General features: G+C 34.1%; 29 protein-coding genes, 1 tRNA gene and 1 pseudogene. 18 read left to right on the top strand and 13 right to left on the bottom strand.

Going from position 1 to position 44,507, the window contains the following annotated elements; all coding sequences use genetic code 11:
• Positions 1-172 precede the first annotated feature (172 nt).
• From F0000_RS19665 to groES, 3 genes are read left to right on the top strand one after another with little or no spacing between them, the layout of a single operon-like run.
• Positions 173-1,207, top strand: a complete 1,035-nt coding sequence (locus F0000_RS19665) for a beta-1,6-N-acetylglucosaminyltransferase (protein WP_149626434.1) — start codon at positions 173-175, stop codon at positions 1,205-1,207.
• Positions 1,208-1,215: 8 nt separating this feature from the next.
• On the top strand, positions 1,216-1,410 hold the full coding sequence (locus F0000_RS19670) for a general stress protein CsbD (RefSeq protein ID WP_149626435.1): 195 nt from the start codon (positions 1,216-1,218) through the stop codon (positions 1,408-1,410).
• A gap of 22 nt (positions 1,411-1,432) precedes the next feature.
• Positions 1,433-1,735 (top strand): co-chaperone GroES, encoded by a 303-nt coding sequence (gene groES / locus F0000_RS19675; protein WP_149626462.1) that lies wholly within the window; start codon positions 1,433-1,435, stop codon positions 1,733-1,735.
• A 119-nt stretch (positions 1,736-1,854) separates the two neighbouring features.
• Here the strand turns inward: groES and F0000_RS19680 are convergent, their stop codons facing one another.
• The 8 genes from F0000_RS19680 to F0000_RS19715 all read right to left on the bottom strand — a co-directional run bounded on the left by F0000_RS19680 (position 1,855) and on the right by F0000_RS19715 (position 18,850).
• A complete protein-coding gene (locus tag F0000_RS19680) occupies positions 1,855-3,648 on the bottom strand; it encodes an alanine racemase (RefSeq protein WP_149626436.1) in 1,794 nt (597 codons plus the stop codon).
• Positions 3,630-4,721 (bottom strand): DUF1611 domain-containing protein, encoded by a 1,092-nt coding sequence (locus F0000_RS19685; protein ID WP_149626437.1) that lies wholly within the window; start codon positions 4,719-4,721, stop codon positions 3,630-3,632. The genes F0000_RS19680 and F0000_RS19685 overlap by 19 nt, the downstream gene beginning before the upstream one ends.
• 42 nt (positions 4,722-4,763) lie before the next feature.
• Positions 4,764-4,946, bottom strand: coding sequence for a hypothetical protein (locus tag F0000_RS19690; RefSeq protein ID WP_149626438.1), 183 nt, complete (start codon positions 4,944-4,946; stop codon positions 4,764-4,766).
• 1,241 nt (positions 4,947-6,187) lie between these two features.
• On the bottom strand, positions 6,188-11,851 hold the full coding sequence (locus F0000_RS19695; protein WP_149626439.1) for a hypothetical protein: 5,664 nt from the start codon (positions 11,849-11,851) through the stop codon (positions 6,188-6,190).
• A gap of 191 nt (positions 11,852-12,042) precedes the next feature.
• Positions 12,043-14,808, bottom strand: a complete 2,766-nt coding sequence (locus tag F0000_RS19700; protein WP_149626440.1) for a response regulator — start codon at positions 14,806-14,808, stop codon at positions 12,043-12,045.
• Between the two features lie 64 nt (positions 14,809-14,872).
• A complete protein-coding gene (locus F0000_RS19705; protein ID WP_149626441.1) occupies positions 14,873-17,338 on the bottom strand; it encodes a S8 family peptidase in 2,466 nt (821 codons plus the stop codon).
• 3 nt (positions 17,339-17,341) lie between these two features.
• Positions 17,342-18,346, bottom strand: coding sequence for an AAA family ATPase (locus F0000_RS19710; protein ID WP_149626442.1), 1,005 nt, complete (start codon positions 18,344-18,346; stop codon positions 17,342-17,344).
• A gap of 431 nt (positions 18,347-18,777) precedes the next feature.
• A tRNA-Met gene (locus tag F0000_RS19715) sits at positions 18,778-18,850 on the bottom strand.
• Positions 18,851-19,239: 389 nt separating this feature from the next.
• Here F0000_RS19715 and leuC point away from each other — a divergent pair.
• The 4 genes from leuC (at position 19,240) to leuB (ending at position 24,166) form a co-directional block, all read left to right on the top strand.
• The gene (gene leuC / locus F0000_RS19720) at positions 19,240-20,637 is read left to right on the top strand and encodes a 3-isopropylmalate dehydratase large subunit (protein ID WP_149626443.1); all 1,398 of its coding nucleotides are present in this window, start codon (positions 19,240-19,242) and stop codon (positions 20,635-20,637) included.
• Positions 20,638-20,681: 44 nt separating this feature from the next.
• The gene (leuD, locus tag F0000_RS19725) at positions 20,682-21,278 is read left to right on the top strand and encodes a 3-isopropylmalate dehydratase small subunit (RefSeq protein WP_149626444.1); all 597 of its coding nucleotides are present in this window, start codon (positions 20,682-20,684) and stop codon (positions 21,276-21,278) included.
• A 113-nt stretch (positions 21,279-21,391) separates the two neighbouring features.
• The gene (locus F0000_RS19730; protein WP_149626445.1) at positions 21,392-22,915 is read left to right on the top strand and encodes an alpha-isopropylmalate synthase regulatory domain-containing protein; all 1,524 of its coding nucleotides are present in this window, start codon (positions 21,392-21,394) and stop codon (positions 22,913-22,915) included.
• A gap of 192 nt (positions 22,916-23,107) precedes the next feature.
• Complete coding sequence (gene leuB, locus F0000_RS19735; protein WP_149626446.1) at positions 23,108-24,166, top strand: 3-isopropylmalate dehydrogenase; 1,059 nt, start codon at positions 23,108-23,110, stop codon at positions 24,164-24,166.
• A gap of 719 nt (positions 24,167-24,885) precedes the next feature.
• Here the strand turns inward: leuB and F0000_RS19740 are convergent.
• The 3 genes from F0000_RS19740 to F0000_RS19750 form a co-directional block, all read right to left on the bottom strand.
• The gene (locus F0000_RS19740; protein WP_149626447.1) at positions 24,886-25,362 is read right to left on the bottom strand and encodes a DinB family protein; all 477 of its coding nucleotides are present in this window, start codon (positions 25,360-25,362) and stop codon (positions 24,886-24,888) included.
• A gap of 540 nt (positions 25,363-25,902) precedes the next feature.
• Positions 25,903-26,613, bottom strand: a complete 711-nt coding sequence (locus F0000_RS19745) for a thioredoxin family protein (protein WP_149626448.1) — start codon at positions 26,611-26,613, stop codon at positions 25,903-25,905.
• Positions 26,614-27,127: 514 nt separating this feature from the next.
• Positions 27,128-27,511, bottom strand: a complete 384-nt coding sequence (locus tag F0000_RS19750) for a DoxX family protein (RefSeq protein ID WP_255452813.1) — start codon at positions 27,509-27,511, stop codon at positions 27,128-27,130.
• Positions 27,512-28,057: 546 nt separating this feature from the next.
• Between F0000_RS19750 and cobW the strand changes: the two genes are divergently transcribed.
• The 4 genes from cobW to cobJ all read left to right on the top strand — a co-directional run bounded on the left by cobW (position 28,058) and on the right by cobJ (position 31,875).
• On the top strand, positions 28,058-29,137 hold the full coding sequence (cobW, locus tag F0000_RS19755) for a cobalamin biosynthesis protein CobW (protein WP_149626450.1): 1,080 nt from the start codon (positions 28,058-28,060) through the stop codon (positions 29,135-29,137).
• A 97-nt stretch (positions 29,138-29,234) separates the two neighbouring features.
• On the top strand, positions 29,235-29,822 hold the full coding sequence (locus F0000_RS19760) for a cob(I)yrinic acid a,c-diamide adenosyltransferase (protein WP_149626451.1): 588 nt from the start codon (positions 29,235-29,237) through the stop codon (positions 29,820-29,822).
• A 2-nt stretch (positions 29,823-29,824) separates the two neighbouring features.
• Positions 29,825-30,523 (top strand): precorrin-2 C(20)-methyltransferase, encoded by a 699-nt coding sequence (cobI, locus tag F0000_RS19765; RefSeq protein ID WP_255452814.1) that lies wholly within the window; start codon positions 29,825-29,827, stop codon positions 30,521-30,523.
• Positions 30,520-31,875 (top strand): precorrin-3B C(17)-methyltransferase, encoded by a 1,356-nt coding sequence (gene cobJ, locus F0000_RS19770; protein ID WP_149626453.1) that lies wholly within the window; start codon positions 30,520-30,522, stop codon positions 31,873-31,875. The genes cobI and cobJ overlap by 4 nt, the downstream gene beginning before the upstream one ends.
• A gap of 243 nt (positions 31,876-32,118) precedes the next feature.
• Here the strand turns inward: cobJ and F0000_RS19775 are convergent, their stop codons facing one another.
• Both F0000_RS19775 and F0000_RS19780 read right to left on the bottom strand, forming a co-directional pair.
• A complete protein-coding gene (locus F0000_RS19775; RefSeq protein WP_149626454.1) occupies positions 32,119-35,004 on the bottom strand; it encodes a TIM-barrel domain-containing protein in 2,886 nt (961 codons plus the stop codon).
• Between the two features lie 18 nt (positions 35,005-35,022).
• Complete coding sequence (locus tag F0000_RS19780; RefSeq protein WP_149626455.1) at positions 35,023-36,663, bottom strand: hypothetical protein; 1,641 nt, start codon at positions 36,661-36,663, stop codon at positions 35,023-35,025.
• Between the two features lie 492 nt (positions 36,664-37,155).
• Between F0000_RS19780 and cbiE the strand changes: the two genes are divergently transcribed.
• The 7 genes and pseudogenes from cbiE to F0000_RS28355 form a co-directional block, all read left to right on the top strand.
• Positions 37,156-38,349: a precorrin-6y C5,15-methyltransferase (decarboxylating) subunit CbiE gene (gene cbiE / locus F0000_RS19785; RefSeq protein ID WP_149626456.1), complete on the top strand. Its 1,194-nt coding sequence runs from the start codon at positions 37,156-37,158 to the stop codon at positions 38,347-38,349.
• A 284-nt stretch (positions 38,350-38,633) separates the two neighbouring features.
• Positions 38,634-40,490, top strand: coding sequence for a precorrin-4 C(11)-methyltransferase (gene cobM, locus F0000_RS19790; RefSeq protein ID WP_149626457.1), 1,857 nt, complete (start codon positions 38,634-38,636; stop codon positions 40,488-40,490).
• On the top strand, positions 40,487-41,224 hold the full coding sequence (locus F0000_RS19795; RefSeq protein WP_149626458.1) for a precorrin-6A/cobalt-precorrin-6A reductase: 738 nt from the start codon (positions 40,487-40,489) through the stop codon (positions 41,222-41,224). The genes cobM and F0000_RS19795 overlap by 4 nt, the downstream gene beginning before the upstream one ends.
• Positions 41,221-42,006 carry a hypothetical protein gene (locus F0000_RS19800; protein WP_149626459.1) on the top strand — a complete coding sequence of 262 codons (786 nt, stop codon included), beginning with the start codon at positions 41,221-41,223 and terminating at the stop codon, positions 42,004-42,006. The genes F0000_RS19795 and F0000_RS19800 overlap by 4 nt, the downstream gene beginning before the upstream one ends.
• A gap of 386 nt (positions 42,007-42,392) precedes the next feature.
• Positions 42,393-43,490, top strand: coding sequence for a cobalt-precorrin-5B (C(1))-methyltransferase (locus F0000_RS19805; RefSeq protein ID WP_149626460.1), 1,098 nt, complete (start codon positions 42,393-42,395; stop codon positions 43,488-43,490).
• Positions 43,487-44,197: a hypothetical protein gene (locus F0000_RS19810; protein ID WP_149626461.1), complete on the top strand. Its 711-nt coding sequence runs from the start codon at positions 43,487-43,489 to the stop codon at positions 44,195-44,197. The genes F0000_RS19805 and F0000_RS19810 overlap by 4 nt, the downstream gene beginning before the upstream one ends.
• 180 nt (positions 44,198-44,377) lie before the next feature.
• A pseudogene (locus F0000_RS28355) lies at positions 44,378-44,507 on the top strand (IS1595 family transposase); the annotation flags it as partial.

Here is a 44,507-nt window from a genome sequence, read left to right on the forward strand (position 1 = left end):
CTCGTGCTTACTAAAAAAAGCAGCAACACTTTAAAAAACGGCCTTGCAAAGAGCTAAAGTTAATACCCAGTAAATTACGAATTTTACGTTAGCCTACGTACTGAAGTTTCTGGGGTCTATGAGGGATTGATTGTAACGACAAAAGTTAAGAACTAAATAACACATATATTAAATGACACAAGAATTAGGTATAACAAAAAAGCAAAGCTTTCATTTTAACATTCCAAAAAAGAAGCCGAAAATTGCCTACTTCATATTAGTTCACCATTTCCCTAGACAGTTCAAACGATTGTTCAAAGCCATTTACCATCCAGAAAACCATTACTTAATCCATATCGACCAAAAAACAGATATCAATATAAAAAAGGATATTAAAGCTTTTATAGAAGATTACTCCAACGCTTATGTCTTAAAAAATGAAAATATAGTATGTGGTGGATACAGCATGGTACAGTCTCAAATTAATGGAATGAAGTACCTTTTAAACCGTTGTCTGAAATGGGATTTTTTTATTAATCTAAGCGATCAGGATTTCCCTTTGAAATCTCAAGATTTTATCCTTGATTTTTTGAACAGGAATAAAGGGAAAAACTTCATAAAAATAGTCAATCAAATTATGGAACGACCTAGTACGCCGAACCGCGTTGAAAACTATTTTCAGGAGATAGATATTGGCTTTTCGGGGATACCCTATAAAAGATCTTTCATGAAAAATGTGACCTCGTATGTCGGCGGACAATGGATGATCTTGACCAGAGCATGCTGCGAATTTATCTGTGAGAGTCCCGAAGTGAAAAAGTTTGAAGATTTCTATCATAAGATCCTAATTGCTGATGAATCATTTTTTCAAACTGCACTAATGAATACTTCATTCAAAGAAACAATCATAAACGATGATAAAAGAGTTGTTATATGGATAGCTGATGGTGATATAAAATTGAAACCAAAAACTTTGACAGGATCGGATATTGACTTTTTAATGCAAGGAGATAACTTATTTGCCCGAAAATTTGATGAAAGAGTTGATGAATCTATATTGGATACTTTGGAGAAAGTTTTGACAACAAATCAAATAATAAATAATTCTAATAGTATTGATTTTAACCTTGTTCAAACGCTTAATATTGATACAAAAAAAAGTGCCCTATTAGATCCAGAAACAATCATAAGTCCATCAACGAAACAAATGCTTAATGGGAACAAATAAATATTAAAATGACTAAAACGAATATTACAAGAAGTTGGCGAGAACAAAAGGTAATGCTCAAACGGAGATTTCCTTTTCTATCCGACAAGGATTTTGACTTTAAAGATGAGCAAAAAGAAATGATGCTTGATAATCTTGAAGTTAAACTTAAGAAAACCAGAGCAGAGTTAGAATTGCTTTTTGCTGAGCTCCAAACCTATTGAACCGTAATTAAGAAAAAAAATGATGCATAAATTCAAAATACAACCGCTAGCCGATGGGGTATTGGTAAAAGCCGATATAGCAGAAAAAAAATCAAAGGGGGGCATTATCATCCCTGATACTGCTAAGGAAAAACCTCAAAAGGGAATCGTATTAGCCGTAGGAAAAGGTAAAAAAGATGAACCCATGACTGTAAAAGTTGGTGATGCCGTATTATATGGAAAGTATTCTGGAACGGAAATTACTATTGAGGGTATTGATGCGCTTATTATGAAAGAGTCGGACATCTTTGGCATTATTCAACCAACTACTTTAGAACTTATATAAGAATATTGAAACAGATATATGAGAAAAGAATATATATTTTAGCTAAAGTGCTACGTGAGTATACATCTGGAAAGATTGTTGAATCGCGTAATAAGAACATTTTTATAAATACAATATGCCTAAAGATAAAAGAACACTTTATCTGGATAATTAAGAGCGGCTGATTGTACATACGATTCTTTTAAAATACCATAGTTAGCGTATTTCTTATACTTTTCTACCGCCCAACCAATATTGCCATAGTCAAAATGCCAATATTCTTTATGATCACATACAAAATCTTCATCCTCGAAAAGTTTCATCAGAAGCTTACGATTTTTCTTTGCTTCTTCACTAATGTCTGGATGTTTGGGATAACATTTTTCATTTAAATCAATATGTAGTCCATCGTTGGTTCCAAAATCCAGTACGCATTTCTTTCGCAAATCATAAATCAGGGCATCAACCGCACCTCCTGTTGAATGGGTAGATTTCTTTTGAGGAGCAATAAATCTAGATACTATCTTGCTAATTTCTTCTACTGTTTTTTTAGGGTATTTCTTTTTCAAAAAATCTGCTTTTTGATCCCATAGTTTTTGTTGATGCTCAAATGATCTCCAGGCTGATCTAATAATTAGCTTTTTGCCCTGATTATCCAGAAGTTTACTAATCCGACCTATTTTTTCATATACCTCTTTTCTAACTAAATAGCGATAGTTTTTTTGAATGGACTTTTCAAATATTAAATTAAAATCTGAATCCTGAAGACTTATCAATGGAGTGTGATCCTCCTTGACAGGTATAATGGCTGTTTTCTTTTTGTGCAACCTGTCTTTTTCTTCTACTATTGCGCAATACTCTTTCGCGCCTATAGGGGTAATGATATTTTTAAAAATATAGGATGAATTCATGGCAGTAACTAATGCTCCATACTTTAATGTAAATGATACATCGCTTCCAACTTTTAAGTCCTCTTTTTTGGCATTGATTATAATGTGATCGCCACCTGCTCCCAGGATTTCGATATCTAATTTAGGAGTTAATCCAGTGACCATTACATCTTGAACACCCATTGCCAAGATAGCTCGTCTTATTATGCCTTGGTCTTTAAATTTTGGCTTGTTGCCAAAAGCGTCCAGACCGATCTCACCATCTGGTACTGATGATTTGTTTTTCAATTCTATAACTTCAGCCACCAACATAAAGGCGTCCTGATAAAGTTTTGGAATCGGTTTTCCTGTTAAAGGTTCATAACCTAAAAATATAGATTCTCCTAATCTCAAATTATTTATCCTACCAACATCTTTTGTAGTGCTGAACCAATTATAATTAGCTGAGTTTCCTCCTGAGATCATAGATAGCTTTATATGGAACTTTTTTTCAATATTAATAGCAATAGAAGACAGTAATTCCATCTTTTCTGCTGTAGGCTTAACTCCCGAAAAACAAGCAAGGTTTGTACCTATCCCAGTGAGTTTAATCCCTTGAAGACTTAATACTTTTTCAATGGTATTTTCGAGTTGGGATGGCATTATTCCTTCGCGCAAATCTCCTAATTCTACCATGATTATGATCTTATGTATCTTACCATGTATGATAGCAAATTCTGAAAGTTTTTTTATAACAGACAACTCCGAATTTAAACTCATATCAATATCTAATACTACTGATTCTGCCTGACTTATCATGGGTGTCCTAATCAATAAAAAAGAAGCTTTCACTCCAGCGTCACGCATTTTTTTGATATTTGCGATTCTTGAGTCAGCAAGAATTTTAACCCCACTCTTTACCAAAATATTGGCAATATGTGGATGCGCACAAACACCTTTAGTAACAGCAATTATATCTATACCTTTTGACCTAAAAAGGGTACTCAAAGTCTTAGCGTTATGAGCGATCTTGCTAAGGTGGATGTCTATTCTTGGGGTTGACATAATAGAGGATTGACACGAATTAAATCAGGAAATATTTCATGAAGTTTTTCTATCAGCTTGCTGCAGTCATTTTTTAAGACATCAGTGACAGGTAATTGATACTTATCTTCATAAGCCTTTGTTGTACTTTCAATTTCTTGGTCATTCATTTCTTCATGATTGATAGTGATTGCAATTACTTTGGATCCTGAGAAAACTTCTAACATTTTTATTTCGCTTTCAAGTGTTGGCATTGGGATTTTAGGAAAATCACATCTGGTAAGCCTTTTTGGTGGATGTTGGAGGATAATAGCCTTAGGCATAGCACCTCTAATGATTGCACTTGAGGAGGTAAATGCAGGATGACTAAGCGCTCCCTGCCCCTCTACTACAATAATATCGGGTTGTTCTTTGAGTGCTTCCAGAATAGCATTTTCAACTTCTCCAGTTGCAAAGCCAGAACTTAGCATATCTATCGCAATACCGTATTTTGAACCTTGAAGTATTCCTGTCTGACCTGTAGTTATGAAGATGGCGTTTAAACCTTCTTTTTTTAGAGCTTCTACTAACTTAAGTGCTGTAGTTCGCTTACCAACTGCACAATCTGTACCAGATACTGTTATTATAGGGGTTTGAACGTCTCTTATCTGTCCTGTAAAGTTGTGGAGATTTTCTTTTGAAGGTGGTTTTCTTACATCAAAAATGGATACGTTGTATTTTTTTGCGAGATTCATACAAACTTCGTCATCCGAAAGAAACTCTGGAAGTCCGTTTACAATATGCATTCCAGTCTTAATGGCAGTGTGAATAATTTTTTTCTCATCATCACTAAGTAATGGCTCAAGGGGAGCAATTCCGTAGATAAAGTATTCTGGAGCACTATCTAATATTTGAATAGCGTGGTTGAAATTCTGGAATATTGGTATCCCATTTTTAGTTCCATCGAGATACTCACCTGCATCAAGACCTGATTTGCTGCTATCTATAATACCAACGATTTCATACTTCCCAGAATGTCTGACAAGACCATTTGCAACTTTACCATCCAATTTGCCAAATTCGTTTTCGCAATAAACTATTGCCGATGTTTTCATATTTAAGTGATGTAAGATTAGTAAATTAACGTCAGAAAGATTTTAACTTCCTACTAGTGCTCTTCCATGCAAACCCAATTCCCATCTATCAGGATCATTTTGAAATCCGCAGTAATATATTCCATCAATATATCGCTTTACTATCAGCGAAATACTAGGGTTTATTTTAGTGAATACTGTATCACCTACTTCATATTTTAGAATTACATTTTTATTCAGTTTCATAATTAATATTTGAAGAGGCTATTTTTTTATTTCTTTTGACCCCCAGAGAATTAGTTTATGAATAAATAACCTCTGAGGATACAAAGAATCAGCAATAATAAAGACAATAGTAAAATCCTATAACGAATGGCTTTAAACGATATATTATTTACTCTTGCTTTTTTTTACATTTTAAAACTGTTTTAATAAATTAATTTATAGTGATATATATAACATTTCGTTCTATTTATTTATTCATTGAAAAAATACCTAAAGGATAGTTCATAGTTATTCTTTTGAAGTTTTTGTTCTTTGTGAAATGAATTTTATTCAAATTAAAAAAGGCAGAGTTTTAATTTCTGCCTCTTTTTTTACCTGAAAATGTTTTGTAGTATATATCAAATACTACTCATCCATTATCATTTTGGTAATTCTAGGTCGTTCAGGTCTGAAACAATTACGTTTAAGTATAAAACTTAATTATGATTTCTACTACAAAGGTCTTTATAATTAACTAATGTAAGGTTATACAATAGAAATTGAATGTTACATAAATCATAGGTTTTGGATTTTTAAATGCTTTTGGAGCTCAGTTCAGAAGAGTCCAAAATGTAGAATTCTTCCTTTTTAGATTAATTAAAATATATGCATAAACGCAAGAATTAGTCTTGATCCAAAAAAACCTAAGGCTATCAACTAAAATGATTCGCAATTCGATGATTATCTTAGCTCACTCGGGTACTTCACCCGAAGGACATAATTTTAAAAAATGGAAGTATTGATTAATTTCAAAGTCCAAATTACATATATCTAATTAATTATCAAGTACTTATGATAATATCGCTAACTCTAAAAAGTGAACCTATTTGTAGAGAAAAATCCCTCTCATCGGATTTTTTTAATGAAAACTGTACGTAAATGCTGTACGTAAATCTAAAAAAGCAACGTTTTTCAAGAAGAAAAATGCCCTAAAACAAAAATAACCACTTCATTTTGAAGTGGTTATCGTAGTAGCGGGAACAGGACTCGAACCTGTGACCTTCGGGTTATGAGGGCGAATATCATTAATTTAAAACACTGATTATCAATTGATTAATTTTTAAAAAAGTGTAAAAACGTGAAAAAACGGTAAAAAACCCACCACCAGAACCCCCCACCTGAAAAGTTAAAAAAACAGGTATTCATGTACCAAATCAATATATTCACTTTATTTGGGTTTATGTTTGATCTAGAAAAGGTTCTTTTTAAGCCTAAGTCACTTACTAAACAATGGCCACTTTTAATTCTTTAATAAATCTTTCTATCTCGGAATTATGCTGTACTAAAGGCAATGTCCAATAGGCTATTTCTCTTGGATCATAATTTTCAATTTCTAAAATTTTATTTATCGTATAAGCCATGGTATCATAATCAGATGCATTAGGAATATTTCGAGGCTTTTGTAAGTCCCAAGCAGCAAGAGCAAAAATTATTGGAATGTTTAAAGTACTATAGGAGTTATATCGACCCACCTGCATCTCCCCTGGTCTACGAAGATGAGCATCGTTATGTTTAGTTCCGGATGTACTATAAGCTTGAGGCATTAAATAATCACAAATTCTAGCTAAAAGAGCTCCCCTCCCAGTAAGTTTTACATCTGACGTAAACCCAAGTTTAGTATCACCTAATTGATTTTTAAAATTATCTCTTAAATAATTTGAACACCATTGATGTTGACTTCCAATTTTTCTCCAATTCTTCTCTGCATCAAGAAGGACAGACTTTATTCTAAATTCTTGAACAATTGGTAAAATTTGATCTACAGCATCCCTTATAAACCCTCTAAAAGGACGTGGAAAAAACATTAAGTGAATATTCAAATATAACCCCTCATTCTGGAAGCTATCGAGGGTTGTTCTTAATCCATCAATAATTTGATTTTGACTTTTATTATCCAAAAACTCAAATGAATTAGGAGAGTTAATTGAGTTCAAGTGAAAAACAACATCAGTTATTCCAGTATTCTTTATCCTTTGAATCCCTTCTTTTCTGAGATCATCTTTGTAAGGCATACGTGCTCGAGTCCAGCTCCATATATTTGTAAAAAGAGCATTTTCCGAAATTTCAACTTCCTGATTATCATTATTCCCGCTAGAAATTAACTTTTGAATTTTAAAAGACTCTTGAACTCCATCAGAATCTGTCCTTTCAGCCTCAACAGACTGACCTTTACTTACAGCTTCCGAAGCAATCTCAGAAAGTGATGGCCTGCTTTGCTCTCTTTCAAATTTAGCCTCATTGCGAATACTTTCGCCACCATCGATTTGTTGTTGTAAATGTTGTCTTGTTAATTTTTTGGCATCTTCATCAGATATAACACCTTCGTTCTTAGCCTTGTTTATATCACCTTGTATTCCTTTAGCATTTTTAGTATTATGCTGTTGTTTTGCTAAACTAGATGCCATTTCCGCATATTTCTGTGCAGCTTCAGTATTTGCCTTAAAGGTTTCAATCGCATTACTTTGATTATCAGCTAAGCCAGTAATATCTTTAAACACATCTGATTTGCCGAGTAATTGATTTATACCAGATAATCCTGCAGCAGGTGCTGGAGCATCAGGAGCGTTCTGAATATTTACTAAAGGTTGAGCAAAATCTTTATATTGAGGTTTATACTCATTTATTGTTGGGGTAGGTGTTACGATAGGAGAAATAGATGTAGTCTCTTCAGTTCTAAATTTATCCCAATCTTGAGAAGAGTTTTCCTTAACCATTTCACAGGAATCACAAGAACCTTGAACCGCTTCCATAAAGACACCTCGTGTTGGCACGCTTATTCTATAAGGAGGGATAGGTGTTAGGGGTTTATAATAATCTAATAAAGAAATTTCTTGGGTTACATTATCACCAATAGTTTCAAGAATTACATTCTGTCCAACTTTATACCCATCAGCTACTGGAAATACCAAGGAGTTACCTGTAATATTTATTAGTTCATTTTTTACAACAGAGGCTATACTTCTCATTTTGCCTTTATGACCTGAGGAAGTGTAAGTTTGAATCGAAAATCCATCTAACAACATATAACGCCTATCTGGATCTAAATTTTTCCACAACACTTTATTATAATGCTCTAAATTGCTATTAAGATGTTCAATAAGTTCATTTACTAGGTATTCGTCTTCTTTTCGCGGATTTAATTTATCCCTTCTTGTTAGAGGAATATAAAGATTAGTGCCGTCTAAAAGATCATCATTTACATAACCATTAAAAATTCTTCCTGTGAAATGGGCAGTTGAATAGTGCAAACTCACTCTTCCTAAATTTAATTTGATATGATTTTTTAAATCGTATATATCCTCATTATTAGAAATAATGCTTAAATACTTTTCATCTCCTCCCAAATCCTTTCTAGTTTGTCCAATAGGCCCTGTTGATCGAAAGTTTACATTTATTTTTTTATGCCCTCCAGTATATTTTGTTTCTGTAGAAAAGTCTAAAGGTAATCCCGCTCCCTCCGGCTTAAATTTATAATCAGTAACAATTTTTGATTCTCCATTAATTGTAACTGTCTTTTTAATTTCTGAAGTGGTTACCGAACCGTAATGAATTGAAATGGAATCGACTATTTTAGAAAAAACAATAGGCAAAATATCTTTATAGAAAATTTCATCCCATTCTGCAATTAATCGCCCTTTAAAATAATAGTCTAACATATCATAAACGGCATCCTCACCAGTATAATCCAAAATCTTGGCATAGGATTCCCATAACAATTTATCTATGTGTCCTCCATCAAAGAATTCTTCTCTTTGTATTGAAAAATTCACTCCATTATTTTCAACATTATATGGTCTATGAAAATTGACAACTCTTATACATTGTGCAGCTGGCACTGATTGAAAATTATCATCCATTGTCATGAAATGATCGAACATTTTAGCTTTTTCTAATGTTCGAGTTTCAACTTCTTTGAATTTTGGCCCCCAATCCCAAGGCCAAGGACTGGCGAAAGCTTTTGCCGTTGCTAAAGCATCAAACTCACTATGTTTCGTTATTTTTGTAATAATTGGTAAGGACTTTATTCTGTCGTATTTTGTTTTAGGTCTTGGCATATTTACATTCATGGAAAATCTTCCCTGAATACTTTCAACATCTCCATCTGCATAAGTTTCTCCTTCTTTAGGAAAATCTACACGATCATAGTTTGTTTGAATTCTTTTATTAGCATCAAAAGCTTTCAATAGTGGATGATTTCTCTTTCCAAAGAAATATGAAAACTTACCTAAATATGTATTAGAAGGTATTGGTAATAAATTCGTTGCCAGTATATCTTTCCACTTATTAATATTTTCTGTTGTAAAATGAGTTAACAAAAGAGGAATGAAAACACATTCTTCTACATGAGAAACTTCTTGATAAATGGCATAGTGCCTAAGAACTTCAAAATACATCATTGTTAAAGAATGACAATGGTTATGATTCGCTATAGTTTCTGCTGTAACGCCATAATTTTGGTCTTGAGTAACTGTGGTGACAACAGAGGCATTTAGCGCTCTATAACTTTCTGCATTTTGCATTAAAGATTGTCTTAATTTTTCTCCAAAGAACTGAGAGATATTTCTAGAGCTATTTTGAGATGCTGAAGAATTAGAATTCGAAAATCCACCAGCTACTCCCAATGAAGCACCAATGCCTCCATAAGAACCTGCAGCACCTATACCTGCTGACATCCCAGAGGTATGTGCTTTACTTTGTCCACTTAAAGATTCATTAATCCCGCCACTAAGTTGGTCTGTTATGAATCTATCGCTAATTAACCCTGCAGTAAGACTTTCTCCTTGTGATAGAGATTGTGATTCTGCACCTTGTAATGCATGCGAGGATTCAAAAACTACAATTTGCTTTTTCTGACCCGGTGCTAATGGAAGTGAATACACCAAATCCCCTAATGAATATCCATCTGCTTTAAATACAGATTTAAAATGCAATATATGGCCAGTAGCTACAGTCACAGCTTGATAAAAGGATAAATCAGAGTCTTGATTTGGATAATTAGAAGCTTTTGTTACTAATGGAGAATCTTGCCAACTTACAGGATTGTTCAAACCTATTTCTTCTCTTTTATAAGTTTCTTCTTCATTTCCGGGAGTTAAATTGTAACATATGGTTCCATCTTCTACTTCAATCTTTTTAAGAGTGTAATTTGACACTTCAGGATCTGTAATCCTTACTATTGCGTTATAGCTATACTCACGAAGTGTTCTGTTTGGTGTAGATAAATTAAGGCAAGTGCCTCCAATATCTTGTGAATATTCATCAGACTCAATTAAATCTGCTTGATCAGGAAGTCGCTTTGCTTTTTTGGTTTCATTGCATCCACAATCGTCTTCTTTTTCCTTATCTAGATCAATTACACTTTCCTCATCTAAAAGTAAAAAAATAAAATCATCAGAAATTGTTTCGTTATTATTATCCGGATATATCTTTATTTCTGCCGGCCTATTAGGCATTAATGATACAAAAATTTGAGCTTCTGTATAATTACCATAAGGATAAGGCATAAAGAAATTCCCCGATTTATCTGTAGTTGTTCCTGCTACAATTTGTGCTTCACTATCTATTTCTTTTTTTGCCTTAATGGTTATTGTAAGGTCTTTCAATTTATGCTTATTATTATTCTGTAAAACTTTACCTCTAATTTTTTTTATACCTTTTTTAGAATTAATATTTGATCCTAAGTTGATATTACCTGGAGAATATTCTTCTATTTTTATAGAAAGCTTTTGTAATTTTTCATCATTTGGATTAAATCTTTCGTTCCACAAAATAGTACCGTCAAACCCCTTTAGTTTTACAGTAATAAAATTAGATAAGCTATTGGTAATAATCGGAGTACTGTTATCGAATGAAAAATCAATTTTATTATTGGAAATAGCATCATTATAGGAATTCCAATTGTACTTTAATATCAATGGAGTATTACTTATTCTAGGAGCTTCCAGAACTAAACTGTAAAAATCTAATTCTTCATTGGCTACTTCCTTATCTGTTAGAAATTCTAGGTTTCCTTTTACTGAAACTGTTTCTATTTTAGCAAGCGTGAGAGGGAAATCCAATAAGAAATTCTGATATTTATTTATATTCTCATATAGAAAAGCGATAACTGGGTTATTTGAATCTTCATTCACATTGATCTTTAATATATTTTTTAAATAATCATTAAGTTGAACGAGATAAATATCAGGATTTACATGGTCCTGTTTTAGATCTACAACAATTTGTAACAAATCCAAAATTTGAGCTTCGGAAATTGAAGAAAGACGACTAAAATCATCAGTACGAATAGTTTTTGATTTAGTATATATGTCTAATTTGAAAAACTCAAAAACCTGTTTGTTTAAAATAAAAACATTCGGATTTCTTTCTTTTGCTAAATTTTGTAATGCTTCGATGTTGTATATCCTCCCTAATTGCGAGTTTTCATCATAAGGTCTATAAGAATTTTCGTAATCAGAAAGTTCTTGGTTAAAATTTCTCTCATCAAAATCTGAAGAAATTGAAGCTTTTTGATAAAAAATCCCCTCAAACATCTCAGATTTGATTAATTGTCCAAAACTATCCTTAATGTTTACCTTAAATTGAACTGAAAAATCATTGATATCAATCTGAGGGTTCAATAAATCGATAAAATGATATCTAAAAAACCCATAAATATCTTCAAGTTTATTTCCAACGATCTCTGATAAAGGCAAATCAACAAAATATTCTTTATCAGTTATTTGATGTGATGCCTTAAATTTTTTAATACCATTTGTAAACCTTCGAAGAGTTCCATGATCGTTAACAAATGAAAATCGAGGAAATTCTACTTCAATAATTAAGTTTTGAATCTCTGAAGAATTTTCTAAGTTTTCAGTATTAAAGGTATATTGTAAAGAAGCCATACAGTATGAATTTAATAATTTATGTAAAAAAAACGGGGTGAGATATCTTCAAAATAAATCTTATAATGACAATCCAACTATCAGAAACACGACAGAATCTATCAGAACTACGACAAGTCAATGATAACTGTGCTTAACAAAGAAATCAGTAGGTGAATTATACAGAAAACAGTAAGAATCTAAGACAGATATTAGTTTTTATATTGATAATCGGTAGGACTACATCCATACTTTTCTTTAAATCTCTCGGAAAAATAGGACGGACTATTAAAACCTACATCATATGCCACTTCCTGAATTCTGATATTCGAATCCTTTTTAAGAAGTTCTGCGCCTAATTCAAGTCTATGAAATTCAATAAACTCCACGGGAGTTAAACCAGTAATTGCTTTTAATTTACGTTCTATGGTTCTTAAACTTGGATTAAGATACTTACTAAGTTCTTTTACATTAAATGAAGGGTCAGTAAGTTTTTCATTAAATACCGTTTCAATTTTATTCAAAAATTCCTGGTCTATCGGAGAAATATTTATGGGGTTTATTTTGAAAATTGACTTTCCGCTATACTTTCTCTGCAACTTTTTCCTGGATTCCAGTATATTTTTGACTTTAGCTACTAAAATCTTTTTACTAAAAGGTTTATACATATAATCATCTGCTCCGGTCTCAATACCAGTAAGTTCATTTTCTTCACCGACCTTGGCGGTTAAAAGTATTATGGGAATATGACTAGTAGATTCATTGTTTTTTAATTCCTTAGTCAGAGTGATACCATCCTTTATAGGCATCATAATATCCGAAATTATAATATCAGGAATATACTCTAAAGCTAACTCCACACCGTTCTGTCCATTATTTGCTATTACTACATTAAAACTGTTTTCAAAAGCTTCTTTAAGAATTTTAGTAAGATCGATGTTATCTTCTACAATTAATAAAACTGGTGCATCTTCAGAACTTGTTTTATTCGATTCAATAGGTAATGATGGATCCAAATGAATTTGTAAATTTTTATTTTCATTTAATTCAGCATTCAGTATTTCTTCCTTCAGATAAACATCATTAGATATTGGAATTTTTATACTAAAACAAGCCCATTTATTAAGTTCACTATCAGCTTCAATTAAGCCTTTATGTAATCCTACTAACTCTTTAACCAAAGTTAAACCTATACCAGATCCTTCCATATTCTCATCCACTTGATAAAATCTATCAAATATTCTGTTCAATTGTTCCTTAGAAAGTCCGTTTCCGGTATTTTTTATTTCAAGATTTAACCAATTAGTGTAGCTATTTACTTTCAGAATAACCGAACCTCCATTCAGAGTGTACTTAAAAGCATTTGATAGAAGGTTAACTATAATTTTTTCTATTACATCAGGGTCAAAGCAGGCTTCAACATCTTCTCCTTCAGGAATTTTTATATCGTAAGAAATGTTCTTTTTGTTACTCAAATGAATGAAAGAATTTGCTATAACATCTAGGAGATTATAAATATTACCATTCCTAACCTTAAGACTAAGGCTTCCTCCTTCTATCCTTGACAAATCCAGTAATTGATCTACTAAACTCAATAAACGCTTATTATTTCTGTTGATCATTTCGAAATCAGAACGATCTTTTTCAGAAAGATTATTGTCTTCCAACTTTTCCTGGATAGGTACTGAAATCAAAGTCAATGGCGTTCTAAACTCATGAGATATACTTGAAAAGAATTTACTTTTAAATTCATTAATCTGTCTTAGTTTGTCGCTTTCTAAGGCTTTTTTGAAGTTTCTAAGATCCAAATATGATATTACACTCATAAAAAGGGTAGTTTCTATTACTACGAGAGGTACAAGGATGAAAAAATTGTCTAAAACAATACATAGTATATAGCCAATAAGTAACATGATACTCCCTATAAAAATAATGGCAGTATATGTAAGTTTTCTCTTTACAAACATATACACTACAAACCCCAAACTTATCAATGATAGAATATACACAGAGGTCTTCATTATATCTTCGTGATAAGGATAAAATGGATTAGTAATAATTATTATATTATAGATGACTATGAAGGTTATAAAAAGATAAATCGCAAAATTGTAAACCGGATTAAGCCTGGGATAATACTGTTTGATATCAATAAACTGTTTAGCAAAAAACATATAACTCAAATTTGCCAGCATTTGGCAATTTTGGTTCAAATAGAAGTACAAATTTGGGTGTATTTCTGAATAAAAATTATAGAAAAACGGAGTCCTATAACCGTAATTAAATATTAGAAAAAAGAGGTACAAAGCGTAAGACAAAAAATATACTTTTCGCATAATCAAATAGTGCAAAAACATAAAAACAAAAGATATCATTATCATCCCAATCAATAGAAAAAACTGAAAATCAAATGTTATATTATCAATCAATATCTTTCGAAGCTCTGAATTTTCATATAAAGGTTTTTCATTATAGGTTATTACATTACCTTGTTCATTTATGGATTGTAGTCCATAAACAGTCATTGGTTTATTATGGGTATAAAAGGGCTTTGAAAAATTAATATCTTTTGCCTCTAATAGTATTTTTGAAGATTCTTGTAGCGAAACTATTTTTTGTGTCGGATAGGAAAGTCCTGTTATTAAATTTTTATACTCTCCATTTTTCCCAGGGACATATAGTGTGATTTTATCAGTTACAGCAAAGTTAAACTCAATATACTTTGGTGGTACATCAGTATTTAAGGTGAAAGAAAAGATATTCCAATACGAAGTGCCTATTTCAACATTTTTTATCTCCCTATTTGAAAATTCTTTTTTATCAACTTTTAAAATATCATCTATAGTGAGCTCTTCTTTCGAAATATGGTAACGATTTTTGAAATTTTCAGGAACATTGACAGAGTCTAATACTATGTTCTGACTATTGCAAATTAAGGCAGAAAATAAAAGGAAATAAGTAGTTAGTACATTGAACACTTCAAAACATTTTTTAGAGTAAATGATATAAAACTGAGTTCTACCTATAGATTAAAATAAATTGCTAGACCTCAATTGGCAACTCAATTTCATTTTCGATTCTTATTGATTCATAAACATCAATGTTTTCATTCAAAACTTCTATAGATACAACTATAGCAAAAGGAACAGGCTCAAAATTTTTATCCCAACTCTTATGTCCTCTAACTGAAAAGCTTAACTCTTCAGGAAGATCATAGGATTTTAGAATAGCCCAGTCTTTTTGAACCGTGCTATTATTTCTACTAAACCCTTCTACAGTACCCCAATCTTTATTTTCTCTAATTTTCCATGGAATAATATTTCTTTCTATACTTTCAGGAGTTTGTATTTCTTGATCTTCTATTTCTTTTACAACTCTTTTTATAAAGTTCTCTTGAGATTCCCCTAAATAAGAGCTAGTCCAATCTAGCCAAGTGGCTAGATAAGACTTTGTTTTTTGCCTAGTTCTTCTAACTTTTGCGGTATATGATAATGTTACCTCAATCAATACATCATATTCATCAGCTTGACTTCTTAAACTTTCAGGTATCCTTAAAGAATAAATTTTGCCTTCTTCGGCAGCTATTGAATCTGTATTGTAAAAAGTAATTCTTTGTTCGCTGTTATTGGTAACCCTTTCAATTGAAGGCAGCCCATAGCCGAAGTGTTTTATACTTCTATTTGTAGGGTTTAAAAAGAAATCATTAGGCAATCGTGATCCTTGCACTACAAGTGATTTAATAAGGTTAATATCTTCATCAGGGTATATTTTCCTTAATTGAGCAACAATATGACTTACTTTAGAAGTAGCAAAAGAAGTTCCTACAGTGTCTTTGCCAAAGGCATTGCCACCATGCAATGTGGATCGTATTAATTCTGTAGAAGTAACCCCATTCTCATTGATAGCGTTAATTCCGTTTTTCGAACGGATAAGTCCTCCACCAAATTCCACTACATCTGGTTTGATATGCTCCCAAATACCAGAACCAATTCTTGAGAAGCCAGAAATATCATATTCACTTCCTAATGAATACCAATTTTCATCTTCAAATGAGGTATGATTAATAGAGCCAACGACTAACCCAAAACTACTTTGTGCTGGATTAGCTAACCCACAGAAGGGTTTATCTAAATAATCTGGATAAGAAACTCCATTATTTATGTAATTTCTGATATCAGGTTTTCCAATATTACCTGCGGATATTATAAATAAAATACGATTGTCATGGATTAGAGAGTCAATTGTTGCAGCCCATAATGACATATGCTTTTTACGAAAAGGAACTTTAGAATTTATAGAAAGATTAAAGATTGAGCAATCTTTGTTTTCTTCCACAATTTTAATCATTAATTCTGCAGGAAACTTGTTTACAAGGGTATTATTTTGGTTTAAAATACGAAGGTTTCTTACGAAACAAGGAAGTTGATAATCCGCATCTATTTCTGATATACCATATGGATATAAAATTGCGCCTGCGACTTTTGTTCCATGTCCACCTCCTAAAACTTTGTCCACAGTTGAAGGATCACCTTCTACATATGATTTAGAATTATCGTTTATTATTGCAGGAGCTAAATATTTGTGTCCCTCCATAATACCACTATCAATGACTCCTATTTCTGGCGAACCTACTTCAGGTGGCAAGATATTGAAATCTATATCCTCTCCTTCCTTAACATTACCATCAACCCCTCCAACTTCTTCTACTTCAGAAATATCAAAAACAAAAGGATAATTTTGAACTAAATCTTTAAGTCCTTTACCATTAATTTCTACTTCACAACCAAAACTGTCAGAAAGATGAATAATACTACTTTTTAATTCACCATAATGATTTATAAAATTTTCAAAGCTTTCTTCACGATCAATTAGCAGTTCATCCCGTTCAATTAATCGATTTCTATACCTTTCAAGACGAGCTACCCCTCCTCGCTTTTCAGGGTCAGGTTCTTTTCCGATAGGTTTGTCAAATGCAATACTTACTTCTAAAAGAAATATATCGTTGTCATCAATATTAGACCATTTGGATAGAAGTTCTTCCGATAATATATGTTCAGCTTTCCAATTAGAATCATCCCCTTCAATAATTTCCCAAAACTCAGCAATTTTGCCGGTACCATGTTTGGATTCAATGAAACCATTAATCTTTTCTTCTAAAGATTGTAATTTATCAAGAGATGCCCCAATAATAAAACCATTTTCTTCCTCAGAAATAATTTCAATACCAAATTGTTTTAGATCAAAGTCGCTTGTTAATATATCGGGATTTATCTGTAAAAAAATAGGAACTACCTCAGAATCTATTGGAGCTAAACCTTGCTCTTTTCTTTCTGAAAGCATTGTATTCCAGTCTTTTTTAATATTGCCAGTCTTGTTGAAAAGAAAGTTACTATGCCCTTGTCTATTGTCTTTATTTTTGGCAGTTCTTTCACTAGTTTCTCCACCTCCATACAATCGAGGTTTTCCTATAACTTTTTGAACAAATTTTAAATGTGGAAATTTTTCCATGTATTATTTATTAAAAGCTAAGTTTTCCTCTAGAGCTTTTAATAAATCGTCTGGTGATATTTCATTATTAGAATTAATAATGGAATTTTTAGCAGCATCAATGGCAATTTTAACTATCACAGCATAAGATAGACCATACATTCTTTCGGCGTAATCACTTAAATTGATGGATTTACTAAGCTTTAAAGCAGAAAAAGTAGTAGTTAGTAAATTCACTATTTCTTTCTTATTAGGTTTTGGTAACTCAATAAAATCATCAAACCTTCTAAATAAAGCGTTATCTAAACTATCTTCTAAGTTAGTTGTAGCAATCAATATACCTTCTCCATCATACTCTTCGAGTAATCCTAATAGAATGTTCACAATACGGTGAATTTCACCTACATCACTAGATTTTACATCTCTTTGCTTACCTATGATGTCAAATTCATCTAAAAGTAATACACAAGGATAATCTTTAATGCTTTCAAAAAGCTTTTGAAGGTTAGCAGCAGATTCCCCTAAATACGAAGATATAATTGAATCGAAACGTACTTTGTAAAAAGGTAAACCTAAATCCCAAGCAATTTTTTCTGCAGTCATACTTTTTCCACATCCAGACGTTCCATAAAGTAAAATCTTCTTTCTAGGTTTTAATCCGTGATGAGCTAATCTTTCTCTTGCAAGATATTCTTTTTCAATTCTTAAGATTTTGTTTTCGACATCTGGAGAAAGTATCATTTGATGTCTCAAATGGTCATGCTCAATATGGGTAGCTAGAGGTAACTTATATCTTCTATCGGCAGGAATTTTAAAATCAGCTTGCTTGGCAATTTTAAAAGTCCCATTTGTTCCTGATTTTTCCGATTTAGCTATATTGCCTTCTAAAATAGCGCTAAGTTTATTTGCCAATTTAGAATGTCCTTTTTCCTCTTCAGCTCTAATAATACTGTACGCTATCTTGATCAGAGGAGTATTTTTGTTTCCCTCAATGGATTTAAATAATCGAGTAAGTAGCGCTTGATTCATTTGGATAAAAGTCTAATACAAAACTACGAAATTTAATACAACTATTTTTAAACTGACTTCCCAAGATTCGATAAATTACAGGTTCCATAAGTAATGTTAACAACGATAATGCGAACATTTTGCATTCTTTACTTTTATTTTATCAATATCCCAGGAAAGAAAAATTAAGCATCTTTTTGATAAAAAATTAAAAATGCCCCCCACCAATACCCTCCACCTATATTAAATATGTCAACCAAATTCTTTCTTTAAATAGAGACCAAATCTCTTATTATCAATTATTTACATTAAAAATAAGAACAAAAAAAAGAATTTGTGACCTTCGGGTAGGAAAGGCGAAAGTCACACTCATTTTAAAGCTGAATTAGGTAGTTTTAGCCTAAAAAAACAAAAGCTAAAATATTGAAAAACAATATTTTAGCTTTTAAAAGTAGCGGGAACAGGACTCGAACCTGTGACCTTCGGGTTATGAGCCCGACGAGCTGCCTACTGCTCTATCCCGCGATATAAAGATTTATTTCTCACTTGTTCTGCAACTTTAGGTAATAAGCCTAACGAGTCACGTATCTTTCCTTGCGGACGGCAAATATACGACCTTTTTTGACTTTGCAAAGCATAATTCATAAAATTTAATAATCTTTTTACAAGTTTTTTTCTTAACCACTGATTATAAAATATATACTGATTATATAATAACATAATTTCTTAAAACACACTTATTTTTTATCAAATCACTTAAAATTTGCGCTATTATTGAAATATACTCAAAACTCATCCCTTCTTCATATTTTTATTAGCACTTATCTACAGTAACTCGTAAATTTGTTTCCTTTTTAACATTTTAATAACATGATACCAAATGTATCATCAACTTAGAAGTAAAGATCATAAAAATGAGTAAGACATTATTTGACAAAGTGTGGGATTCGCACGTAGTACGTAAGATAGAAAATGGCCCGGATGTGTTTTTTATTGATCGACATTTCATCCACGAAGTTACCAGCCCGGTAGCTTTTTTAGGAATAAAAAGCAGAAACAATACCGTGTTATATCCAGAGCGAACCTTTGCAACAGCAGATCATAATACACCTACCATAAATCAACATTTACCCGTAGATGATCCATTATCAGCCAATCAGCTAAAAGCATTAGAAGAAAATGCCGCAGAATGGGGTATTTCTCATTGGGGATTAGGCCATCAAAAAAATGGTATTGTTCATGTCGTTGGACCAGAAAATGGCATTACACTTCCTGGAGCGACCATTGTATGTGGTGATTCCCATACGTCTACTCACGGAGCCTTTGGAGCCATTGCATTTGGGATAGGAACCTCAGAAGTAGAAATGGTATTATCTACCCAATGTATTATGCAGCCCAAACCAAAAAAAATGCGCATTAATGTAAATGGTGAGCTTGGTTTTGGAGTAACCCCCAAAGATGTAGCATTGTATATTATATCAAAACTAACAACTTCTGGAGCGACAGGATATTTTGTAGAATATGCAGGAGACGTGTTTAGAGATATGACAATGGAGGGGCGTATGACCGTTTGTAACCTGAGTATCGAAATGGGAGCTCGTGGAGGAATGATTGCTCCCGATCAGAAAACATTCGACTATATACAAGGGAGATCATTAACCCCAAAAGGTGATGCCTGGGATAAAGCCATGAAGTATTGGGAAACCTTAAGTACCGATGCAGACGCTGTTTTTGACAAAGAACTTACCTTTGATGCAGCAGCAATAGAGCCCATGATTACCTACGGTACCAATCCTGGAATGGGTATAGGAATCACCAATAATATACCAGAAGCCGCAAGTATAGAAGGAGGAGTTGCCACCTATAAAAAGTCACTAGGATATATGGAATTTAATGAAGGAGAAGCGATGATCGGCAAAAAAGTAGATTATGTATTTTTAGGGAGTTGTACAAACGGAAGAATTGAAGATTTCAGAGCCTTTGCCTCTATAGTAAAAGGAAAAAAGAAAGCAGACAACATTACCGCGTGGCTGGTTCCCGGATCACATGAAGTAGAAGGAATGATCAGAAAAGAAGGGATATTAGATATTATTACAGAAGCCGGATTTACACTTAGAGAACCCGGATGCTCTGCCTGTCTGGCAATGAATGCTGATAAGATACCCCCAGGAAAACTGGCAGTAAGTACCTCAAATAGAAATTTTGAAGGACGACAAGGACCCGGATCCAGAACACTACTTGCCAGCCCACTGGTTGCAGCAGCAACGGCAGTGACAGGAGTAGTAACAGATCCAAGAACACTCTTAGTGTAACTATCGCTGGTATTTACCAACAGTAATTATTAAAAAAAGAAAAAATGGCATACGATAAATTCAATATACTAACCTCTACCGCAGTACCATTATCTATAGAAAATGTAGACACAGATCAGATTATTCCTGCACGTTTTCTCAAAGCAACAGAGCGCAAAGGATTTGGAGATAACCTTTTTAGAGACTGGAGATACAATTCTGATGATACTCCAAAACAAGATTTTGTATTAAACAACCCTATCTACAGTGGTAAAATCCTTGTCGGAGGTAAAAACTTTGGATCAGGATCCTCCCGTGAACACGCCGCCTGGGCAGTGTATGACTATGGTTTCAGATGTGTAGTATCTAGTTTCTTTGCAGATATTTTTAGAGGTAATTGCCTAAATATTGGCGTTTTGCCAGTGCAGGTAAGTCCAGAATTTCTAGAAAAGATATTCCACGAAATAGAAAAAGAGCCTGCAACAGAAATCGAAGTAAATCTGCAAAATCAAACCATTACATTAAAATCTACTGGAGACACAGAATCCTTTGATATCAATAGTTATAAGAAAGAGAATATGCTCAATGGCTATGATGATATCGATTATCTAACAAAAATGAAATCCGAAATTGAGGAATTTGCAGCAGAACGACCGTTCTAAATAATTTGGGCGTTCGAGCGGGCTATCCGCTATATCTTTTTTGTCATCCCATAACTAATCCAAAAGATGACAAAAAAGGATGCCGCTGCTATCCCTAACGCAAAACATATACTATGAACAAACGATCATTAGAAATCATGGATACGACTCTGAGAGATGGTGAACAGACCTCTGGGATATCCTTTTCTGCATCAGAAAAACTAACGATCGCACGCCTTCTTATCGAAGAACTTGGAGTAGATCGTATCGAGGTAGCATCTGCCAGAGTATCAGAAGGCGAATTCGAAGCTGTTAAAAACATTATTGATTGGGCAAATAAAAATGGATATCTCGATCGTATAGAAATCCTCACCTTTGTAGATGGAGGAAGGTCGTTGCAATGGATGCAGGAAGCAGGTGCAAAAGTACAAAATCTCTTGACAAAAGGATCTTTGAACCACCTTACCTATCAATTAAGAAAAACTCCGGAGCAACATTTTGCAGACATCGCAGAGAATTTTGATCAGGCAAAAAAAGAAGGCATCACTACCAATATATATCTCGAAGACTGGAGTAACGGAATGCGTAACTCATCAGAATATGTGTACCAGTTTCTTGATTTTCTCACAACGCAAAAGGTACAAAGAATATTACTCCCAGATACCTTGGGAGTACTCATACCTTCCGAAACATATACATACCTATCTGCATTAAGAAATAAATATCCCGACGTACATTTTGATTTTCATGCTCATAACGATTATGATCTGGGAGTTGCCAATGTATTAGAAGGCATAAAAGCAGGAGTAAACGGACTGCACTTAACGATGAACGGGATGGGAGAGCGAGCAGGGAATGCTCCACTGGCGAGTGTAGTTGCCGTTATTAATGACTATGTTCCAGAAGTCCATATTAATGTAAAAGAACCAGCACTCTACAAAGTGAGTAAACTGGTAGAAACCTTCTCCGGATTCAAAATCCCTGCCAACAAACCAGTGGTAGGCGATAATGTATTTACACAGACGGCAGGCATTCACGCAGATGGAGATAATAAACACAATCTTTATTTTAATGACCTGATGCCAGAACGTTTTGGCAGAAAACGTAAATATGCATTAGGAAAAACTTCAGGAAAAGCAAATATTGAGAAAAATCTTCAGGAACTGGGATTAAAATTAAGCCCAGAAGATATTAAGAAAGTTACACAGGAAATAATCAAATTAGGTGACAAAAAAGAAGTCGTTACCCAAGATGATTTACCATATATTATTTCTGATGTTTTAGATAGTAAACTATATAAGGATAAGATAAAAATAAAGTCATATTCACTAAATCACGCAAAAGGGCTAAAACCTTCTGCCACCGTTGCTATAAAAATAGATGATGAGGTTATTGAGCAACATTCGCAAGGAGATGGGCAGTATGATGCATTTATAAAAGCCCTTGTAAAAGTATACGATCAGAAAAACAAGGTACTTCCTAAGCTCATTGATTATGCCGTTAGGATCCCTCCGGGAAGCACCTCTGATGCCTTGTGTGAAACAGTAATCACCTGGAAAACAGAAACAAAAGAATTTGTAACCAGAGGATTAGATTCTGATCAAACCGTTTCTGCAATCAAAGCAACAGAAAAAATGCTCAATATCATTGAACTGTAATCAATTTATGAGTTTTGGTAATCTTTTAAAAAATAAAATAAAACAATCAAATCATTTGTCTGAGTATGCCAAAGGTAGTTCCCTATAAATTCTTACAAACGTTGACAGTAAACTATCTCGTAGCATTTAAATCTCGATTATCGAGTAAAGACAAAACAATAAAATAAATATAATTTTAGAACATATAGTATAATGGAATTAAACATAGCGCTGTTACCAGGAGACGGGATCGGACCCGAAGTTATTGATCAGGCAGTAAAAGTTTGTGATGCCATCGCACAAAAATATAATCACCAGATAAAATGGACCTCTGCATTAACAGGTGCTGCGGCTATCGATGCAGTAGGAGAGCCCTACCCTGATGAGACTCATGAGATTTGTGTACAGGCAGATGCCGTATTATTTGGAGCCATAGGTCATCCAAGATTTGACAATGATCCTTCCGCAAAGGTACGTCCGGAGCAAGGACTTTTAAAAATGCGACAGAAATTAGGATTATTTGCCAATGTACGTCCCACCTTTACTTTTCCGTCATTAATAGACAAATCTCCTTTAAAACAAGAGCGAATAGAAGGAACAGATTTAGTATTCTTGCGAGAATTGACCAGCGGTATCTATTTTGGAAAAAGAGGTAGAGAAGATAATGGTAATACAGCATATGACACCTGTACATATACCAGAGCAGAAGTTACACGTTTGGCAAAAAAAGGATTTGAGATGGCCATGTCACGCAGCAAAAAATTATGTTGTGTAGATAAGGCAAATGTATTAGAATCTTCCCGTTTATGGAGAGAAACTGTACAAGCTATGGAAAAAGACTATCCAGAAGTTGAAGTAAGCTATGAATTTGTCGATGCTGTGGCAATGCGATTGGTACAGTGGCCTAATTCTTATGATGTACTCATTACAGAAAATCTTTTTGGGGATATCCTTACAGATGAGGCTTCAGTAATCTCCGGATCTATGGGATTAATGCCCTCTGCTTCTCTCGGAGAAAAAACATCTTTGTTTGAGCCCATACATGGATCATATCCGCAAGCAGCAGGAAAAGATATAGCCAATCCATTAGCAACAGTTCTTTCTGCGGCGATGATGTTTGAAACTGCTTTCAACCTTCCTGAAGAAGCAAAGGCCATTAGAGCAGTGGTGGATAGATCTTTACAAGAAGGCATAGTGACCGAAGATCTTGCAGGAGAGGAAAAAGCTTATAAAACAAGTGAAATAGGAGATTGGTTAGTAGCAAATATGTAACCAAATGCTTCAAATTATTCATAAACATAAAAAGGGCTCATCGATACTGATGAACCCTTTTCTTTTAAATATGACGATACTTGTTAAGCCTGCTCCGGGGTAAAACTGTCTATATAAAATTATATGTAATAGACAGTGATATGTTTATGAATAAATATCTAACCTGAGCGTTAAAAAATCTATTGATTTCTTATTGTTTTTTTAATTTGACGTTTGTCATTGTTCTTCCTTACAAAGATGGCATAACTTTTTTTAAGAAATTATGAGATTTAGATAAGTAGTAGAGAACTGTAGACGAATGACTCTCTTCCTTAAGGTAAGTTGAATTGTACCAACTCATATTTTAAATCAGAAATAGATAAGCCTTCCTAATAAAGCTATCTTTTTTCTTCAGTATTATTTAAAAAAAAGAATCTGTAGCTATTACAGAACCCTATTTTGGCATGATTCCTTAAAGTTTGCTTCTCTTCACTTATATTTTCAAAATAAAAGAAGCTGCATAGCGATGTCATATACCATTCATCCTCTTTTTTTCTAAAATTACCAGAGCAAAACCCTTCCATAGTTTGCAACAAGGTTTTTTTGGCAAGATTGCAGGTACATCAGTGCAGGAAGGTGTCATTATGTCCTGGTGACAATTACAGGGATGCAGCAAGCCTTTGTTGTTATTATAAACCTCTGATTTATATTCCCAGTAATGTTGGTCAAGGTGTATGCGTTCATACCTTATCTTTTACAATCAGTTTTCTGATTAAAGAAATTTGCCCAAGATGATAGTAACTATGCTCGAGTATACCTTCAATATTACGCAGGTATGTGCCATATTTTGTATCTACAAATACATCATCTAATTTTTGATCCTCCATGTTTTCTACAATAGAAGCAAATTCCTCCGCATTTGATAAAAATTTCTCAACCAAATTCCTCCAATCCGTTTCTGATCGGATTGGGGATAAGTCAAAACTGTACTTGTCACGAATTTCTAGTGATCCACCTTTGCAAACTTCTATAAGACCAGCTATATAATAGTCAACATGATAGGTAAGTAATGCAATCGTATTCAGGTCTTTAATTTTATAAGCAGCTTGTTGCCAGGTCAGGTTTTCTATTTGCTCTTTATAATTTGTATTAGCGATCCAATGACCATTTAGCAATACTTCCCGTAATTTATTAGCGATATATTTACTTCTTGTCATGTTGATAATTTTTATTTGGTTTTATATATAGAACTCATGTTGAGTAGTGGTTTTCAACCGGAAAATTTGGCTTTTGTACTATAATGAAGTAGTTTTTTTTCAGCACAGCCATACGGTTAAAAAATCAACAAAATTAGCGTGCAAAACGTGAATTTTGTAGGGCAAAGCATTAGTCAAGATGAGTTCATAATATGTATGCTGATTGATAACTATTTTTTAATAGGTTAGTAACCTATCCACTAATCCCGAGCACTTTGGTTTTAATGAAATTCTGATAGGCATTTTGGGTTTAAAAACCTATTCTCGATATAATTTTCCTTCGTAAACTACCTCAAGGCAAGCCCACAAGGCATTTATTGAAAAAAACAAGTTGATTTCGAGGCAAGCCTCGAAGCATTTAAATCTCGATTATCGAGTAAAGACAAAACATTAATATTGACTGTTTTTAATCTTCTACATTAACAATCTCAGCTAGTAAGCTGAATTAGAATAATCCTAAGACCATCATTGGTCATCCAATAACACTCTATTAACCAAATATCAGCTATGAGGCGACAATAGCTCATTCACTTCTTCTTTTAGCTTAGAATAGTTTTTGATAAAAACCTCTTCTTCTGTAAAAAAAGTTTCCTCTCCATTTTGATTAGTAAACTTTGCGTAAGGCACATAACCACCAGTATAATAATTGATTATTTTCTTGTTTTTATTCACCAAATACCTTGTTGGAAAACCTAAAATATGACTAAATCCCGAAATATTCAATTCATATCCATTCTTTGCTTCTTTGGTAGAAGGTATCAAAACTATATTTTTATCGTATCGACTCACTATTTTTTTTAGTTTATTGCTTTCATCCCAAAACAAGAGTACGATATCAATTTTATCAGAATATTCTTTACTAATCTTATTCAGAGCAGGGATCTCACTGATACATGGCTTACACCAACTAGCTGTTGCTAATAATAATATTGGTTTCTCTCTGTTTTTTAGGGAATATTCGTTACTATCAATATCATAGAATGTATAATCATTTACATATGCTCCTTTTATCAGGTTTCTGATAGAGTCATACTGTTTTTCTTCATTTTCAATATCGCCCTTTGCATTGAGCGTATTAGCATCTTTTCTATGGATACTTATTCTTTCTGTTACACGAGAGAAATATTTTTTCTTATTATCAATCTCTTTCGTGCTTTTTTGACTACAAGATAGAACAGAAATAAGTAAGATTAAACAGCAGAAAGCCCTCATTGTATTGATTTTTTACAGTTATAATAAAAAGTTATATTATAAGTGAATGTCAAAACAATGCGAAATGTTACTAGCTAACTGGCTTTTTTTATTTCTTTAAATTTTTAATCTTACGCAACGTAAAATTCCCCGTTTTAACAAAGTAGTTATAAAAATATATTCAAAAATGATTTTACACCGCGTAACATAGCATACCTTCAAGTCATTATATAGAAGCATCATTTAATTTCATTTTCAGACACCAAACTATCCATAAAACACGTTTTTATAAAATGAAAACACGAACTAATTGATACGATTTGTGATTAAAAAATTCGTATAAATTCATTGAATTATTTTTTCTTTATGCAAGGCAAAAAAATCAAGCATAGCTATAGCTACGGTTTATTTTTTAAACGAAGTAGTAAGGAAAAAGAAACGATGAATATGCGAAATTTTTAGTTATAAATCGTATGACCTAACTATTAATAAGGTAGTATTACAAGATATATCTCTACAACTATTTGAATAACTTTTATTCCTGATTCTTTCCTCTTATATCTATCGCCAACCCTATCAAAGTTGTAAACAGGGTAATATGGATCATAATATTCATCCAGTTGCCAGAGGGAATATGAACAAGTAAAAGCGCCAGTAGCATAATAAAAGCAAGAAATCCATATGCATAAAAAGTTTTCTTGTCAATTAACACTAATATCCCTGCGATCAATTCCAGAGCAGCCAGTACCACTCCCAGTAAATAAACTACAGAATCTCCCAAAAACGCAAGACCGCTACCATTTAAAAAATCTGCCATATTTTGAAGACCCACTCCTCCTAAAAACCCTTCTATAAATTTTTCTATTCCGCCCCAAACAAATAGGAGTCCAAATCCTATTCTAATAATTAAATTCCCCATATTCATTTTCTTATTTTTATAATTATTTGCCCCCTCAATGTACCCTAAAATAAAAATGATTCAACTGTTTATATTTCCCAAAAACGTATACATTTTTCATTTTTGACAAAATCTTTGTAAATGATTTGTTATATGTCTGAGTCTAGCGTAACCCTAGGCACATCAATTTCAAATTTTGATAAACTATCTCGGGGCAGGTCCACGAGACATTTATTAGAAAAAATAGTTCGATTTCGAGGCAAGCCTCGGAGCATTCAAATCTCGATTATCGAGTAAGAATTTCACATCAAGAACAGGCGTTTCGGGTTTAAAAACCTATTCTCTGTGCACTTTCCCTTCGTCAAAGGACCCAAATTGATAGTTTTAATATTCTATATTAGTAATCGAGTTTAGATAATACCTCACATCCTGTACACTTCTGATTATCAGATTAAAAAAAGACACAAACGCGTATCCCGCCACAAGTATCATAAACAAATCAGAATTTCCTTTTTCCTTTAAATTAGAATAAATAGTTTTGTTTAGGAATCATTTTAATAAAAATTTATGGCTTTACATACACAAAAAATACCCGTAACTATCATTACAGGCTTTCTGGGATCAGGAAAAACGACGTTGATACATAAAATTGCTAAAAATGCAAATGGTAGACGACTCGCAATTATAGTGAACGAATTTGGAGAATTAGGAATGGACGGCGAGATTCTAAAAGGGAATGATTGTGGTTGTGAAGAAGAAAATATCCTAGAATTAAGTAATGGATGTCTATGCTGTACCGTTCAGGAAGAGTTTCTACCTACAATGCTTCAATTAATGGAGCGCAAACAGGATATTGACCATATTATCATAGAGACATCAGGCTTAGCACTACCAAAACCCTTATTAAAAGCGTTTAACTGGCCTGATCTAAAACCTCAAATTACGGTAGATGCTGTCATTACAGTCGTAGACTGTGTAGGACAAGCGACCGGAGAAATTTGTGACCGCGATAAGATACAATCACAACGATTAGATGATGAAAATTTAGACCATGAATCTTCAATTGAAGAATTATTTGAAGATCAGTTATCCTGTGCAGATTTAATTGTAATGACCAAGTCTGATCTAATCAACGAAGAACAGTATACGCAGGTACAAAATATCATTCAGAATCGTGTAGGGAGTACTATAAAACTAATCTCCGCTGTAAAAGGAAATATACCTGTAGAAGTACTCCTGGGTATTGATGCCAAAGCCGAAGATCACGTAGACAGTAAGCACTCGCATCACGAAGAACACCATCATGGCGATCACCATCATAGTCATGATCATAGTCACGATGAAACTATCAATTCTATTGTAATAGAAATAACTACTCCACATACCCCCGAATTATTAATCAATACACTAAAATCGCTGGTAAAAGAACATCATATCTATAGAATCAAAGGAATTATTCACGTCCCCGGAAAACCCATGCGCATGATTGTCCAGGGAGTAGCTGATAGATTTGAAAATTATTTTGACAGGAAATGGTCAGATGGAGAACCAAAAGCGACACGTTTAGTGATCATAGGAGAGCAAATTATAGAAGATACATTGAAGAAAGCTATAGAAGAAAAGCTACTAGCAACTGCAGAGGCTTAGTGCAATGAAATGGATCAGAAAATCTGTTGATTCAATTTACAATATAAATAATAGTGAATTGCAGCTGATGATTGAATTAAAGCAATAAAAAATACGGATGAAGATATATACAAGAAAAGGAGATACCGGTATGACGGGTGTTTTTGGAGGCAAAAGAGAATTTAAAGATTCTGCCCGGATTGAATGTAATGGAGCATTGGATGAAGCCAATTCTACTATAGGGTTACTAAGATCAAAACTAAACAATGATCATGAATGGCAATCAAATCTCCATAAAATCCAAAAAGATTTAATGGATATGATGTCTCATCTGGCAAGACCTTCTGATTCTAAAAAAGAAAACCCCAATCCAAAACCTATAGATGGAGCTGATTTTTGCGAACAATGGATGGATGAAATGGAAGCTCAGATAAGTTCGCCATCAGATTATTTTTTACTCCCTGGAGGTAATGAAATCTCTGCCTTGTGCCACGTATGCCGCACACAGATCAGAAGAGGAGAACGTAGATTGGTAACCTTAATGCATGAAGACCCGGCATCTGTAGAAAAATATGTAGTTGCTTATATCAACAGGTTATCAGATTTATTCTTTACGATGGCGAGAGCAGAAATGGACAAAGCAGGAGTGGCAGAAGAAAAATGGCAACTTTTCTTATATAAGCGAAAAAAGAAAAAAACAGAATAATTTTGCAAACTATCTATGGTATCGCTCTGGGACCAGGAGATCCTGAGTTACTTACCTTAAAAGCATTACGGTTATTAAAAGAAGCTGACCTTATTTTTTATCCCGGATCTATTACTGACGGTGTGAAAAAAAGCTATGTATACCCGCTATTAGAATATCACGGTTTAGAAAACAAAGAGCTAAAAGGCTTTTTTCTAAAAATGTCAAGTGATAGAAAACAAGCTTCAGAAATCTATAAATCTACTGCCATAGAAATTAGAGAAGCATATCTTTTGGGTAAAAAAATAGCCGTTGTTTGTGAAGGTGATATTAGTTTATATGCCTCTTTTTCTTATTTATTAAATAAGCTTCAAAACTTACAACTACCTGTATCTCTAATTCCCGGCATCAATTCTTTTTCCCTGGGAGCGGCACTGCATAAGGAACCGTTAGGCTTATTGAATGATAAAATCGCTATCATTCCAAGGGCAAAGAATATTGAAGAAATTACCCGGTATCTTTTAGATTTTGATACTGTTGTCCTCATGAAAATACGAGCTGGATGGCGTGAATTTCAATCAGAATTAGCAGGAAAAGATTGGGAATATTACTATTGCGAACGCTTAGGAACCAACCAGGAATATATAACAACAGACTTAGCAGCTGTAACAAAAAGAGAGATTCCTTATTTCTCCTTATTAATAATCAAAAAATCAAAATGATCAAAGTTGTTGGGCTGGGCCCTGGACATTCAGACTATATCACGCCTATGGCTACACAAGCAATTTCTGAAGCGACTGTGGTCATTGGATATCACTATTATTTTCAATTCATACAGCACCTGATTCGCGCAGATGCTGTATGTATCGGAAAAGAGTTAAGCGAAGAAGAAAAGAGAGCTGATATTGCCATAAAACACGCATTAGAAGGAGAACGTGTAGTTGTCATTGGATCTGGAGATGCCAGTATATATGCTATGGCATCTATCGTATACCAAAAAGTAGCAGAGCAAAAACTGGAAATTCCTGTAGAAACGGTACCAGGAATTTCTGCTTTTATTACTGCCGGAAGCAAATTAGGAGCTATTCTAGGCCATGATTTTTGCTGTATTTCTCTGTCTGATCTCATGACTCCATGGACAACCATCGAGAAACGCATTCATGCAGCAGCCATGGGAGATTTTGTTACCGGTCTATATAATCCCAGAAGTAAAAAAAGATACTGGCAGTTACAAGCCTTAAAAAATGTATTTTTACAATACCGAGAAGCCACAACACCAGTTGCAATCTGTAAACAATTAGGAAGAACAGAAGAAGAAATCAAGATCACAACATTAGGTGATTTTGATGTTACTGATGTAGATATGTTTTGTGTCGTTTTAATTGGTAATAGTCAAACCTTTACATATCAAAATTATGTAATTACTCCGAGAGGCTATTTAAACAGAAAACCAGAAACCGGGCCAGAAATACAAGAAGCCAGCTTTGTTGAGATCATAAATAACATCCCGAAAAACACCTTAGAAAAAGACGCACTTTGGGCAGCCATACGATGTATACACACTTCTGGAGATTTTGAATATATTAAGTATCTCAAAACCTCTGAAAAAGCAATTTCAATTTGGCATGAATATCTCCAGGCAGGAGGAACAATTGTTACAGATGTTACCATGGTACAATCCGGAATTACAAAAGCGTTTACTACCAGACATAAAAACCAGGTTATCTGTTTGTTAAATGATCCGGAAGCCTTAAAAATGGCGGAAGAAGAAAAACTAACAAGAACACAGGCAGGGATCAAGCTAGCTGCAAAAAAATATCCAAAAGCGCTATTTGTCATTGGCAATGCGCCAACAGCACTCATTGAGATTACGGATCAAATCCACGAGGGAATATTAGCTCCTGCTGGAGTTATCGGAGCGCCGGTAGGGTTTATCAATGTAATCGAATCTAAGGAAAGGTTAAAAACAATCACGCATATTCCCTATGCCTTAATTACCGAAAAGCGAGGAGGAAGTAATTTTGCTGCTGCCATTGTAAATGCGGCTTTTACATTAGATGAAGCTAAAATATAATTCAATACATTCTGAATTCTAAAAAAAATCACCTCTGCATTATTATATAATACAGAGGTAAATTTTATCAAAAAAATTATTATACGATTTATAACTAAAAATTTCGCATATTCATCGTTTCTTTTTCCTTTCTACTTCGTTTAAAAAATAAACCGTAGCTATAAGCTATGCTTGATTTTTTTGCCTTGCATAAAGAAAAAATAATTCAATGAATTTATACGAATTTTTTAATCACAAATCGTATTAGACAGTTGCTACTTCCAAAGCTTTATTATTTTCGAAATTATATTGAAATAAGTAGTCTATAGCAATTGTAATTTTTATTGCTTTATCAAATACTTTTACTACAATTTTTTGATTTGTCTCATCATAATAGTATGCATTGCTTTTTGATTGCGCTATTACATCTTGATCGACAATTTTTAGTTGTTTTCCATTTACACTAATGCCAGCTCCGGCATTAATAACTCCCAGAAATGAAACATAAAAATAGGCTTCTGCAGGAGTAAAGTGATCGTGTGTTCTGGTAAAAGTCACATCTTTCCCACTATCTGTATTCTTGGCAGTAATAAAAGTCGTTCGATATGCTTCCTCTTCTTCTGCATGTGTACTTATTTTATCGTCCAGGTATAATTGATAATCACTGTTTTTACCCGGATAGATAAAGAAATTCAGATAGTTTTTTGATAACTGCCCAACATACTGCTCTAATTGACGTACGGGAATAATTGCACCTTCACGAATATAGATAGGTACTAAATCTAAAGGTACATACCAGTTATATGCCTGTCCACCATCTGTTGGTTGCGGCAATGCACCTCCATCAATATCAAACACAAACCATTTATAGTTTTTAGGCAAGTATACTTCTTTGTCCCAGTTTTGGTCTGTAACAGGTGCTACCATAAGATCTTTACCAATAAAAAATTGTTGATCCGCATAAGAGAATACATTAATATCTTCTAATTCATTGAGAAATAAAGCTCTGGCAATAGGCATTCCGCTTTGCGTATTCTCATACATACAATCATAGAAAAGTTGTAATAGCTGATACCGTATTTCGATATACTTTCTACAGTTACTGGGTACAGGTTCTCCATACTTAAAAGGTTCCTGAAAAGCTTTTGTATACCCATCATAATGATTTCTATACCAGGGCAAGAACGCTCCTGCGGTCATCCATCTTGTAAACAACTCATACTCTGTCACTCCTTGCCCTACACTACCTGATCCATTTGCAAAACCACCAATATCACATCCGGAGATAGGCAATCCACTTAATCCAATATTAAGCACCTCAGGAATATTAATTTTCAGGAAATCCCAGCTAGAAGCAGAATCACCTGTCCAGATTCCAGCATATCGATGTACCCCTGCAAATCCTCCACGAGAAATAATAAAATTTCGTTTTTTATAATTGTAGAGCCCTTTATATTCATCGCTTTCTTTGAGTGCTGTAAGCCCGTTATACGTTGCTTGTACCAAATTAAGAGAAAATGAATTGTGTATCTTGGCATTAGGTTGATATGCTTCACTTACCTTATCATACATCATCAAATCCAGTGGGAGTGTCTTATCTGGATTTCCGTTATCTACATTCTGTACGACTGCCGGACATGTCATATCCTGCCAGATCATATCCAATCCCTGTTTTAACAAATAATCATACTGTTTCCCCCAATATTCCTGTACATCAGGTTGTCCCAGATCAGAATAAAAACCATAAGTCCCCAAAGAATTATTTCCCTCTGGATATCCTGGTGATGGATAATTCTTTTGATATGGATTAAAACCATTGTTATCACCATAACTTTCATTTGCCATAAAAATATCAGGACTTTCCCCATCCTGATACCTTGTGTTAAAAATAAAAGCCTCTAATGCTCCATCTTTATAAGTAGATTGCATTGCATTATCGGGGTTTAGGTTCACTAAATTATCTCTTGTAGGATATGGCGTATCTGTATTTCCGTTTTCATCATATGGGTTGGCTGTTATAATACCGGTAATATTGGTACTGCACTTAAATCCTTGTTCATGCAATTCATCAAACATCTCCTTGACATTTGGAAATTTTACTTCGCTATTCGTAAAAGTTCTATAATTATTCTGAAAATCTACATCAATATGTAATCCATCAATCGGAATATTATTTTTACGATATTCATTGGCTATATTTTGTAAAATAGTACGATCATAATATCCATAACATCCTTGTTGGTATCCTAAAGCATACATAGGAGGCATGGCAGAAGCACCTGTTAATTTAGAATATTGCTGAATAACACTTGCGATGATATTTTGACTACCATCATTTTGATCCCCCACCATAATATAATAATCCAATTCTCCGTACAAGGCTCCAAAATAGTATTTGCCGTCCATGTTTGAATAATCATTAGACCCCATATTAAAATACGATTGAGCAACATTGTCAAAATAGATTCCGTAAGCATATTCTATGCTGTCTTCACCTTTTCCCAGCGCTAATGTATAAGGCATAGAATTGTATAGAGGTCCGCTGGGATTTAATGGACCTCCTTCATTATTTTCAGGAACTACTTTGCTACCGTCTTCTGCAATATCATTGTACGTAAAGTTGTCATAATTGAAAAAAGTCATGGTATACTTTTTCTTATCGAGTACAGATCCTGCTTTTTCTCCAAATCCAAAATAACTTTCATTATCCGGAGATTTTTTGAGGTTGGCAACGGCTTCATTACTAAAAACAATATTTTTACTATAAGTATCTTCGGTGATTACCTTTCCATTTTTCTGAACAGAAATTCCATAAGGATTTAACCCTATATAAACATCCAGATCTCCTGTATTAACGTGCAGTGTTCCTCCCTGATCAGGTAATTCAGTAATTACTGGTGTAACAGGACCTAAGGCTCTATCTACTACTGCATATGAGTTATTATTGCTATAGTCAGGATTGACTACAGGGTTAAAACGCACACGTAATGCTGTAGAAGATAAGAACGAAATCTTTATTTGGTATCCTTCTTCATTGGTAAATAGCAGATTTTTGTTGTCTATTTTTTGATAGGAAACAGCGCCTATCTGATTCCATCCATCTACATTTGGCTGAAATTCATTTACTTGAATAAAATTAAATTGTGACATATACTATATTTATGGTGGTTAATTTGTTTTTTTGAAACTAGCTTTCTGATTTAATAACCAGCTAAAATCTGCTGAAGTAGGTAAACCAAACACAGGAGTTTTTATTCCATTATTTTCGGTAAATCCAGTAGCTATTGATGAAGAGAAATGACATGAAATACAGCTTTCGGTGCCAAAGATTACTTGTTGGGTATTTTTTGTATCCGTACCCATCGGGAAATTATTCATCTGAAAATAAGCAGGTTCATTAGCGATATAGACATTGTAACTGTCCAACGTATCCTGATATTGTATCTTGCCATCTCGTGTAAAACTTTGCAATATTTTGTCTGAACTCCCCGTGATTGTACCTCCCTGAAAATAGGTTTCCATTATCATATTTGTCAAATATGTCGGCGTTGGATTTCCACCTGATTTATTCGTTACAGATTGTGGTAGTGTATAAGTTGTAGTATCCTTTAGTGTATATGGAGGTGCTTCTGGAGCTGTAGGCCATTGCGTTCCTATTTGTTGATAATATTGCAATTTAGATTTTGCTGCTTTTAATAATGATTGTACGTTAGCATTCAACTCTTCTGTAGCTCCAGAAATTGGGATCACACGTTGTATTTGTGTTTTAATTTTAGGATTTGTAGCAGAAATAATAGTATCTGGCAACACATTAATCGGGCAGATTGCACAGTTAGGATCATTATAGGAAGGACGAAGCGGTTTCCCGTCAATGGTATCTAATAGATTTACTTCGAGATTGTCTACCTGCTCATAGGTGGTCCATATCCACTGCGGAGAAGATTTTGTTTTAGAAGAAATATGCATCCCGACCATTCCTACTTTTCTTTTGGTATATGTCCCGTCTGCATTAATTACATATCCATCAGTGGTAAAATATCTTGACTCAATATCAGTATCAGTCAGAATCTTCCAGGCTATTTTTATCTCAATAGCTCCTTCTTTTTTGGGATTCCCTTCCGGAAATTTAACATTTCCCTGATTCTTAGCAAAAACGATCTGACCGTCATAGTTATACAATTCATTTTGTACGACATACTCAAATTCTACTTTGTTCATACGAATTTCATAGCGTGTGATGTTACCATTTTGATCCCAAATCGGAGACGTAAATGCCTGATTCACCTCATCCTCTATATCCGGATGTTCAAAATCTACAAACTTGTTTGTTCTGAATAGAAGTTTCTCACCAGCATAAGTATCCGGTTTTGGAAAATGAGCGGGAGGCGTAAAAACTCCCCAAGGAGCTGGTTTTTGTCCGTTTGGCAAGAATACTTCATAGCTTTCTTTCCATTCAAACCATCTTGGATTGCCAGCATCCTCAATTTTAGACTTTGGCTTTCCTGTATCATCTGTTGGCCAATTTAATGCAATAAACCACTGCCACGATAAAATTTCGAATAATCGCTGCACTTCTGCTGGTTTATTTTGAGCATCTAATTGTTTCTTTAATACAGGATCTATATCCCAGGGCGTATCCGGAGATAAGGGAGTAGGAAAATTGAGATAAGAAGCTCTTTGTGGTTCCACTGTTTCAGCATACACGATTTCTTCCTTAACCTCGATTTTTTGTTCACACGAATAGCAAAGAATCCCTACGAAAATTAAAATAATAGCTTTTTTGAAAATACTAAAGACTGTTTTTTTCATAATTAATTTAGTTAGTTATTAAATCAAATTCACGGGATAATTAAGAGGTATATAAGTTAACTATTTTTTTTTTGCTTTCTTGAAAAATATAAGGGAATTTTACACTATTAACATAAACTTAATACTCTTTAATTCAAAAAGATAAACCGAAAATTTACCTGATCAAATACCTAACAAGCGAGGTCCTGTTTTTATGAGAGTTCTCTATAAATCAAAATGTTTTTACACAAAATCTTTATCAGTTTAGAGATGGTAGATGTCTCTTTAATTATGAGTACTCATATACAGGCTTTACTGTAGTGTATCGAAAACTAAGAAAAGATCAATTTTAATTACAAACTTCGTAGCTTTGTTCGTCGATATCATTTTTGCTTTAAAATTACCGTAAGAAGAGTTTTTGTAGTTGTTGTACAAAAAAATGAAAGACACATATAAATCATTAAAAAATAGACTATCGTTGTATTCTAATATGATATTAATAATAGCAAGACGATGACTTTTTATATTCTGGGAATCGGAAATAGGAAACCTAATTTCACTGAAGTGCAGCAGCAATATATTGCTAATACGACGATTTTTAGCGGAGGAAATCGTCATTATGAATTGGTCAAAAACCATCTTCCAGAACAGCATCAATGGATTCCAATCCAATCACCGATGTCACAGGTATTTGAATCCTATGAGAAGGCAGATGAGTCAATTGTCGTCTTCGCTTCTGGAAATCCCTTATTTTATGGATTTTCAAATACATTAAAGCAGAAATATCCTGATGCAGAAATCATCACAACATCATATTTTAGCTCAATTCAATTACTGGCTACCGCTACCAATAGTAACAGCAATCATTTACACACAATAAGTGTTCATGGTAGAAACTGGAATGCTCTCGACTCTGTTTTAATACAACAAAAAGAATTGATTGGAGTGCTTACTGATGCTAAAAAAACTCCCGCAGCTATTGCACAACGAATGCTGGAATATGGATACACCAATTATGAGATCCTCATTGGTGAGGATATAGAAGGGACTCAGGAGCAATTTTATGAATTGACATTACCAGAAGCTTCTAAAATGGAGTTTCATCCTTTAAATTGTCTGATCCTAAAAAAGAAATATCACCGTATTATTGATTTTGGGATAAAAGATCTTGATTTTGAAGGACTGTACAACAGACCAAATATGATTACCAAAATGCCTATTCGATTAACAACATTACATTTCCTGGAGATATTAAACTGTGATACACTTTGGGATATTGGTTTTTGCACAGGATCTATTAGTATTGAAGCAAAGTTAAAAAATCCTGATGCAACTATAATTGCTTTCGAAAAAAGAGCCGAATGCAAAGAGATTATTATAGCAAATCAAAAGTGTTTTGGTGTTCCGGGGATTCAAAAGGTAATGGGTGATTTTTTTGAACAAGATCTGTCTCAATATCTAAAACCAGCTGCTATTTTTATTGGCGGACATGGAGGTCGATTAGTAGAACTATGCGCTAGAATTCTACCTTTTTTATTGCCTGAAACAACTATTGTGATCAATGCTGTAAAAGAAAAATCAGTTCGTTTATTTAAGGAAGGTTGCGCTAACATTGGATATGAAATCACAGAAGAATCTACCATCCTGTTGGATCATCATAATCCAATTACTTTGCTAAAAGCGAAAAGTATGAAGAATCATAGGTAATAGCATTTCTCAAAATAAAATGACCTGCTATCATCATTTCTCTTTGTTTCATAGGTCGAAATTAAATATGATTTGATTCAGTATAGTACATCGATTTCATCTAAGGATAGTATAGTAATTATCCTTTGAATTTACTGGAATAAAAAGTCCTTTTTTCATCTTCGTTTCAGAATAAAAAAATCATAATTTTCTTTTATAGCAAATTCAAATAAAAAACCGTTTAATTCAAGCCAACTTCTGGTATATTTGTTACTAGTTTTTATGAAATTTCTACTAAGCTATACATGTCAGAACACACTATAAAAGTTGCCATACTTTGTTTTACCGATCAGGGGCTATCTATCGCCAAAACCTTGCAAAAAGAGTTTTATCGTTCTAAAATTTTCACGCCCAGAGCTGTAGAAGCAAGTAAAGATATTAAACAGATAGATTCGGTTACTGAGTTGATGAATTCCTCATTTCATAAATATGATGCCTGGATTTTTATAGGAGCTTTAGGTATTTGTGTACGTAGTATTGCTTCTTATATCAAAGATAAAACTACTGATCCGGCAGTAATTAATGTGGATGATCAAGGTAACTATGCACAAGCTGTGTTGAGCGGTCATATTGGTAAAGCCAATATGATTACAGAACAAATCAGCAGAATACTAACCGCACAACCCATTATATCTACCTCCAGTGATTTGCAAGAATTATGGGCATTGGATATACTTGCAAAAACCTATAACTGGAAAGTAAAAAACTCTATAAATATTAATCAGATAATATCGTTGTTTGTCAATAGAAAGCGAACAGCACTTATCATACACATTAAGGATAAAGGAACTCAATATTTAGAAAGAACTTGTCCTGATTTTGTGGATATATACTATAGTATTGAAGATTGTGATGTGGATACCTATGACTTATTAATCTACATAGGCTATAAAATTCTGGGTACTAAAACACCTCTGATCGCGTATTATCCTGCTTGTATTGCACTTGGTAGTGGCTGCGCAAAAGATATTGAATCTTCACAATTTATCTCTGTATTGGAATCAGCATTAATTCAGGAAAATATCGCAATAGAAAGTGTTTGTGCAATTGGGTCTGCTTCCATCAAAAAGGACGAACAGGCATATCTGGATTTTTCAGAAAAATATAGTATCCCATTTAGCACCTATACAGGAGATGAACTGAATACGATTACTGTAGCAAATCCATCAGAAGTAGTGAGAAATAAAGTTGGTGTATTTGGGGTCTCTGAAGCAGCGGCAGCTCTACTTGCAGGTCAGTCCTTCTGGATTGCAGAAAAAACCAAAATGGTGACTCCCTCGGCTAAGAAATTTACGTATGCCATAAGTTTGGTTGCATCATACGAGAGAAAAGCCAGTATCGCAATTGTTGGAGCCGGATCAGGAGATCCAGAGTTATTAACGCTAAAAGGTCAGTATATTTTAGAAAACGCAGATTGTATCTTGTATGCAGGAAGTTTAGTCCCAGAAGCACTGACTCACATGGCAAAAGAAGGAGCTTTGGTACGTAATTCTGCTTCTATGACCTTAGAAGAGCAAATAGCAATTATTGATCAATACTACACACAAGGAAAAGTTATTGTTCGTCTGCATTCTGGTGATCCTTCTATCTATGGTGCGATACAGGAACAAATGACCATTTTTGATGAAAAAGGCTACGATTATTATATCATTCCCGGGATTTCTTCTTTTCAGGCGGCAGCGGCATATCTTAAATCAGAATTTACAATTCCGGAAGTAGCACAAACAATCATTCTGACCAGAGGAGAAGGAAATACACCCATGCCAGAACACGAGAAAATAGCAGACATGGCAAAATTGCGAGCTACCATGTGTATATTTTTAAGTGTGGGCATCGCAAAGAAAATACAGGAACAACTTCTGGAATACTACCCAGAAGAAACTCCGTTGGCCATATTATATCGGGTAAGCTGGCCTGATGAACAGGTCTGGATAGGTAAATTATCAGAACTAACCACCATCATCAAAGAAAATAAACTTACCAGAACAGTCATGATTGTAGTCGGAGAAGCTATTGGAGCGCGAAAAAATCGCTCCTGGCTATATGATGATAAATGGCATCATATCTTTAGAAAAAAAGAAAAAATAATTGAACCTTCATGATACTTGTTTTTGGGGGTACTACCGAGGGTAAACTTGTTGCCGATATACTGGATGAATTAGCGGTTCAATATTTTTATTCTACCAAAACCAAGGTAGATTTTACTGGAAAAGGAATTCCGATATTTGGTGCGATGACTCCTGTAGTACTAACCGCTTTCTGCAACAAACACACCATCACTCATATCATCAATGCCTCACATCCTTTTGCTGTACAATTACATCAGATGATTACAGCTGTTTCTCCAGAAATCCCTTTAATACGTTTTCAAAGAGAATTTTTGCCCAGAATATCACACCAGCTTGTTTCGTATGTTAATAGTGTTGAGGAAGCCTTAGAAAATTTCCATAAAAACCGCTACCAGTCCTTACTTGCTTTATCAGGAGTACAGACGATCATAAAATTACAATCCTTTTGGAAAAAACACCCAAGCTGGTTTCGTATTCTGGATAGAGACTCCTCTAGAACAATTGCTGCAACAGCAAATTTTCCTACAACTCACTTACTATTTGGATATCCTCAATCAGTAGACAAAGAAAGGATACTTTTTGCCAAAATAGGACCCGAAGTGATTTTTACCAAAGAAAGTGGAGTGAACGGCAAATTAGATGAAAAAATACAAGCGGCACTCGCTGTACATATTCCGATTGTAATTCTTAAAAAGCCAGAAATTTCTAATCGGTATCTTTGTATAACAACAAAAGATGAATTAATTGATATAATCAAAAGAAAATGATAGAATCCCCTAAACCTAAAGGTGTATGCGTGTTTTACCATAAGATCTTTACAAAATCCGGTATTAACAGGCATTTGCAAAAACATTTGGAATCAGAAATGATTCAGGGCAAACCTGGTTTGTCATATCTGTTAAAAATAGAAATGGATCCTTCCTGGGGAAGAGCTCCATATTTTCTATCTTTATGGATGGATGGAGAAGCAATCATGGATGATTTAGATACTTTCTTAAGGAATATATGGCTGGAATGTTGCGGTCATATGAGTTCTTTTACAGATCCCAAAAAAAGAAGAAGAAGTATGGGATTTGGTTTTTTTGACGTCCAGGAATTACTGGATCAGGGCAAAACAAAAGAGTATGAAGACTATATGGAAGATCACAAAGGAGAGATTCCTATGAGTAAAAAAACTAAAAACGTGTTTTCTAAAGGATTAAAATTGATGTATGAATATGATTTTGGGAGTACTACCAAGCTGGAAATTGTAGTTATTGGAGCATATAAAGTAAAGGCACCGGAAGCTATCGTTTTACTCTCCAGAAATGAACCTCTAGCGCTGAGTTGCACTTCGTGTGCTAAAGAACCAGCTAATCAGACCTGTACACAATGCAGCTATGAAGAGGAGGCTATGTTTTGTGAAAAATGTGCCGAGGAACATTCAGAAAGCTGTGCTGATTTTGAAGAGTATGCTTCTATCCCCATTGTGAATTCTCCGCGTATTGGAGTTTGTGGATATGAAGGAGGTAGAATTGACCTGGAAAGAGATGTGCTAAAAACGCTATAGAATATATTATATTTCGAATGGAGTCTGCAACTCTTTTTTACCGCTGATTTTTGCGTTAGGGATAGTAATGAAAACCCCGCAATATTAACTCCTGAGCTTGGCGAAGTGAGCTAATGTGAGGAGTTGTAATGGATAGCCCGACCTGTAAGGTAACGCCCCAAAAAGTAATTATTAACCTGAGTTTTTGATTCGTAATGTAGAAGAAAAAATCGTCAATTTGAGTGCTTTGGCGAAGGGAAAATGTATCGAGCATTGGTTTTCAAACTCAAAACGCTCGTTTTTGACGCAAAATTCTTATCAGAATTTCACTCAAACTAATATATTTGGGATTAATCGAGCTCAGGCTGTTATGTTAAAAAACAAACTATAAACCAAAAGGTGAATCTTTGAGGGAACTACAAGACATACCCAATACACCACTGCGCAGAGGCTATACCACAGGAGCTTGTGCAACTGCCTGTACTAAGGCTGCGTTACTCAGTTTAATCATGCAACAAGAAATTAAAGAAACACAAATACAACTCCCTATTGGGAAAATAGTTACATTTCGAACAAAACTGATTTCGCTCACTACCAAAGATACTACATATGCCACCATAAAAGATGCTGGAGATGATCCTGATGTAACACATCAGGCAGAAATCTCTGCAACTGTATCGCTTACTACTACCGGAGCTATTCTTTTTAAAAGAGGAAACGGTGTAGGGCTGGTAACACTTCCTGGATTAGAAATTCCTGTGGGAGAACCTGCCATTAACCCTGTCCCCAGAGCAATGATGGCTGCCGTTTGTAAAAAAATACTGTCTGATCACAAACTAGAAAAGAATGGGGTTACCATAACCATATCTGTGAAAAATGGTGAGCAACTGGCAAAACGAACCTTAAACAGCCGCCTGGGAATTTTACACGGAATTTCGATATTGGGAACCACAGGAATTGTCACTCCTTTTTCTGCTGCATCATATATCGCCAGTATAGAGCAAGGAATTGATGTGGCGATTGCTAATGGAAAAACTGAACTATTAATTAATTCTGGTGCGCGTAGTGAAAAAATGTTAAAGGCTTTATTCCCTGAAATAGATGATATTGCTTGTGTACATTATGGTAATTGGATACAGGAAACTTTTGAAAAAATTCATCAATCTCCGCAGATTACCAAAGTAGCTATGGGCATTATGCTCGGTAAAGCGGCAAAACTGGCGCAAGGTAATACCAATACACATAGTGGAAAAACGACCTGGGATAAAAAATTTATTTATCAACTAGCTATAGAAGCTGGATATCCTGAGGATATTGCCTACAAAGTTTTAGCATTAAATATGGCTGGGCGTCTCAAAGAAATTTTTACTTTTACTGATCAGGAAAAATTTTATCAAAAATTACTAGAACGATGTCATTATTATTGTCAGAAAATAGCACCAAATGTGGAGCTGCACTTGTATTTACTCAATAATGATGGTCACCATATAGCCCGTACTTTATGAATATCATGAACCTTGCCCGTCCGCTAATTGCCGGAATATTACATTCTTTTGAACCTGATCATATGTCTGCGGTTTCTGTCTTGGCAGCAGAAAATGCTATCAAGAAAAAAAAAGTATCTTTTGTAACAGTGTTTACAGCATCACAATGGGCGTTTGGTCACTCGGTTACCTTATTACTATTTGGAGGAATTGCTTTGCTATTCAGAGCGGCATTGCTGGCTTTTGTAGAAAGTATTTCTTACTGGGCAGAATTCTCTGTAGGTCCCATTATGATCTGGTTAGGGGTGATGGCAATCAGAAGAAATCATAAGATCAATGCAATGATGGCAGATCATAAAAAGATCGAAGCTCACGAACATATAGCTAATAACCCTATCCATCTCCATGGTAAAACAGGAGAGGAAATTGCAATGAATCCCGTTAATCGTTCTTTTTGGATTGGTATGTTACACGGATTGGCAGGTACAGGAGGCGCACTAACCTCAGCGTTGATTATTAGTGCGGATACTATTTCTGACGCCATTTTAATTCTGATTGTAGAATCTATTGGTATTATTTTTTCTATGGGTGTGTACAGTTATGTACTGATCTTTACGATGAGCCGATTTATAGAACGTAATATAGCCATTTTTAAATGGATGAATGGAGTGATTGGGGTAATTTCTATTCTTGCAGGATTGCTTGTGTTACAAAGCGTGCTTTTTTGAGTAAACTACCTAGAGGCAAGCTCACGAGGTATTTATTAGAAAAAACATTTCGATTTCGAGTCAAACTTCGGAGCATTTAAATCTCGATTATCGAGTAATGATTTTATATATATGACTGTCGGATTCCTTGCATAAGATCGATAATTTACGTATCTTCTTGTTTTAAGGCGATTTATTCTAATGAAGATTCAAGATTTTTTCAAGAAATTTCCAGATGAAGTGAGTTGTAAAACTCATTTCAAAGCAGAAAGAGACAAACAAGGAGTTATTTGTAAACGATGTTCAGGTATGGAACATTATTGGATTTCTA

Origin of the sequence: Aquimarina sp. RZ0, assembly GCF_008370685.1 — a bacterium.
Classification (GTDB): Bacteria; Bacteroidota; Bacteroidia; order Flavobacteriales; family Flavobacteriaceae; genus Aquimarina.

Bases quoted from the DNA above. Each gene is read 5' to 3' on its own strand.
- F0000_RS19665 (WP_149626434.1), top strand. From the start codon at position 173: ATGACACAAGAATTAGGTATAACAAAAAAGCAAAGCTTTCATTTTAAC.
- F0000_RS19670 (WP_149626435.1), top strand. From the start codon at position 1,216: ATGACTAAAACGAATATTACAAGAAGTTGGCGAGAACAAAAGGTAATG.
- groES (WP_149626462.1), top strand. From the start codon at position 1,433: ATGCATAAATTCAAAATACAACCGCTAGCCGATGGGGTATTGGTAAAA.
- F0000_RS19680 (WP_149626436.1), bottom strand. From the start codon at position 3,648: ATGTCAACCCCAAGAATAGACATCCACCTTAGCAAGATCGCTCATAAC.
- F0000_RS19685 (WP_149626437.1), bottom strand. From the start codon at position 4,721: ATGAAAACATCGGCAATAGTTTATTGCGAAAACGAATTTGGCAAATTG.
- F0000_RS19690 (WP_149626438.1), bottom strand. From the start codon at position 4,946: ATGAAACTGAATAAAAATGTAATTCTAAAATATGAAGTAGGTGATACA.
- F0000_RS19695 (WP_149626439.1), bottom strand. From the start codon at position 11,851: ATGGCTTCTTTACAATATACCTTTAATACTGAAAACTTAGAAAATTCT.
- F0000_RS19705 (WP_149626441.1), bottom strand. From the start codon at position 17,338: ATGGAAAAATTTCCACATTTAAAATTTGTTCAAAAAGTTATAGGAAAA.
- F0000_RS19710 (WP_149626442.1), bottom strand. From the start codon at position 18,346: ATGAATCAAGCGCTACTTACTCGATTATTTAAATCCATTGAGGGAAAC.
- leuC (WP_149626443.1), top strand. From the start codon at position 19,240: ATGAGTAAGACATTATTTGACAAAGTGTGGGATTCGCACGTAGTACGT.
- leuD (WP_149626444.1), top strand. From the start codon at position 20,682: ATGGCATACGATAAATTCAATATACTAACCTCTACCGCAGTACCATTA.
- F0000_RS19730 (WP_149626445.1), top strand. From the start codon at position 21,392: ATGAACAAACGATCATTAGAAATCATGGATACGACTCTGAGAGATGGT.
- leuB (WP_149626446.1), top strand. From the start codon at position 23,108: ATGGAATTAAACATAGCGCTGTTACCAGGAGACGGGATCGGACCCGAA.
- F0000_RS19740 (WP_149626447.1), bottom strand. From the start codon at position 25,362: ATGACAAGAAGTAAATATATCGCTAATAAATTACGGGAAGTATTGCTA.
- F0000_RS19745 (WP_149626448.1), bottom strand. From the start codon at position 26,613: ATGAGGGCTTTCTGCTGTTTAATCTTACTTATTTCTGTTCTATCTTGT.
- F0000_RS19750 (WP_255452813.1), bottom strand. From the start codon at position 27,511: ATGGGGAATTTAATTATTAGAATAGGATTTGGACTCCTATTTGTTTGG.
- cobW (WP_149626450.1), top strand. From the start codon at position 28,058: ATGGCTTTACATACACAAAAAATACCCGTAACTATCATTACAGGCTTT.
- F0000_RS19760 (WP_149626451.1), top strand. From the start codon at position 29,235: ATGAAGATATATACAAGAAAAGGAGATACCGGTATGACGGGTGTTTTT.
- cobJ (WP_149626453.1), top strand. From the start codon at position 30,520: ATGATCAAAGTTGTTGGGCTGGGCCCTGGACATTCAGACTATATCACG.
- F0000_RS19775 (WP_149626454.1), bottom strand. From the start codon at position 35,004: ATGTCACAATTTAATTTTATTCAAGTAAATGAATTTCAGCCAAATGTA.
- F0000_RS19780 (WP_149626455.1), bottom strand. From the start codon at position 36,663: ATGAAAAAAACAGTCTTTAGTATTTTCAAAAAAGCTATTATTTTAATT.
- cbiE (WP_149626456.1), top strand. From the start codon at position 37,156: ATGACTTTTTATATTCTGGGAATCGGAAATAGGAAACCTAATTTCACT.
- cobM (WP_149626457.1), top strand. From the start codon at position 38,634: ATGTCAGAACACACTATAAAAGTTGCCATACTTTGTTTTACCGATCAG.
- F0000_RS19795 (WP_149626458.1), top strand. From the start codon at position 40,487: ATGATACTTGTTTTTGGGGGTACTACCGAGGGTAAACTTGTTGCCGAT.
- F0000_RS19800 (WP_149626459.1), top strand. From the start codon at position 41,221: ATGATAGAATCCCCTAAACCTAAAGGTGTATGCGTGTTTTACCATAAG.
- F0000_RS19810 (WP_149626461.1), top strand. From the start codon at position 43,487: ATGAATATCATGAACCTTGCCCGTCCGCTAATTGCCGGAATATTACAT.